55 protein-coding genes and 3 pseudogenes (1 of these 58 only partly in view) are annotated in these 56,955 nt (G+C 65.5%); 25 read left to right on the forward strand and 33 right to left on the reverse strand.

Features of this window, described 5'->3' with window-relative positions; all coding sequences use genetic code 11:
- Positions 1–137, forward strand: a pseudogene (locus tag C450_RS23030) (helix-turn-helix domain-containing protein); the annotation flags it as partial.
- A 79-nt stretch (positions 138–216) separates the two neighbouring features.
- Positions 217–1,092: a sulfurtransferase gene (locus C450_RS17940; protein ID WP_005045875.1), complete on the forward strand. Its 876-nt coding sequence runs from the start codon at positions 217–219 to the stop codon at positions 1,090–1,092.
- Positions 1,093–1,116: 24 nt separating this feature from the next.
- Here the strand turns inward: C450_RS17940 and C450_RS17945 are convergent, their stop codons facing one another.
- A complete protein-coding gene (locus C450_RS17945) occupies positions 1,117–2,091 on the reverse strand; it encodes an RNA methyltransferase (RefSeq protein ID WP_049910400.1) in 975 nt (324 codons plus the stop codon).
- 120 nt (positions 2,092–2,211) lie between these two features.
- On the opposite strand from C450_RS17945, the gene C450_RS17950 reads away from it, so the two are divergent.
- The gene (locus tag C450_RS17950) at positions 2,212–2,781 is read left to right on the forward strand and encodes a TATA-box-binding protein (protein ID WP_005045880.1); all 570 of its coding nucleotides are present in this window, start codon (positions 2,212–2,214) and stop codon (positions 2,779–2,781) included.
- A 30-nt stretch (positions 2,782–2,811) separates the two neighbouring features.
- On the opposite strand, the gene C450_RS22480 is transcribed toward C450_RS17950, so the two are convergent.
- The gene (locus C450_RS22480) at positions 2,812–2,985 is read right to left on the reverse strand and encodes a hypothetical protein (RefSeq protein ID WP_005045883.1); all 174 of its coding nucleotides are present in this window, start codon (positions 2,983–2,985) and stop codon (positions 2,812–2,814) included.
- Between the two features lie 143 nt (positions 2,986–3,128).
- Here C450_RS22480 and C450_RS17955 point away from each other — a divergent pair, with 143 nt between their 5' ends.
- Positions 3,129–3,533 carry a RidA family protein gene (locus C450_RS17955; protein ID WP_005045885.1) on the forward strand — a complete coding sequence of 135 codons (405 nt, stop codon included), beginning with the start codon at positions 3,129–3,131 and terminating at the stop codon, positions 3,531–3,533.
- Between the two features lie 30 nt (positions 3,534–3,563).
- Here the strand turns inward: C450_RS17955 and C450_RS17960 are convergent, their stop codons facing one another.
- Both C450_RS17960 and C450_RS17965 read right to left on the reverse strand, forming a co-directional pair.
- Positions 3,564–3,887: a hypothetical protein gene (locus tag C450_RS17960; RefSeq protein ID WP_241430423.1), complete on the reverse strand. Its 324-nt coding sequence runs from the start codon at positions 3,885–3,887 to the stop codon at positions 3,564–3,566.
- A 97-nt stretch (positions 3,888–3,984) separates the two neighbouring features.
- Positions 3,985–4,935 carry a hypothetical protein gene (locus tag C450_RS17965; RefSeq protein ID WP_049910402.1) on the reverse strand — a complete coding sequence of 317 codons (951 nt, stop codon included), beginning with the start codon at positions 4,933–4,935 and terminating at the stop codon, positions 3,985–3,987.
- Positions 4,936–5,163: 228 nt separating this feature from the next.
- On the opposite strand from C450_RS17965, the gene C450_RS17970 reads away from it, so the two are divergent.
- Positions 5,164–5,538 carry a DUF7473 family protein gene (locus C450_RS17970; RefSeq protein WP_005045894.1) on the forward strand — a complete coding sequence of 125 codons (375 nt, stop codon included), beginning with the start codon at positions 5,164–5,166 and terminating at the stop codon, positions 5,536–5,538.
- 54 nt (positions 5,539–5,592) lie between these two features.
- Here C450_RS17970 and hisG read toward each other — a convergent pair whose 3' ends face one another.
- The 5 genes from hisG to C450_RS17995 form a co-directional block, all read right to left on the reverse strand.
- A complete protein-coding gene (gene hisG, locus C450_RS17975; protein WP_005045898.1) occupies positions 5,593–6,438 on the reverse strand; it encodes an ATP phosphoribosyltransferase in 846 nt (281 codons plus the stop codon).
- Between the two features lie 138 nt (positions 6,439–6,576).
- Positions 6,577–6,756, reverse strand: coding sequence for a hypothetical protein (locus tag C450_RS17980; RefSeq protein ID WP_005045900.1), 180 nt, complete (start codon positions 6,754–6,756; stop codon positions 6,577–6,579).
- A gap of 4 nt (positions 6,757–6,760) precedes the next feature.
- Complete coding sequence (locus C450_RS17985) at positions 6,761–7,828, reverse strand: hypothetical protein (protein ID WP_005045903.1); 1,068 nt, start codon at positions 7,826–7,828, stop codon at positions 6,761–6,763.
- Between the two features lies 1 nt (position 7,829).
- Positions 7,830–9,362 (reverse strand): glycerol kinase GlpK, encoded by a 1,533-nt coding sequence (glpK, locus tag C450_RS17990; protein ID WP_005045905.1) that lies wholly within the window; start codon positions 9,360–9,362, stop codon positions 7,830–7,832.
- Positions 9,363–9,538: 176 nt separating this feature from the next.
- Positions 9,539–10,717: a Cdc6/Cdc18 family protein gene (locus tag C450_RS17995; protein WP_005045908.1), complete on the reverse strand. Its 1,179-nt coding sequence runs from the start codon at positions 10,715–10,717 to the stop codon at positions 9,539–9,541.
- Between the two features lie 338 nt (positions 10,718–11,055).
- Here C450_RS17995 and glpA point away from each other — a divergent pair, with 338 nt between their 5' ends.
- The 5 genes from glpA (at position 11,056) to C450_RS18020 (ending at position 18,127) form a co-directional block, all read left to right on the forward strand.
- Positions 11,056–12,780 (forward strand): anaerobic glycerol-3-phosphate dehydrogenase subunit GlpA, encoded by a 1,725-nt coding sequence (gene glpA / locus C450_RS18000; protein WP_049910403.1) that lies wholly within the window; start codon positions 11,056–11,058, stop codon positions 12,778–12,780.
- Positions 12,770–14,044, forward strand: coding sequence for a glycerol-3-phosphate dehydrogenase subunit GlpB (gene glpB, locus C450_RS18005; protein WP_005045912.1), 1,275 nt, complete (start codon positions 12,770–12,772; stop codon positions 14,042–14,044). Before glpA ends, glpB begins: the two co-directional genes overlap by 11 nt.
- 17 nt (positions 14,045–14,061) lie before the next feature.
- Positions 14,062–15,408 (forward strand): anaerobic glycerol-3-phosphate dehydrogenase subunit C, encoded by a 1,347-nt coding sequence (locus C450_RS18010; RefSeq protein ID WP_005045915.1) that lies wholly within the window; start codon positions 14,062–14,064, stop codon positions 15,406–15,408.
- Positions 15,409–15,514: 106 nt separating this feature from the next.
- Entirely contained in the window at positions 15,515–16,765 is a 1,251-nt protein-coding gene (locus C450_RS18015) for an FAD-dependent oxidoreductase (protein ID WP_049910416.1), read from the forward strand.
- 69 nt (positions 16,766–16,834) lie between these two features.
- Positions 16,835–18,127 carry an amidohydrolase gene (locus tag C450_RS18020; RefSeq protein WP_005045919.1) on the forward strand — a complete coding sequence of 431 codons (1,293 nt, stop codon included), beginning with the start codon at positions 16,835–16,837 and terminating at the stop codon, positions 18,125–18,127.
- Here the strand turns inward: C450_RS18020 and C450_RS18025 are convergent, their stop codons facing one another.
- The 3 genes from C450_RS18025 to C450_RS18035 form a co-directional block, all read right to left on the reverse strand.
- Positions 18,128–19,789: a PQQ-dependent sugar dehydrogenase gene (locus tag C450_RS18025; RefSeq protein ID WP_005045921.1), complete on the reverse strand. Its 1,662-nt coding sequence runs from the start codon at positions 19,787–19,789 to the stop codon at positions 18,128–18,130.
- A 72-nt stretch (positions 19,790–19,861) separates the two neighbouring features.
- Positions 19,862–21,961 carry a PQQ-dependent sugar dehydrogenase gene (locus C450_RS18030; RefSeq protein WP_049910405.1) on the reverse strand — a complete coding sequence of 700 codons (2,100 nt, stop codon included), beginning with the start codon at positions 21,959–21,961 and terminating at the stop codon, positions 19,862–19,864.
- Positions 21,962–22,067: 106 nt separating this feature from the next.
- On the reverse strand, positions 22,068–22,463 hold the full coding sequence (locus tag C450_RS18035; protein WP_005045926.1) for a hypothetical protein: 396 nt from the start codon (positions 22,461–22,463) through the stop codon (positions 22,068–22,070).
- 228 nt (positions 22,464–22,691) lie between these two features.
- Between C450_RS18035 and C450_RS18040 the strand changes: the two are divergent.
- A pseudogene (locus tag C450_RS18040) lies at positions 22,692–23,167 on the forward strand (IS6 family transposase); the annotation flags it as partial.
- A gap of 57 nt (positions 23,168–23,224) precedes the next feature.
- On the forward strand, positions 23,225–24,088 hold the full coding sequence (locus C450_RS18045; protein WP_005045929.1) for a DUF7537 family lipoprotein: 864 nt from the start codon (positions 23,225–23,227) through the stop codon (positions 24,086–24,088).
- Positions 24,089–24,121: 33 nt separating this feature from the next.
- Here the strand turns inward: C450_RS18045 and C450_RS18050 are convergent, their stop codons facing one another.
- The 3 genes from C450_RS18050 to C450_RS18060 all read right to left on the reverse strand — a co-directional run bounded on the left by C450_RS18050 (position 24,122) and on the right by C450_RS18060 (position 27,117).
- Complete coding sequence (locus C450_RS18050) at positions 24,122–25,735, reverse strand: PH domain-containing protein (protein ID WP_049910407.1); 1,614 nt, start codon at positions 25,733–25,735, stop codon at positions 24,122–24,124.
- Positions 25,736–25,742: 7 nt separating this feature from the next.
- Entirely contained in the window at positions 25,743–26,213 is a 471-nt protein-coding gene (locus tag C450_RS18055; protein ID WP_005045933.1) for a PH domain-containing protein, read from the reverse strand.
- 82 nt (positions 26,214–26,295) lie between these two features.
- Entirely contained in the window at positions 26,296–27,117 is an 822-nt protein-coding gene (locus C450_RS18060) for an undecaprenyl-diphosphate phosphatase (protein ID WP_005045935.1), read from the reverse strand.
- A gap of 784 nt (positions 27,118–27,901) precedes the next feature.
- Here C450_RS18060 and C450_RS23035 point away from each other — a divergent pair.
- From C450_RS23035 to C450_RS18090, 5 genes and pseudogenes are all read left to right on the forward strand, one after another.
- Positions 27,902–28,747 (forward strand): O-antigen ligase family protein, encoded by an 846-nt coding sequence (locus C450_RS23035; RefSeq protein ID WP_241430424.1) that lies wholly within the window; start codon positions 27,902–27,904, stop codon positions 28,745–28,747.
- Between the two features lie 24 nt (positions 28,748–28,771).
- A pseudogene (locus C450_RS18075) lies at positions 28,772–28,980 on the forward strand (3-ketoacyl-CoA thiolase); the annotation flags it as partial.
- 63 nt (positions 28,981–29,043) lie between these two features.
- Positions 29,044–30,330 carry a phenylacetate--CoA ligase PaaK gene (paaK, locus tag C450_RS18080; RefSeq protein WP_005045945.1) on the forward strand — a complete coding sequence of 429 codons (1,287 nt, stop codon included), beginning with the start codon at positions 29,044–29,046 and terminating at the stop codon, positions 30,328–30,330.
- Positions 30,331–30,501: 171 nt separating this feature from the next.
- Positions 30,502–33,126, forward strand: coding sequence for a heavy metal translocating P-type ATPase (locus C450_RS18085; protein WP_005045947.1), 2,625 nt, complete (start codon positions 30,502–30,504; stop codon positions 33,124–33,126).
- Positions 33,127–33,293: 167 nt separating this feature from the next.
- Complete coding sequence (locus C450_RS18090) at positions 33,294–33,755, forward strand: MaoC/PaaZ C-terminal domain-containing protein (protein ID WP_005045949.1); 462 nt, start codon at positions 33,294–33,296, stop codon at positions 33,753–33,755.
- A gap of 38 nt (positions 33,756–33,793) precedes the next feature.
- Here the strand turns inward: C450_RS18090 and C450_RS21805 are convergent, their stop codons facing one another.
- Positions 33,794–34,876 carry a hypothetical protein gene (locus tag C450_RS21805; protein WP_152424532.1) on the reverse strand — a complete coding sequence of 361 codons (1,083 nt, stop codon included), beginning with the start codon at positions 34,874–34,876 and terminating at the stop codon, positions 33,794–33,796.
- Positions 34,877–35,173: 297 nt separating this feature from the next.
- Between C450_RS21805 and C450_RS18095 the strand changes: the two genes are divergently transcribed.
- A complete protein-coding gene (locus C450_RS18095; RefSeq protein WP_049910409.1) occupies positions 35,174–36,082 on the forward strand; it encodes an AEC family transporter in 909 nt (302 codons plus the stop codon).
- Between the two features lie 50 nt (positions 36,083–36,132).
- On the forward strand, positions 36,133–36,552 hold the full coding sequence (locus tag C450_RS18100) for a hypothetical protein (protein ID WP_005045952.1): 420 nt from the start codon (positions 36,133–36,135) through the stop codon (positions 36,550–36,552).
- A gap of 68 nt (positions 36,553–36,620) precedes the next feature.
- Here C450_RS18100 and C450_RS18105 read toward each other — a convergent pair whose 3' ends face one another.
- Positions 36,621–38,033, reverse strand: coding sequence for an ATP-binding protein (locus C450_RS18105; RefSeq protein ID WP_005045954.1), 1,413 nt, complete (start codon positions 38,031–38,033; stop codon positions 36,621–36,623).
- A 180-nt stretch (positions 38,034–38,213) separates the two neighbouring features.
- Here C450_RS18105 and C450_RS18110 point away from each other — a divergent pair, with 180 nt between their 5' ends.
- The gene (locus C450_RS18110; protein WP_005045956.1) at positions 38,214–39,680 is read left to right on the forward strand and encodes an MATE family efflux transporter; all 1,467 of its coding nucleotides are present in this window, start codon (positions 38,214–38,216) and stop codon (positions 39,678–39,680) included.
- An 80-nt stretch (positions 39,681–39,760) separates the two neighbouring features.
- On the opposite strand, the gene C450_RS18115 is transcribed toward C450_RS18110, so the two are convergent.
- The 15 genes from C450_RS18115 to C450_RS18195 all read right to left on the reverse strand — a co-directional run bounded on the left by C450_RS18115 (position 39,761) and on the right by C450_RS18195 (position 53,599).
- On the reverse strand, positions 39,761–39,976 hold the full coding sequence (locus C450_RS18115; RefSeq protein WP_005045957.1) for a heavy-metal-associated domain-containing protein: 216 nt from the start codon (positions 39,974–39,976) through the stop codon (positions 39,761–39,763).
- 181 nt (positions 39,977–40,157) lie between these two features.
- Entirely contained in the window at positions 40,158–40,979 is an 822-nt protein-coding gene (locus tag C450_RS18120) for an ion transporter (RefSeq protein ID WP_049910412.1), read from the reverse strand.
- 86 nt (positions 40,980–41,065) lie between these two features.
- The gene (locus tag C450_RS18125; protein ID WP_005045961.1) at positions 41,066–41,380 is read right to left on the reverse strand and encodes a hypothetical protein; all 315 of its coding nucleotides are present in this window, start codon (positions 41,378–41,380) and stop codon (positions 41,066–41,068) included.
- Positions 41,381–41,474: 94 nt separating this feature from the next.
- Positions 41,475–42,389: a hypothetical protein gene (locus C450_RS18130; RefSeq protein WP_005045963.1), complete on the reverse strand. Its 915-nt coding sequence runs from the start codon at positions 42,387–42,389 to the stop codon at positions 41,475–41,477.
- A 43-nt stretch (positions 42,390–42,432) separates the two neighbouring features.
- Positions 42,433–42,783, reverse strand: a complete 351-nt coding sequence (locus tag C450_RS18135; protein WP_005045965.1) for a hypothetical protein — start codon at positions 42,781–42,783, stop codon at positions 42,433–42,435.
- Entirely contained in the window at positions 42,780–43,100 is a 321-nt protein-coding gene (locus tag C450_RS18140) for a hypothetical protein (RefSeq protein ID WP_005045969.1), read from the reverse strand. Before C450_RS18140 ends, C450_RS18135 begins: the two co-directional genes overlap by 4 nt.
- Positions 43,101–43,117: 17 nt before the next feature.
- Positions 43,118–43,591, reverse strand: coding sequence for a PadR family transcriptional regulator (locus C450_RS18145; RefSeq protein ID WP_005045971.1), 474 nt, complete (start codon positions 43,589–43,591; stop codon positions 43,118–43,120).
- The gene (locus tag C450_RS18150; RefSeq protein WP_005045973.1) at positions 43,575–45,209 is read right to left on the reverse strand and encodes a cbb3-type cytochrome c oxidase subunit I; all 1,635 of its coding nucleotides are present in this window, start codon (positions 45,207–45,209) and stop codon (positions 43,575–43,577) included. Before C450_RS18150 ends, C450_RS18145 begins: the two co-directional genes overlap by 17 nt.
- A 12-nt stretch (positions 45,210–45,221) precedes the next feature.
- Positions 45,222–46,637 carry a hypothetical protein gene (locus C450_RS18155; RefSeq protein WP_005045975.1) on the reverse strand — a complete coding sequence of 472 codons (1,416 nt, stop codon included), beginning with the start codon at positions 46,635–46,637 and terminating at the stop codon, positions 45,222–45,224.
- A gap of 268 nt (positions 46,638–46,905) precedes the next feature.
- A complete protein-coding gene (locus tag C450_RS18160; protein ID WP_005045977.1) occupies positions 46,906–48,357 on the reverse strand; it encodes a permease in 1,452 nt (483 codons plus the stop codon).
- Between the two features lie 346 nt (positions 48,358–48,703).
- Complete coding sequence (locus C450_RS18170; RefSeq protein ID WP_005045980.1) at positions 48,704–49,702, reverse strand: hypothetical protein; 999 nt, start codon at positions 49,700–49,702, stop codon at positions 48,704–48,706.
- A 15-nt stretch (positions 49,703–49,717) separates the two neighbouring features.
- Positions 49,718–50,944 carry a hypothetical protein gene (locus C450_RS18175; protein ID WP_005045981.1) on the reverse strand — a complete coding sequence of 409 codons (1,227 nt, stop codon included), beginning with the start codon at positions 50,942–50,944 and terminating at the stop codon, positions 49,718–49,720.
- Positions 50,945–50,946: 2 nt separating this feature from the next.
- Positions 50,947–52,017 carry a TIGR00341 family protein gene (locus tag C450_RS18180; RefSeq protein ID WP_005045983.1) on the reverse strand — a complete coding sequence of 357 codons (1,071 nt, stop codon included), beginning with the start codon at positions 52,015–52,017 and terminating at the stop codon, positions 50,947–50,949.
- 591 nt (positions 52,018–52,608) lie between these two features.
- On the reverse strand, positions 52,609–52,857 hold the full coding sequence (locus C450_RS18190) for a hypothetical protein (protein WP_005045986.1): 249 nt from the start codon (positions 52,855–52,857) through the stop codon (positions 52,609–52,611).
- A gap of 184 nt (positions 52,858–53,041) precedes the next feature.
- Entirely contained in the window at positions 53,042–53,599 is a 558-nt protein-coding gene (locus tag C450_RS18195; RefSeq protein WP_005045989.1) for a hypothetical protein, read from the reverse strand.
- 583 nt (positions 53,600–54,182) lie between these two features.
- On the opposite strand from C450_RS18195, the gene C450_RS18205 reads away from it, so the two are divergent.
- Positions 54,183–54,386 carry a heavy-metal-associated domain-containing protein gene (locus tag C450_RS18205; protein ID WP_005045993.1) on the forward strand — a complete coding sequence of 68 codons (204 nt, stop codon included), beginning with the start codon at positions 54,183–54,185 and terminating at the stop codon, positions 54,384–54,386.
- Positions 54,387–54,437: 51 nt separating this feature from the next.
- Positions 54,438–55,292 (forward strand): DUF2182 domain-containing protein, encoded by an 855-nt coding sequence (locus tag C450_RS18210; protein ID WP_005045996.1) that lies wholly within the window; start codon positions 54,438–54,440, stop codon positions 55,290–55,292.
- Here the strand turns inward: C450_RS18210 and C450_RS22185 are convergent.
- A complete protein-coding gene (locus C450_RS22185) occupies positions 55,276–55,602 on the reverse strand; it encodes a hypothetical protein (protein WP_161606978.1) in 327 nt (108 codons plus the stop codon). The two genes, C450_RS18210 and C450_RS22185, sit on opposite strands and share 17 nt — an antisense overlap.
- Before the next feature lie 58 nt (positions 55,603–55,660).
- Here C450_RS22185 and C450_RS18220 point away from each other — a divergent pair, with 58 nt between their 5' ends.
- The 3 genes in view from C450_RS18220 to C450_RS18230 are tightly spaced (at most 60 nt apart) and all read left to right on the forward strand, a layout consistent with a single transcriptional unit that may run on beyond the window.
- A complete protein-coding gene (locus C450_RS18220) occupies positions 55,661–56,074 on the forward strand; it encodes a nascent polypeptide-associated complex protein (RefSeq protein WP_005046000.1) in 414 nt (137 codons plus the stop codon).
- Entirely contained in the window at positions 56,071–56,832 is a 762-nt protein-coding gene (locus C450_RS18225; protein WP_005046002.1) for a methyltransferase domain-containing protein, read from the forward strand. The genes C450_RS18220 and C450_RS18225 overlap by 4 nt, the downstream gene beginning before the upstream one ends.
- Before the next feature lie 60 nt (positions 56,833–56,892).
- Positions 56,893–56,955 carry the start of a hypothetical protein gene (locus tag C450_RS18230; protein ID WP_005046005.1) on the forward strand. It continues 153 nt past the right edge of the window, so the window shows 63 of its 216 coding nt (coding positions 1–63); it begins with the start codon at positions 56,893–56,895; its stop codon lies off the right edge, out of view.

Below are 56,955 nucleotides of genomic sequence, written 5' to 3' on the forward strand. Positions count from 1 at the left end.
ACCTCGCCGATACGCTCTCGGTGCCGCGATCGACGCTGTCCTACCGGCTCCGACAGGCCGAAACCCGACTCGCGCGTCGGTACGTCGGGGACGGGACCGACGACCGATGGCTCCGAGATCGGGGGGAGGGTGAGTGAGTTCGCGCCGACGCGGTCTCGCTTCTGGCACCTCTCGCCACGAGGTTAATGCGTCTCGCGGTACGAGGTGGGTCACCGGATGAGCGACTACGCGAACGACGTGCTCGTTTCGACCGCGTGGGTGAACGAGCGACTCGACGGGTTCGAGCGCGACGATCCCTCGCTTCGGCTGCTGGAGGTCGACATCGATCCGAGCAACTACGACGCGGGCCACGTGCCGGGAGCGACGAAGATCGACTGGGAGCGCGACCTCCAGGACGCCACGACGTTCGACGTCCCGACGCGAACCGATTTCGAGCGGCTGCTCGGCGACGCCGCCATCACCGCCGACTCGACGGTCGTCATCTACGGCGACATGATGAACTGGTTCGCCGCCTACGCCTACTGGCTGTTCATCTACTACGGCCACGACGACGTTCGCCTGCTCGACGGCGGCCGTGATCGCTGGCGGGCCCGCGATCTGCCGGTGACGACCGACGTGCCCCGATTCACCGGTCGGTCGTACGAAGTGACGACGACGAACGGCGCTGTCAGGGCGGACCGACCGGACGTCGAGGACGCGATGGGTCGTGGCGTCCCGCTCGTCGACGTTCGCACCCCCGAGGAGTACCGCGGCGAGATCCTCGCTCCACCGGGCTGGAACGAGGGCGTTCAGCGCGGCGGTCACATCCCAGGGGCGGTGAACGTCCCGTGGAGCCAGGTCGTCGACGACGACGGCTGTTTCAAACCCGGGGCGGAGCTGCGGGAGCTCTACCGAGAGGCGGGCCTCGATCCGGCAACCGAGGTCATCACCTACTGTCGTATCGGCGAACGCTCGGCGCTGACGTGGTTCGTCCTCAGCGAACTCCTCGGCTACGACGACGTGCGCAACTACTACGGCTCGTGGGTCGAGTGGGGAAACACGGTCGGCGCGTCGATCGAGAAGGGCCAGCGTGCCGAGATTCGCCGAGAGTAGCGCTCGATATCAGCGATCTTCCTCTCAGTCGAGAACCGCGATGTGGCGCACCAGCGAGCGGTGGACCTGGCGCTCGAACGTCGTCTCGACTGTCCACCCCGCTTCGCGCGCCGCGGTCGTCCACGGTCGATCACCGACCACCACCGCCCGCTCCGCGATCCGCCGTACTTCCGTGAACGCGCCCGCCACCACGCCATCGAGATCGCCCTCGATCTTCGACTGACGGCCGTACGGTGCGTCGAACACCACCGCGTCGGCCGCATCGTCGCGAAGCGGCAGGCGGGTTGCGTCGGATCGCGCGGTGGCGAACTCGGGATCAGCTTCCCCATCGAGGTAGTGTGCGAGATTCCGGGCCGCACCGTGGGCCATCGTCGCCTGGGCGTCGAAGCCGACGACGTCCGCTTCGACGAGTCCCGCCTCGACGAGTATCCCTCCCGTGCCGCACATCGGATCGACGAGGAGGTTTCCGGACCGCGCGCCCGCGATGTTGACGAGGGCACGCGCGAGCAGCGGGTCCATCGATCCCGGTTTGAAGAAGGGCTTCTTGGTGGGTTTGCGCGGGCCGAAATCCCGAACGCTCTCCGTGACGAGCCACCCCAGAATGCAGGTCCCGTCCGCGAACAGCGCTCGGAGTTCGTGGTCGGGGTCGTCGAGATCGACCGCGAACCCGTGGTCGGTGAGCACGCCACCGAGGCGTCGTTCGACCAGTTGTGTATCGATGCCCGTCGTGCGGCGCACGTCGCGTGCCCGGACCGCGACCGTTCCTTCGACATCGAGCGTCGCGTCGCCGAGGAGTGCCGTGGCGTCCGCGATGGTGGCATCGGTTCGGCCGAGCACTCGACTCGCCCGGTGGGTGTACGCGAGCGTTCGGACCCGTTCGTGTTCGACCTCGCGAGCGAGCGCGAGCCCCGGTACGACGACCTCGACAGCGGCCGCCGCGCTCGCCGCCTCGCGGGCGGCGAACGCGTCGTCCTCGCCACCGAGTTCGAACACGTACACGCGCGGAGGTGAGTCGGTGTGGAGTATGACGCTGTTGATCGGCGGAGCGGTCGTCACCGCGACCTATCAGCCTGTGACACCAATATTTATAAGCCTTAAATACGAGCTTTAAGACGAGTCATGTCTGCCCAAGACCCAAAGGAGACGATCAACATCGAGAACGTTGTGGCGTCGACGGGTATCGGCCAGGAGCTCGATCTCCAGAGCGTGGCGATGGACCTCGAAGGGGCCGACTACGACCCCGAACAGTTCCCCGGCCTCGTCTACCGGACCCAGGAGCCCAAATCCGCCGCGCTGATCTTCCGGTCGGGCAAGATCGTCTGTACCGGGGCGAAAAGCACCGCCGACGTCCACGAGAGTCTGGAGATCGTCTTCGACAAGCTCCGCGACCTCGAGATCCGCGTCGAGGACGACCCCGAGATCGTGGTCCAGAACATCGTCACGAGCGCCGACCTCCAGAAGACGCTGAATCTGAACGCGATCGCGATCGGGCTCGGTCTCGAAAACATCGAGTACGAGCCCGAGCAGTTCCCCGGCCTCGTCTACCGGCTCGACGATCCCGAGGTCGTCGCGCTGCTGTTCGGATCGGGCAAACTCGTCATCACTGGCGGGAAGGAGCCTGCCGACGCCGAACACGCGGTCGACAAGATCACCGACCGACTCGACGATCTCGGCCTCCTCGACGGGTAACGCTTCTCTGTCGCGATTTCTGCGTCCTTCTCACTCCCTGAAATCCGGGTTGATGATCTCCGCCATCGGCACGATGTCGGTGCCGCCACACTCCGGACACGTCTCGTCGGTCTCCAGCGGTACGCCACAGCTCTCGCACGCGTATCGGTCCTGATCTCGATTCTCGGCGTCGTGTTCCCGCCTGAGATCGTCAGCCCTGGTCATACTCACTACTATGGCTCATGTCATCATGTACCTATCGTCTGCAAATGCCTGCGATGGGATCGTCAGTGGTGATGGATCGAGCGGTGTCGTTGCAGCAGTGACGCCGCCGTGTTTTTGCTCCTGGCCGGTGGACGATCGAGGTGATGCACCGCGAGCGCGTCTCGACCGGCACCGAGTGGGAATCGCAGGTGGGTTACTCGCGCGCCGTGCGTGTCGGGTCCCAGGTCCACGTCTCGGGGACGACTGCGACCGACGACAGTGGTGCGATCGTCGGTGTGGGCGATCCGTACGAACAGACCGTCCACGCGCTCTCGAACATCGAGCGTGCGCTCGAAGACACGGGCACGGCGATCGGGAACGTGGTTCGCACTCGCCTCTACGTCACCGATATCGACGATTGGGAAGCGATCGGTGCGGCCCACCGTGAGGTCTTCGATGACGTTCGGCCCGCGACCAGCATGGTCGAGGTTGCACGGCTGATCGATCCCGACCTCCTCGTGGAGATCGAGGCCACCGCCGTCGTGGGTGCGACTGACGACGCCGAGTAACCTAGGAATTCAGTAGGGCGTTCGATCGGTTCAGAGTCCGGCCTGCACTGCCACCACCACGAGGAAAAAGAGCGCGAGCACGCTGATCACCGCACCGCCAAGGACGAGCCACGACGTTGGAGTCGGTTCGTGTCCTCGGCGGATGGAATCGGGACGGCGGTGATAGTACACTGCCATCCCGAACATGAAGAGCCCATTGGCGAGAAAGAAAGTGTCGGCCGACACCAGTTCGTTCGGCACCCCGTCTCCGAACGCGCTCACCAGCGAAAAGATGCCCATCGCAGCCCAGAGCACGGCGAGGAAGTCCGCGCGCCGGAGTGAGATCGGCGCGGCGTCGTCGGTAGGCGTGCTCATGCCGGACCAGTAGCACTGCTCACACATATGCGTATGGGAAGTGTGCGAAAACGTTCGGGGATTCGGTCAGTATCCAGAACCGAACACGATTCAGTCGTCAGTATTGATCAGAGAATGCTGTGAGGAGGGATCGAATGCGGTCGAAGATGCCGATGGACCATTTCACCACGAGCCACAGCGCGATGAAGAACGCGAGAGGTACTATCGGTCCAGCGAAAAAGAACTGCGGCCAGACGAACCCGGCACCGAACGGGATGCCGACGAGCGAGAGCAGACCCTCTGCGTTCCGTCGTCGGACGACGGTTCTGCTGGTCCCTTCTTCGATACGATCACGGATCGGGATGTCGTGCGAAGAGAGCATCTCTCGGAGGACATCCAACTGGCTGGTGGGAACGAGAACCGATCTCGGACTGACGGAAAATCGGGTTTCGTACCGGAGTATGGCCAGCGGTTGCGTACCGACACGACGGAGCTCCACTCGTTGGACGCCGGCGAGATCGATTTCCTGTTCGGAACCGCTCGGCGAAAGCGGGTGGTCTCCGCCCCGCCACGTCACTTCGATCGTGCCGTCCGCTAGATCGAGTCGGATGGTCGTGTCGGTGAACGCATTGGCGGTGCCCAGATACGTCAGCCAGAACAGACAGCAGAACCAGGACAGCACGATGGCGATGCGTGCATCCACGAGGACGGCGAGGATCAACAGGATCGGCGAGCCGGTGACTGCCACCTGCCAGAGTGTTTGCCCGTCCTGGATGGTGTACACGAGTCGCCGGGGAAGTCGACGAAGCCCTCGGTTTTCGATGGTCCAGACTGCCTCACCTGCTGTCTCGGTTGTCGTCGGTGGAGCGAGATCCCGGGTCGGCAACTCCTTGCGCCGCGAGAGATACGCTGCAAGGATAAGGAATCCGACGAGCGGGATCGAGACACCATAAAAATACAGTCCGGAATAATCGAGCTCGCGCCGATTGGCGTCCATGTAGACGAAACCCCCGAGAACGAACTGGAGAAGTACCACGCCAGCAATTCCAAGAGGGATCGTATCCGCCATCACGTAGAGCTATCGGTACGTTGAATATAGTTCTGTGCCTCGATACCCCCAGAACTGGCACGATCTGTCGTCGGTACGAAACTGACCGAACTACCGAACTGCACCACCCCGTGGTAGCGTATCGTTGCGTGAGTACACAGCCGGCAGCGCACGCGTCACTCGTGCTCACGGGACGTCTCACCGACGGAAATAGCCAGACACAAGCCGCCGCGGGGCGGATCGCCGTCCATGATCGGGACCGCCGTGTTACAGGTTTCCCCGACTACGGGCGGCCCGCTCGCCTATCTCGGCACCTTTCTCCTCGCGGCAGGGGCGTACGCGCTGACGGCCCACATCGCCGCACGGAACGTGCTCGGCGACGTCCCGCTTCGGCGGGCGGGCGTGATCGGTCTCGTGCTCGCGGTGATCGTCGTCGCCCTCCAGCAGTACGGACTGATCGCGTTCGTCGTGGCGATCGCGGTCGATTTCGCTCTCATCCGGTACGTCTATCGACTGCGGCTTCGGACGACGGGCCTCGTCACCCTCGTCCACGTCGTCGTGAGTATCCTCCTGCTGTTCGTCGTTCTCAGTGCCTATCGGCTGATCGGGACCGCCCCGACCTGACGCCCTCGAGTGATCGCTGGTCGCCATCGCCGATCGGGTTCTCCGGCGCGGCCGTTACTCGACGAGGCGCTCGATCTCGGTCACGAGAACGTCGCTCGCGCCCATTCCCTTGACGTCGTTGATCGTCGCGAAGACGTCGTCCTCGTCGACCACCGCATGGACCGCGACCCAGTCCTCGCCCGCGATGTCCATCACCGTCGGCCCGCCGAGACCGGGGATGACCTCGCGAACGTCGTCGAGGCGGTCGGTCGGGACGTTCATCATCAGATAGCGCTTGTCGTCGGCCGAGATCACCGACGCGAGCGCGGTCGCGACCTCCTCGACTTTCGGGTCGTCGACGACGTCGGGGCGGGCGACCAGCCGCACCGAACTCTGGAGCACCTCCTCGACGATCGCGAGGTTGTTGACCGCGAGCGTGGTCCCCGTCGAGGTGATGTCGATGATCGCGTCGGCGACGTCGACGTGGGGTGTGAGCTCCGTTGCCCCCGAGACCTCCACGATGTCGGGATCGATCCCTCGCTCGGCGAAGAAGTTGCGAGCGACGTTCGGGAACTCTGTCGCTACGGTGCCGCCGGCGAGATCGTCGACCGACTCGACCGCGCTTTTCTCGGGGGCGGCGAGTACCAATCGACAGGAGCCGTAGCCGAGATCGAGCAGGTCGTGGAGGTCGACTCCGGCTTCGTGGACCTGGTCCAACCCCGTGATCCCGACGTCGGCCGCCCCGTCGGCGACGTACTCCGGGATGTCGGCGGCGCGAACGAACAGGACTGTGACCTCGGGATCGACCGTCTCGGCGTAGAGCTTCCGGTCAGCGCCGTCGGCGACGTGGAGCCCGGCGCGTTCGAGCACGTCGATCGTCGGATCGTGCAGGCGGCCCTTGTTGGGCACGGCGATGCGCATACTGGACTCCGGCGTTCGCGAAGCAACTACCTTTCGTTACTCTCAGTGCTCGTCCCGCCGCCGCTTCGGGCGACCGTTCGGGGGCCCCATCCGTACCGTGCGATCACATCTCTCGGTCGGGAGCGTCCCGGCGATCCCTCAGCCGAAGTGTGGGTACTCCTCGATCTCGATGAACTCGGTGTTGCCACACCCGGAACACTCTCCGGGCGCGCTGTACACGTGATCCTCGGGGGTCGGCCCTTCCGAGACGTCTCCGACGAACACGCTCTGACAGCCCCGACAGACGTACAGTTCGGGTTGTTCTGCGACGTGTGACATGGTTTTAGAGCCCCAGGTAGCCCGAGGTGGGAATGATGCCGACGAGGTAGAGCACCCCGATGATGAACATGAACAGCGCGATCGCCATCGCCGGCGGATCGACGTGCGTTCCCGAGTGTGAGTAGAAGATCCGTTGGGTCATCTCGCCGAAGAGGCCACTGATCGCGCCGAAGACGCCGGCAACGATGATGGCTGCAACCGGCCCGCCGATCATCTCGGTCGCGACGACGGCACCCACCGATCCCAACAGCGTGATGTGATGCGTGACTGGAATCTTCTCGACACCGAGGTTGAGGAACAACAGACTCATCGCGGAGAACGCGTACCCGAGGAACACGCTCCCGGTTTCGATCCAGATGAACCCGCCGAGGATACCGCCGACCAGCCCGATCACGGCGACGCCGGACCACTTGTACTGGTGGGGGAGCCACGGCTCGGTCGCCAGCCGGACGTCCGTCCCGCCGTCCGCCACCGCCCGTTCCTCCTCGCGCTCGAACGGCGACATGTCGAGGAGCGAGGAACCGCCCGTCGAGCCGATCAACGGGTAGTCGAAGACGACGCGGGCGAGCATCGCCGTCAGGAACACCGAGAGCGCGATCCCGTCGGTCGGGAACCCGATCCCGCTTGCCAGTTGATTGATCAGCATCCCGACGGCCCCGAAGACGGCACCGACCGCGAGGATGTCGGGTTTCGTCCCGAACGCGTACAGGATGTCCTTCCCGAAGTGGTAGTCCCACCCGGCAGGGTTCATCTCGGGGTATTTCTTGCCGGCGTACGCCGTCGCCGCTACCCCGCCGGCGAAGGCGATGTGCGGCCCGAACACCATCCCGAAGCCGATCGTGCCAGTCACGCCGGTGGCGATGTCGCCCTCGATGCCGCCGGCACCGGCGAGATTCCCTTCGAGGATCGCGAGTCCCTCACCGAGGAACACCGCGAACCCGGTGAAGACGAACGCCGGTAGTGCTCCGAGCGCCGCGCCGAAGGCCCCGCCGGCGAGCGCCGCGATGAGCAGGACCACGAACTCCTCGACCTCCACCCCGATGACGGGGATCTGCAGCAACAGGTGCTCCATCTCAGGCCTCCCGCGCCCAGTCGCGCGATCGGTCGACCGCCTCGCTCCACCGCTCGTAGCGCCCGTCGACGTCCGCCTCGTCGTCGGTGGAGAACTCGCGGTCGACACGCCAGTTGTCCCGGAGTTCCTCGGGGTCATCCCAGTACCCCACGGCGAGGCCGGCGGCGTACGCCGAGCCGAGCGCCGTGGTCTCGTCGACCTCGGGCCGGACGATCTCGGTGCCAACGATGTCTGCCTGCTGCTGGCAGAGGAAGTCGTTTTTCACCGCGCCGCCGTCGACTTTCAGGCTATTGATGTCGAGACCCGCGTCGGCCGCCATCGCCTCGGCGACGTCGCGGGTCTGGAACGCGATGGATTCGAGCACCGCGCGGACGATGTGTGCCTTCTCGGTGCCGCGGGTCATTCCCACGATCGTCCCGCGCGCACGCCCGTCCCAGTGGGGTGCGCCCAGGCCGGTGAACGCGGGCACGAAGTAGACCCCGTCTGTCGAATCCACCGAGCGGGCGAGATCCGCGGTCTGGGCGGCGTTGTTGATGAGGCCGACGTCTTCGAGCCACTCGATCGCCGCGCCCGTCACGAAGATCGCGCCTTCGAGCGCGTACTGGACGGGTTCGCCCGAGCGCTGGAACCCGACCGTCGTGAGGAGGCCGTGATCGCTCTCGACGGCCTCGTCGCCCGTGTTGAGAAGGAAAAAGGAGCCGGTGCCGTAGGTGTTCTTCGCGTCGCCCTCGTCGAAACAGGTCTGGCCGAACAGCGCGGCCTGCTGGTCACCGAGCGCGCCCGCGACCGGGATTTCCGCGTCGAGAAATCCATCAGAATCGGTCGTTCCGTAGAAGTCGTCGTCCGAGGACGGTCGGACTTCGGGGAGCATCTCACGGGGTACATCGAACTCCGCCAGGAGCTCGTCGTCCCACGCCATGTCGTGGATGTCGAACAGCATGGTCCGGGAGGCGTTCGTGACGTCCGTGATGTGATTCCCGGTGAGCTGCCAGATCAGCCACGTGTCGATCGTCCCGAAACAGAGTTCGCCGGCGGCGGCACGATCCCTGAGGTCGGCGGGCTGGGCACCCTGGGTCTTGAGCGGGTCGGCGTTGTCGAGCAGCCACTCGGCCTTGGTCGCCGAGAAGTACGCGTCGGCTTCGAGCCCGGTCTTCGCCCGGATGTCCTCGACTTTCCCTGCTTCTTCCAGCTCCTCGACACGATCGGTGGTTCGACGGTCCTGCCAGACGATCGCGTTGTAGATTGGCCGTCCCGACGCGCGGTCCCAGATCAGCGTGGTCTCACGCTGGTTGGTGATCCCGAGCGCTTCGAGCTGGCCGGCGTCGAGCCCGGCACTGTCGAGTGCCTCCGTCACGACGGCCTGGGTCTTCTCCCAGATCTCTACGGGGTCGTGCTCGACCCACCCCGGCTCGGGGTAGATCTGTTCGTGTTTCTCGTAGGCCTGTGCGACCACTTCGCCGCCGTGGTCGAAGATCATGAACCGCGTGCCGGTCGTTCCCTGATCGATCGCGCCGACGTATGTATCGGATGTCATGTGGTGTCCCTTCGGTCTGATTCTGGAATCCATCCAGCCATTATTTACTAGTGGCGGTGCTTCGTCCGTAAACACCATAGTGTACCATTATAAATCCTCGGGTACTTTCGACGAATCGACGACGGGACGCCGTCCTGATCGGTACGTGGCTACTCCAACCACGAGGCTGCGGTGCGCTACGCGTTCGACAGGTCGTAGAGCCGCCGGAAGACCGTGGTCGGGAATCGGGGTTCGAGCCGGCTCGGTGGCCGACCGACGCTCTCGGACGCGCGGTCGCTGGTGACGCGCTCGGCGATGCCGTCGTTCGCGATCTCGTAGAGCAAGCGTTTCACGGTTCCTGCCGACAGATCGATGTTCGGCGACGCGGCGACGGCATCGGCTGCGGCATCGACGGAACCGCATTGCCCCGCGTCGATGTCGATGAGGCGGCGCAACACCCGCTGGCGGTTGTCCGGCAGCGCGAACACCCGCCCGAGCGAGACCGACGGGCGGGGAACGGCGTTCATCCCGGTGCGGAGGTCGCGTTCGCGAAGCCGGGTACTCCCTTCGGCGACGGCCTCGTCCGCCGCAACGAACAGCGCACAGAGCGCGTCGTGGGCGTTGCCGTCGGCCCAGCTCGCGAGCCGTCGAAGCTGTTCGTGCTCGACGGCCTGGCGAGCCATTCCTTCCGACGCACGAGCCGTCAGCACGTCCACCAGCGCGAGATCGCGGTAGGCGGGCACCTCGATGTGCTCCGGCGGCCGAACGGAATCGGGAAGCGTCGACGGCGACGGTCGACCGACGACGAGCCACGAGAGCGACGCGTCGTCCGCGAACGCCGCCACGATCTCGGAGAGTGGGCGCGCTCCGGGCTCGCCGACGTGATCGATGGCGACGAGGACGCGACGTTCGTAGGGCGCGAGGTACTCGGTCAGGCGCGCGTGGAGCGCGTCCGTGCCGACGCCGTGTTCCGGAACGGACTCGTCGAGCACCGCGTCGAGCACCGTCCGATACAGCCCGAAGTCGCTGCTCGCGTGGCGCGCGTCGACGTACACGAGATCGGGCGTCGTGCCCGTCCCGCCACGGGTCGAGGTGTGGATGACCGATCTCGACGGCGAATGCAGCCGTCCGAGCCGGGCGAACAGCGCGGTGACGACTGCCGACTTCCCCGTTCCGGGGGGCCCCCAGACGTACGCGTTCGGCGGGAGTTCCCCGTCGAACACCGGATCGACGTAGTCGAGGAGGCGTTCGAGTACCGATCCTCGACCAGTCGGCTCTCCGAGGTGGGCGACGGGGCTGATCGCATCGTAATCGAGCACCAGCCGCGAGTCGTTCCCCGAGCGCTGTCGTCGGCGGATACGGGCTGTGAGGTCCATCGTGGTCGTCACCGGCTATCGCCCCGCTCGGAACTACCGGTGACCTCACGGGACGGCAAGGGCCGACGCCTTCGGCCCGCCCGGGAAGTTGTTTACCGATAGCGCGGTTCCGGGGGTAAAGCGTCCGCAGGAAGGCATAAACTTTGCGTGCGCGGTCGACGAGCTCGGAACCCTGTCTCCGGACGAAACCGTTGTCGGATCGACGGATCGCCGCTGTCAGCCGTGATATCCGAGAACGGTAATCGTCATCAAATCACACAGCAGAAATAAATTTTACTGCTGGTATCGGAATGCCCGATAAAGTAAAGTGGCGACGGGACGATCACCGAAACGATTGGATGGGACGTGAAATGGAGGTGCTCGTCATCGGGGGTGGGTCGACCGGCTGCGGTATCGCTCGTGACCTGTCGATGCGCGGCGTCGACGTCACGCTCGTCGAACGGGGCAACCTCACTCACGGCACGACCGGGCGGATGCACGGGCTGCTCCACAGCGGCGGGCGGTATGCGGTCTCGGATCAAGAGAGCGCCGCCGAGTGTATCGCCGAGAACCGCGTGCTCCGGGAGATCGCGAGCCACACGGTCGAGATGACCGGCGGGCTGTTCGTCCAGAAACCCGGCGATCCGGACGAGTACTTCGAGGAGAAACTCGCGGGCTGTCGGGAGTGTGGAATCCCGGCGGAGGTGCTCTCCGGTGCGGAGGCTCGCGAGATCGAGCCGTATCTCGCGCGTGATGTCGAGCGCGCGATCCGGGTCCCCGACGGAGCCATCGATCCGTTCCGGCTCTGTGTCGCGAACGCCGCCGACGCGGAGAAACACGGTGCGCGCATCGAAACCCACGCCGAGGTCACGGACGTGCTCGTCGAGGACGGGCAAGTCAAAGGTGTCGAAGTGCGTCACGCGAGCGGTCCCGGCAAGCGCACCCACCGCGATCCTGGCACCACCGAGCGTATCGAGGCCGACCACGTCGTGAACGCGACGGGCGCGTGGGCCGGCCAGTTAGGAGCGATGGCGGGCGTCGAGGTCGAGGTTCGCCCGTCGAAGGGCGTGATGACGGTGATGAACTGCCGGCAGGTCGATACCGTGGTCAATCGATGTCGACCGAAGGGCGACGCCGATATCGTGGTGCCCCACGAGACGGCGTGTATCCTCGGCACGACCGACGAGGAGGTCGAAGATCCCGACGACTACCCCGAGGAGCAGTGGGAGGTGGACATGATGATCGACACCCTCTCGGAGCTCGTGCCGATCCTGAGCGAGGCGCGCACGCTCCGATCCTTTTGGGGTGTCCGCCCGCTGTACGAACCGCCGGACACCGGCACCACGGACCCGACCGACATCACGCGACAGTTCTTCCTGCTCGATCACGCCGATCGCGACGACCTCGCCGGCATGACCACCATCGTGGGCGGGAAGTTCACGACCTATCGGTTGATGGCCGAGCAGATCACCGATCACGTCTGCGGGAAACTCGGCGTCGACGCCCCCTGCCGAACCGCCGACGAGCCGCTACCGGGGAGCAACGACTTCTCCGTGCTCCGGGACTACATGGAGGAGTTCGGGCTGCGATCGCCCATCGGTCGCCGGAGCACCGAACGGCTGGGGAGCAAGGCCGACAGGGTCCTGAAGACCGACGATCCGAACCCGGTGGTCTGTACGTGCGAGGCGGTCACGCGCGCGGAACTGGAGGACGCGATCGACGACGCTGGCACCGACCTGAACGCCACCCGCATCCGGACCCGTGCCTCGATGGGCAACTGTCAGGGTGGGTTCTGTGCACATCGGATGGCTTCTCTGTTGCATCCCGACCACGACGAGGCCACCACGCGCGCCGCGCTCGATGACCTCTACGCCGAGCGCTGGAAGGGCCAGCGCCACGCGCTCTGGGGCGAACAGCTCTCCCAGGCGATGTTGAACCACGCGCTTCACGCGACCACGATGAACCGCGACCACGACCCGGCTGCGCGCGAGGAAACGATCGAGTACGACCGATTCGATGCAGGGCCGTCCACGTCGGCCGCCGACGCAGCGACCGACGGAGAGGGGGTCAACCGTGGCGATTGAGGACGACGTTTGCGTGATCGGCGGCGGCCTCGCGGGGATGACGAGCGCGCTCCGGGCGGCCCGCGAGGGCGCACGGGTGCGACTCGTCTCCCACAAGAAGAGCACGCTCCGGCACGCGAGCGGTCTCGTCGACGTTCTGGGGTACACCCCAGATGGCGAACTGGTCGCGGAGCCGTTCGGTGCGCTCGCCGCCCTTCCGGCGGGCCATCCCTACGAACGGGTCGGCGTCGACGCGGTGCGGGACGGACTCGGCCTGTTCGACGAGGTGGTCGGTGACGCCTACTACGGCGATCACACCGACGCGAACGCGCTCGTGCCGACTCACGGGGGAACGGTGAAACCGACTGCGCGCTATCCCGAAAGCGCGGCTGCTGGGTTGGCGAGCGATCCCCGGGAAACGCTGCTCGTGGGCTTCGAAACCCTGACCGCGTTCGACGCGCCGCTCGCCGCCGACCACCTCGACGCTGCTGGCGTCCCTGCGGCGACACGCGGCGTCACGGTCCCGTTCCCCGGCGCGTTCCGGGCCGATTCGCGGGTGACGCGCTTTGCGCACGCGCTCGACCGTGACGAGGCGATCGAGACGAATGCCGGGACGACCGGTGCGCGGCGGGCGCTCGCCACGGCGGTCGACCCCCACCTCGACGGTGCGGAACGAGTGGGGTTCCCGGCGGTGCTCGGCGACGACGAGTCGAGCGACGTTCGGGCAGCGCTCGAAACCCGCCTCGGGGTCGACGTTTTCGAGGTCCCGATGGGGCCGCCGAGCCTCCCCGGGCTCCGGCTCGAACGGCTGTTTACGGCAGCGCTCGACGATGCGGGCGTTCGCCGGACGACCGGCAACCCGGTCGTGGATTTCGAGGCCGACGGCGAGCGGATACAGGCGGTGTACGTGGATCGGAACGGCCAGCGAGCCCCCTTCCACGCCGACGAGTTCGTGCTCGCCACCGGCGGCCTCGTCGGCAAGGGGATCGACTCCGACCGCGACGGCGTGATCGAACCGATCTTCGACTGTCACGTTCCCCACCCCGACGACCGCTACGAGTGGTTCGTCGACGAGGCGTTCGGCGACCATCCGTTCGCACGCTTCGGCGTCGATGTCGATGCGGAGTTGCGACCGCTCGACGCCGACGGGGGTATCGAGTACGCGAACCTTCGCGCTGCTGGGGGCGTTCTCGGTGGTGCGGACTTCGCGGCGGAGAAATCGGGCAGCGGTATCTCGCTTGCGACCGGCTACGCTGCCGGTCGTGCGGCGGGCGAGGCGGTGTGATTCGACGAGCTACCACAATGAGTGATGCAGATTCCACGGACGAGTTCGAGCCGGTAGAAGTGTTCGAGACGACCGACATGGATCTCCGATCGGGATCGGACGACTGCTACAAATGTTCGACGTGCGATACGTCCTGTCCGGTCGCCGAGGTCGACGACGAGTTCCCGGGACCGAAGTTCCAGGGGCCCGAGCAGTGGCGGCTCAAACGCAAGGAGGGCCACGAGATCGACGACTCGATCACGGGCTGTTCGAACTGTATGCGGTGTGACGACGCCTGTCCCTCCTCCGTCCCGCTGAGCCAGATGCACAACACCGCTCGCGGGGAGTACGTCGAGAGCCAGCGGTTCGGGCGCGAGGCGCTCGCCGCGCTCCGGCAGGGCGAACCGCGCGAAGCGCTCGAAATCGTTCGGAATGGGACCGACGGACTCGTCGAGCGGGTTCGCAATCGGGTGCTCGCGAACTACCGGACGTCGGCGTGGCTCGCCTCGAAGGTCCCGTGGCTCGCCAACCGCGCGATGAACTTCGGGCCCGCGCGCTGGCTGATGGAGGCAACGCTCGGCGTCACGAAAGAACGCGAGTTCCCCGCGTTCGCCGACCAGACCTTCCGAGAGTGGTGGGTCGAACGCGGCGGCGCACACGTCGGAAATCCGGACAAACAGGTCGCGTACTTCCACGGCTGTTACTCGAACTTCAACACGCCCGAGGTCGCGAAAGCGATGGTCCACGTGTTCGAGGAGTTCGGGTACGAGGTGCTGGTCCCGCCACAGAAATGTTCGGGAACGCCGATGTTCGCGAACGGAATGCTCGGCGACGCGCGCCGACACGCCGAGACCAACGTCGAGAACCTCGCGGCGGCGATCGACGGCGGAGCCGACATCGTCGCCTCCTGCACGTCGTGTTCGATGGCGCTGCGCCAGGAGTACCCCGAACTGTTCGATCTCGACGGGATCGACTCGGTCGCCGCCCACACCTACGAGGCCGTCGAGTACCTCCGCCTCCACGAGGATCTGGAGGGCGAACTCGCCGCAGCCGAGGTCGACGCGAGCGAGTTCGCCTACCACGCGCCGTGTCACGCCCGGAACCAGGGAATCGACCGGCAGGCGATCGAACTCTTTTCCGACCTCGACGGCGCGACGGTCGAGGACGTCGGCGACTCCTGTTCGGGGATCTCGGGCACCTACGGCTGGAAGGAGGAGAAGTACGACTACTCGATGGAAATCGGCGAAGAGATGTTCGAACACATGGAGAGTGCCGACGGCGAGACCGGGATGACCGAGTGTCCGACCTGCGCGATGCAGATGGAACACGGAACGGGCTACGAGATCAGTCACCCGCTCGAACTCCTCGAAGAAGCGCTGGTCTGAGCCGCAGCGGCTTCGAGCTGCTGTGTGTTCCGCTGAGTGCTGTCGCCACGAGGGCACCGACTTCCGAGACTGACGGAGTGAAGTGGAGTGGACCCTCATCGACGACGTGTCCGTAACAACCGACGTGCTCGTGATCGGCGGCGGGGCCACCGGGACCGGCGTCGCGCGCGATCTCGCGATGCGCGGGGTCGACGTCGTGCTCGTTGAACGCGACGGCCTCTCCGGCGGGACCACCGGCCGCTCGCACGGCCTGCTCCACAGCGGGGCGCGCTACGCCGAGGCCGACCCCGAGGGCGCTGCGGCGTGCATCGCCGAAAACCGCGTGCTCCGAGAGATTGCGGGGGCGTGTCTCCGCGACACCGGCGGCTACTTCGTCCAGCTCGCGGGCGACGATCCCGACTACTTCGCGGCGAAGCGCGACGCGTGCCGTGGCCTCGGGATCGAGGTCGACGTCCGCTCCGGGACGGCAGCACGCGAGACCGTCCCGGAACTCTCGTCCGACGTCGAGCGCGTCATGCAGATCCCCGACGCCGTGGCGTACCCATCACGGCTGGTCGCCGCGACCGCACAGAGTGCCCGCGATCACGGGGCTGCGATTCACACCGACGCCCCTCTAACCGACCTCCACAGCGACACCGAGACAGCCGCGGACGGAGCCACGGACGAGGCGGTCACTGCCGCGACGGTCGGTGGAAGAGTCGACGACCGCGTGGAGGCCGAGCACGTCGTGAACGCCACGGGCGCGTGGGCTGGCGAGTGCGCCGCGCTCGCGGGGATCGACCTGGCGATGAGCCCGACGCGCGGCGTCATGGTCGCGGTCGAAAACGAGGAGCTCGACACCGTGCTCAACCGCTGCCGCGAGCCCGCCGACGGCGACATCGTGGTTCCACACGAGAACCAAGTCGTGCTCGGCACGACCAGCGTCGCGGTCGACGACCCCGACGAGTATCCACAGCCGGGACGGGCGGTCGAGCGGATGATCGACGAGTGCGCTGCGATGGTGCCGGTGCTCGACGGCCGCGAGCCCGCACGCACCTACTGGGGTGTCAGACCGCTCTACGATCCCGGGGCGGCAGGCGAGGGCGCACGCGCCATCTCGCGGGATTTCTTCCTGCTGGATCACGAGGCGCGCGACGACATCGATGGGTTCACCAGCATCGTCGGCGGGAAGCTCACTACCCATCGACGGATGGCCGAGGCGGTCGCGGACCACGTTTGCGCCCGGCTGGGCGTCGACGTCGCGTGTCGGACCGCCGACGAGCCATTGCCGGGCCACGACGATCCGGCCGTCCTCGACGAGTTGGTCCGGGAGTTCGACGCCGGCTCGCCCGCCGATCGGGACGTGACCGGTGCGTGAGTCGACGGGACACTCGCTTCGTCGGCAGCGAACCCGTAAATTGACACCACCGGGGCCGAAACGACCGGTATGACGACGCTCGAAATCGTCGGCGGGCGCGTGCTCCGCCCCGATATGACCGTCGAACGCGCGGACGTGCTCGCCGACCAGGAAACCGGCGACATCCTCGCGGTCGGCGACGTTCCGGGTGGCGACGAAACGCTCGACGCTACCGGCGGTCTCGTGATTCCGGGACTCGTGAACGCCCACACCCACGTTGCAATGGCGCTGCTGCGGGGATACGCCGACGACAAGCCGCTCCACGACTGGCTCCGCGAGGACATCTGGCCGATCGAGGGCGTCCTCGAACCCGACGACGTCCGTGCGGGGGCCGAACTCGGACTGGTGGAGATGATCCGATCGGGAACGACGGGATTTTGCGATATGTACTTCGATGTCGGCGAGATCGTCGACGCCGTCGATCGTGCGGGCCTCCGAGCACGGGTTGGCTACGGCTCGGTCACCGTCGGGAAAGACGAGGAAGCGGCCCGCGAGGAACTCGAAACGGGACTCCGGGTGGCCCAGGAGTACGACGGCGCGGCCGATGGCCGGGTCTCGACCGCATTCATGCCCCACAGCCTCACCACCGTCGATGGTGAGGAGCTCGACGAGTTCGTTCCACAAGCGCGCGAGGCAGGTGTGCCGATCCACACCCACGCGAACGAAACGACGGGGGAAGTCGAACCGATCGTCGATGAACACGACGAACGGCCGCTCGCGTACGCCGTAGGTCACGGGCTGCTCGAAGATCGCGACTTCATCGCCCACGGGACTCACTGCGACGAGAGCGAGATCGAACTGCTCGCCGAGCGCGGCGCGGGCGTGGTCCACTGCCCCGCCTCGAACATGAAGCTCGCGAGCGGGATCGCGCCGGTCCAGGCGATGTGCGACGCTGGCGTCGCCGTCGGAATCGGCACCGACGGCGCGGCCTCGAACAACGATCTCTCGATGTTCGACGAGCTCCGCGACGCCGCGATGGTCGGCAAGCTCGCTGCCGGGGACGCGAGCGCGGTCGACGCACCGACGGCGTTCGGAATGGCCACCGCGGGGAGCGCCGCGGTCGCGGGGTTCGACGCCGGCCGGATCGCCGAGGGGAAAAACGCCGATCTCGCCGTCGTCGACCTCGATCGAGCCCACCTCACGCCACACCACGATCTCGTGAGTCATCTCGTCTACGCCGTCACTGCGGCCGACGTGCGCCACACGGTCTGTGACGGCCGGGTGCTGATGCGCGACCGCGAGGTGCTGACGCTCGACGCCGATGCGGTGCGCGAGACGGCCGAGCGCCGGGCACGGGCGGCCGTCGACCGCGCGGAGTCCTGACTACTCCTCGCCCGCGAGCAGGTAGGCGACGACGCTTGCGAGGCCCGACAGCACTGCGACCGCACCGAATCCCGGCCCCGAGCCGGTGCTCGTTCCGTTCTCGGCTCCTTCCTCACCCGCCGCCGTTCCGTTCGCTCCATCCGTTCCGGTCGCAGTGTCCGCACCGCCCGCGCCGCTACCGTTCGCTTCGGTTCCCGCTGTTGTTTCGGCCGTTGCATTCGTCCCCGCATCCGTTCCGTTCGCGCTCCCGGTCGCGTTTGCGGCCGTCCCCCTCGATTCGCCGGGCGAGACGAGCTTGTGGACCGCGCCGCCGAGATCACCACCGGCCGTCAGGGCGTAGAGTTCGCCGGCATCGTCCCGACCCACATCGAGCAAGTAGCCGCCGAGTTCGCCGTCGTCCGCGCCGGCGATTTCGAGTTTTGTGAACTCCCAGAGCCCCTCGTCGCTGGGTGTGGCGGCGAACAACGATCCTTTTGGGCTGCCGTCCTGGCTGTAATCGCCGAAGACGTACTGGCCGCCGAGCGCATCGATCGCGCCGTCGTAGACGTACCCGCCGATGACCGAAATACCGATGGTCTCGCCGTCGCGGGTATGGGGGTACTCGATGACGGGATCGCGGAGCGGTTCGCCGCCGCGGACGTTCTGCGGTGTCGTGTCGGGACACTCGGTCGTCTCCTCGCCCGTGCTGAAACAGTGGGTTCCCTCCTTCACGTTCCAGCCGTAGTTGCCGCCTTTCACGACTCGATCGACCTCCTCGTAGCGGTTCTGGCCGACGTCGCCGACGTACAGCGCCCCATCACTGAACCCCATCCGCCACGGGTTGCGAAAGCCCCACGCGAACTGCTCGTCGAGGCCCTCCTCGCCGACGAGCGGGTTGTCGTCGGGGATTCCGTACGGCTTGTCTCCCGTCCGGCTGTCGACGTCGATCCGGAGGAGCGATCCGAGGAAGTTCTCGGTGACGTCCTGGCCGTTGCCGCCGTCGTTCGCGTCGTACCAGTCGTCGACGTGGCCGGTACCGATGTCGTTGGCCGCGCCGCCGTCGCCGAACGGCACGTAGAGAAACCCGTCGGGACCGAACGCGAGCGCGCCCGCGTTGTGGTTGCTCTGGGGTTCGGGGACTTCGAGCAGTCGGCGCTCGGAGCCGGGCCGCGCCGCGGTTCGGTCGTCGTTCGCGCGGAACTCGGCGAGCACCGCTGTGTGGGAGTGGCTGTCGGGCGTCGCGTCGGTCGCTGGGGCGCTGTAGCGCAGGTAAAATCGTCCGTTCGTCTCGAAATCAGGGTGGAACGCGAGCCCGAGCAGTCCCTGCTCACCCTCGACGGGCGTCATCAGATCGCTGACGTCGAGGAACGGCTCTTCACGCCGGCCGTCCGCCCCGACGACGTAGATCTGTCCCGGGCGATCGACCACGAACCGACGGTCGTCGCCAGAGGGTGTCGCGAAGTCGGTCGGCATCTCGAATCCCCCGGCGACGGATTCGAGCGCCACGGTCGGCCCTGCTGGAACGGGACCACCGTCCTGTGCGGTCGCGCTCGTGGTGGCACCACCGTATCCGACCACTCCGGCGACCGCACCGGCCGCAGTCGTTCGGAGTAGTCGGCGACGGGTCACTTCCGACCGATCCTGCTCGGCAGTGTCAGCTGCCGTCGCTGTCGTGCGGGTCACTACCACCAACGAGTGGTCGTCCGACCAAAGACCTGACGCAAAGCGGCCAGCGATACCGTGCGAACGCGCCTATTATCGTCTCACGAAGCGGCGTGCCGCCACACCCGCCAGCCCGGCGAGCGCAGCGAAGACCCCGAACCCGGGACCATCGGCGTCGCTCGTTTCGTCCGGGTTCGTTCCATCCGTCTCTCCCGACGTCGATTCTGCCGATAGCGTCGAGGTCGCGTTCGTCCCGACGGTCGTCGTCTCGGTCGTTTCCGTCGCCATAGCAGTCGTTTCGGTCGCCGATCCGGCCGTCTCGGTCGAGGTTTCACGCGTCGTCCCCGTCGCTGGCGAGTCGGTCGGTTCGACCGTCGTCTCGGTTGCGTCAGTCGTCGTTCCGTTGGTCGTCGTTCCGTTCGCGCTCGCGGTCGCGTTTGCGGCCGTTCCTCTCGATTCGTCGGAGGAGACGAGCTTGTGGACCGCGCCACCGAGGTCGCCGGCGGACGTGAGTGCGTAGAGTTCGCCGGAATCGTCCCGGCCGATGTCGATGAGGTAGCCGCCGAGCTCGCCGTCGTCCGCGCCCGCAACCGAGAGTTTCTCGAACTCCCAGAGGCCCTCGTCGCTGGGTGTGGCGGCGAACAGCGAACCTTGTGGATCTCCCTCTTGGCTGTAATCGCCGAAAACGTACGTGCCGTCGAGCGAACCGATCGCACCGTCGTAGACGTAGCCACCGATGACCGAGAGGCCGATCGGTTCGCCGTCGCGGGCGTGTGGGTACTCGATGACGGGATCGCGGAGCGGTTCGCCGCCACGGACGTCCGGCGGTGTCGAATCGGGACACTCGTCCGGGATCGCTCCCGGGTTCGCGGTGCTGTAACAGTGCGTACCCTCCTTCACGTTCCACCCGTAGTTGCCGCCCTTCACGACCCGATCGACTTCCTCGAACCGGCTCTGACCGACGTCCGCGACGTAGAGCTCCCCGTCGGAAAACCCCATCCGCCAGGGGTTCCGAAAGCCCCACGCGTAGTGTTCGCTGAGGCCGGCTTCGCCCACCAGCGGGTTGTCGTCGGGGATCGCGTAGGGTCTGTCCCCGTCCGCGCCATCGACGTCGATCCGGAGGATCGATCCCAGCAAGTTCTCGGTGACGTCCTGGCCGTTGCCGCCCGTGTTTGCTTCGTACCAGTCCGCGGCGTGGCCGGGGCCGGTGTCTCTCGATCCGCCCCCGTCGCCGTACGAGGCGTAGAGGAAGTCGTCGGGGCCGAACGCGAGTGCGCCGCCGTTGTGGAACTTCGTGGGTTCGTCGACCGCCAGTAGGACCCGTTCGGAGCCCTCGACCACACCGGTCGCGTCCTCGGTCGCACGGAACTCCGAGAGCCGCTCCGTATGCGAGAACTCGTCGGGGGCGTCCTCGGCCAGCGGCGCGCTGTAACGCAGGAAAAAGCGCCGGTTCTCGTCGAACTCCGGATGGAACGCGAGCCCGAGCAGCCCGCGTTCGCCGGTGCGTTCGGCGAGACGGTCGCTGACATCGAGAAACGGTTCCCCGCGCCCGCCGCCCGACGCGACGGTGTAGATCCGTCCTGGGAGATCGACGACGAACTGACGGTCGTCGCCGGGCGCGGTGGCGAAGTCGGTCGGGACCTGGAACCCGCCAGCGACGGTTTCGAGCGCGACGGTCGGCCCCTGTGGGACGGGACCGCCCGCGCTTCCGGAGGACCCGGCCTCGCTTTCGGTGGTGTCGGTTTCGGCCACCGATCCTTCATCGACGGCGACCGCTCCGCGCATCGTACCGCTGTGTGGCTCGCAGATGTACTCGGCCATCGTCTTGCGCGCCGTGAACGTGAGTGACTGGGTCGTGCCCTCCCCGCTCATCACCTCGGTGCGTTCGAGCGTCGCGCCGTCGGCGTCGAGCAGCGCGACGTTGTGGCCCATCCCGTCGAGGTTCTCCCAGACGATGCGGTAGTCGGTTCCCGGTTCGAGATTCAGCGTGGGGTTGGTCTCGCCGGCGATCGCGTCGGGCGCGCGGCCCTGCCAGCCGGCGATTTCGCCGCCGAGCCGAATCTCCTCGGGCTCCGACTGGGCCGTGGCGCTGCCGAGGCCGCCGACACCCGCGAGCGCACCGGCAGCGGCCGCTCCGAGAAATCGGCGGCGGGATGCCTGGTGCCCGTCAGTGTTGCGTGGATCACCTGTCATCGTGTTCACCGGACCGTTCAGTGAACGAAACCAACGACCGTCCGAGTAAAGCCCTGACGGACTCGGCCGGCACGGCCGCCGATCGCCTCCGGGAGCGCCGTGCGCATCACGCCGTCGCTGTCCCCGTTTCCGCGCTCTGTCGGCTCGCGATCTGGAAACGGTCGGTGCGGCCGCCGTCCCAGTAGAGCCGCACCACCTGTCCGCGAGACGCCTCGACCGCGACCCCATCGCCCGTCGTTACCCGATCGTCCCACGCGGGGTGACGGCTGTACCCATCGACGGTCACGACGAGCGCCGACCCCGCGACCGACTCGCCGCTGTCGTGTGCGATCCGGACGTGTGTCTCGTTGATCTGGCGGATCGACCACTCGGCGTCCGGAGGTTCGACCCGATTCGCCGGGACGTTCACCGCGATGACGACACCGACGACGATCACCACCACTAGCGCGACGACGAGCGCAGCCCCGATGACGTTGAGCAGCCGATCACCCTCGTCGGTCATCCGTCCTTACACGTCCTCCGCGAGGCACTTCGAGGGCCGTGGATAAAAAACCGAACTCGGTGAAGTAAGCGAAACAGCGAGCGACAGCATGCCCGCAACCTTCGGGATTGGCTGACAGACTCCTGCTCTTGTGAGTTGTAGAGTGCAATAAAACCGGTGATACGACACTGAACAAACAGTTTCCGATGGATCGTTTTAGCCCTTCTAAAGACGGCATAGCTTCCAGAAAATACTGTCTCGATTCTCGATGTGTTCGGCGTTAGTCGCGCTCGATCCACGATCAATAACTGGGTTCACAAGGCGGAGTTACAGCCAGAGTNGAGACCGTGATCCGACTCGACGACGAGCGCTACTGGCTGTACGCTGCGGTCGATCCCGAGTCGAACGAACTGCTGCACACGAAGCTTGAGCCCACCAGAAACACCGCTCTCGCTCATGGCTTCTCCGCCGAACGTCGTCAGAAGCACCACGTCGACGACGCCACGTTCCTCGTCGACGACGCCACGTTTCTCGTCGACGGCGCGACACCGCTACACGAAGCCTGCCGCCGCCGACGGCCTCGATTTCCGCTCCGAACGACACGGAAATCGTAACGNGGAAAACGACGCATCTCCTCGTTCTCGAACTGTTTCAGTCATGCCGGCGCAGCAACTGCCGACGAGTGGTTACGATCGTTCGCCGTCGCATCGAATCTGCGTATCTGAACACGACCGTCACGACTGGGACAAGATTTATTTGCTAACGAGTGACATTCACGGGGCGTGAACCGTTCGCAGGTCTTCGCTATCGCTGTCGCCGTGGTGGTCGTGCTCTCGGGCTGTAACGCTCTCACCGGTAGCGACACCGAAACGGACACACCAACCGTTACCCCGGCCGCCGTCCCGACCGACGAACCGACACCCACCCCGATGCCGATGCTCGCGCCGGGACTCACACAGGCAGGCGTCGTGAGTGTGAGCGAGCTGGCGGGCGCTCACGAGGCCGCCCTCGCCAACAATTCGCATACAGTCGTGTCAAATAACACTGTCAGATACGAAAACGACACGCTTCGTCATCAGATGAACCGAACGATGCGAGTAGCGGAGGGGTCGGAACCGTTCTACGCCATTAGCAGATACGATGGATCGGGACGGCAACCCGTCGTCTCCTCACAGCGTATCGAGCGATGGTCGGAGGGTGAACAGCTATACTCCGCGGTCGTCCGAAAAAACGATACGAGGTATTCAGTAAGCGCGTTGAATCGGGTGTTCTTCAGTGTGCAGAACAGAGAGCAGTTCATCAAGCTCTTCAACGCGCTCGAAACGCGCGTCGTCGGTCAGGAGACACGCAACGGCACGGAACTCTACCGGGTTCGGGCGACGAACGTCTCGAACCCGGAGTACCTCCCACGATCCGTTCTCAACGCCTCGAAAAACCCGCAGAACGTCTCGTTCCGGGCGCTCGTCGACTCTCAAGGTATCGTTCGGTCGTACTATCTCGGCTACACCGCGACCGACATCCGGCGGAGAGTCAACACCACGAACCGCGTCACGCAGTCGCTTCGCTACACCGACATCGGCTCGACGACCGTCGAGCGACCTGATTGGTACGAGGCGGCGAACCGAACGACCACGGTGGCAGAATGACCGATTGAAACATCCGAACGAGTGAATCGGTGACTATCCGACCTCGTCACGGTCCTCGTTCGTCGAAACTCGTCCGAGCGGTGTGTCGCCGGAGGGGGTGCTCGTCGAGAGCGGCTTTCGGCGCGCGGTGAGACTCGCCTGCAACCCACGTCGGACCCGTTCGCGGAGTTCGGTAGCCTCGTTCGCGTCGAAATCCACTGCGCGTGCGCCCCGATCGGTGACCGAGAGCGATCCGGCGGTATCGATCGCGACCGTGGCGAGCGACCGCCACCGCTGGAAGGGTGTCGCGGTCTGGATCACCGTTTGGACGCGGTAGGCGGGCACGACTGCGATCGAGCGCCGCCAGAACCCGTTGCGCGTCTGGACGTGCCTGCTACCCACGTCGTACCCGCGATGGAGCCACTTGTAGTGGCCGCCGATCGGTGCGAGCACGATCGCCACGAGCGGGGCGTACCAGTAGCGGAGAAGCGACACGTCGAGGAAGATGTTCGCGATCCAGAGGACGCCCGCGAGCAGGCCGAGCGCGAGCGCATACCGGACCGCGTAGCGCCGCCTGGCACGGCGAGGCGGGCGGGTGAACTCCGGCTCGTCAAACTCGAACCCCTCGATCGAGCGGGCGAGGGAGAGCACGCGGGCACGCCCCGCGAGCGGGATCGCCGCCTCCGAACCGCCGGATGGCCCCTCGCCCGGCGTGTAGCCCGCAGTCTCGATGGCGAGCGACGCGTAGCCGACCCGGCGCATCAGGACGTTCTCGCGCACGTCGATCTGCTGGATCTTTCCGATCGGGATCGAGCCGTCGTATCGGCTGAGCAGTCCGCGCTCGTATCGGAGTTCGTCGCCGATTCGGGTGAGCCGGAAATCGTAGTACCGCGCGGCGGTCACTGCGGCGGTGCCGATCCACGAGACGATCGCGAGCGCCGCCCCGCGCGGCCCGACCGTGAACGCGCCGGTCTCGGCGAGGAGGTCGGGAATCGAGATCCCGACCGTGGGAACGGCGAAGAAGAGCACGGGCAGGAGCGCACGGAGGTCGGGAGCCACCAGCCCCAGTATCGCGAGGTTCCGTGGCGAGAGCGCGAACAGCAGCTCCTCGGGCTCGTCACGGCGTCGGGGTTCGGCTGCGTCCGCAGTAGCCGCGTCCGCGGCAGCCGCGTCCGCATCGGTCGTGTCCTCGGTACGCGCCCCTCGTCCATCCTCGTCGCTGTCTTCGCGTGCGCCGCGCCGCAGGTCACGCTGGAGGCGTTTCGCCTCGTCGTAGCCCACGTACCGGAGGCTCGCCTCGGTCTCACCGCCGCCGGCGGTCTCGACGTCGATGGCCGCGATCGAGAGGGCGCGCTGGACGATCCCCCGCGAGATATCGACGTTCTGGATCCGCCGGAGCGGGATCTCGCGCTCGCGCCGTGAGATCACGCCCGAGCCGATGTCGAACGTGTCCGCCGTCACGTCGTACTCGAATCGCCGGTAGTAGACGACCTCGTAGCCCGCCCCGAACACGAACCCGAGGACGGCGAGGGTCACTGCAGGTGCGAGCGAGCCGAGCGAAACGATCCCGACCTCGGTCACGACGATGGAGAGAAAAAATCCCATCGCTGCGCCGTTTACCCCACGCGGCAGCGCCCGAAGCGGCAGCGAGAGTGGGTGAAGTTTCATCGGTAGCTTACACCGCATCCTCCAGCTCGCCGGGTTCGCTCTCGGTGGCGAGCCGGCGAAGCTCGGCCTGGATCGTTTCGGCGCGCTCTGGTCGGAGTCCAGGAATCGTGACGTCAGCCCCTCGCGAGCCCGCGGTGTAGACGACCACGCTCGACAGCCCGGCGAGCCGTTCGATCGGTCCCCGTTGTGAATCGACGTGCTGGACCCGAACGAACGGGACGACCGAGTTCACACGGGTCACGACGCCGCGTTCGAGCGTGACCGCGTCCGCCTCGATGTCGAACCCCCAGACCCGGTATCGCTGGAGCGTGTAGCCCACACCGATCAGGGCGAGGACGACGAAAACGACGGGTCCGACCCAGACACCGATCTCGAACCATCGTCGATCGGCGATTCCGACCGCCACAGCCACCACCAGCGCCGTGAGAAGCGAGCCCCCGAGCCAGACGATCCGCACGCGGGGATCGAGCCGTTCCATACCGCGGGCTACCGCCCCACCCCACATAAACCCATCCGCGTCCGGCGGTTGTGGGGTGGACGGCTCGCCGATCGAATTCATCTCAGACGACGAGATGCAGGACCACACCGCCGAACACCGCGAGACTACCGAGCCCGACACAGACGCCCCAGAACGCGACCCGCTCGACCACTCGCATCAGCGCATCGATCGTCAGATACCCCACGATCGCACTCGTGGCGAGCGCGATCGCCGCCATCGCCGGCGGAATCGCCGGGATGCCACTGTCGAGCAGCGGGAGCAGGCCGCCACCGATCGACGCCGGGATCGAGAGCAGGAAGGAAAGCTGGAACGACGACGGGCCGTCGTGGCCCCGGAGGAGCAGCGCGCTCGCGGTCGTTCCCGATCGTGAAATGCCGGGGAGGATCGCAAGTCCCTGAAGTCCGCCAACCAGCACCGCGTCCACGAGATCGGGTGTCTCCCGCCGGCCGCCACGGTCCTCGACCCCGCGTTGGACGAGCCCGGTGACGATCAACAGCGCGCCGATCAGCGCGACGAACACGCCGCCGGCGAGCTCGCTCACGAACCCCTCCAGCAGCACCAACGACGGGATGCCGACGATCCCGGTCATCAACGTGGCGACCACGATAAAGGTAAGCTCCGAACGCTCGCGGTCGAACGCGCGCTCGGGTCGCCACGATGGGAGCGTGCGGACGAGCGAGGCGACCTCGTCGCGATAGTACGCGAGCGCCGAGAGCGCGGTCCCCGCATGGAGGAACAGCGAGAGCTGGATCGCAACGGCCGGCTCGATGTTCGCCACGAGATTCAAAAAGAGCGTGATGTTCCCCTCACTGGAGATGGGGAGCCACTCGAAGATCCCCTGGAGGATACCGATGACGACCGCCAGAACGACCGACTCCTGCATGCGAGAGGAGGCTCGCCCACCGGATAAAGGAAGTTCGGTTGCGCGCTCGTCGGACGTCGCCTCGACCCCAGCCCCGCTCGTCGTCGGCCGGGACGACTGACACCACGAGAACCGACACATGTATGTCGGACTGTGTTGTAGCTTGTCAGAGAACGGACGTGAGCGAGATCACCACCGAGCGCTTCGGCACGCTCGACGACACCGTTCTCGCCGACGACAGCGACGCATTGACGTACGCGTGGACGGCCGCGCTGTTGACTTCCCTTCTCACGGTCGTGATTCCGGTGGTCGGTCTCGCGAGCGATGTCTCGACGCCCGTTCTCGTCGGGGCCGCCGCTGTCCTCTACGTCGCGACTGTCCTCGCGGCCGGTGTGGCGTTCGAAGGGGTCGCCGCATCGGTGTTCGTCCTCGGACTGTTCGACATCGCGGTGACGCTGATCGACGGCCCAGGGATCGCCACTTTCGACCTCGTAGCGGTCGACGTGGTCGCGATCCCGTTGGGGTTCGTGCTCGTCTACGACTGGTTTACCGAGCGTCCTCAGCTCCGCCCGACCGCCCGCGGGATCGCGGTGGCGGCGTTCGCGGGCTTCGTGAGCTGGTCGTTTCTCACCACGTTCTTCGGCAGCGGCCCCTCGGAGCTGGCCGCCGGACTGTTCGCGGTCGAACAGCTCCGGTATTTCGTAGTGTTCGTCGTGGCCGCCCTGATCGTCCGCCGGACGAACCCGTGGTGTGCGAGTACCCTGCGTCCTCGATCGCCGCGTAAAGCTGCTCGCGGTCGGTNGATGTGTATAAGAGACAGATCCCGACCGGCTTCTACGCCGGCGGGTTCGTCGGCCACGGTCGGGAGCTGGCGATGGTGCTCTTTCTGTTCGTTCCGCTAGTGATCGCGGTCGCGCTGCGGCGGTCATGGGGCGAACTCGGGCTGGCGGGCGTCGCGGTCGCCGCCTCGGTGTTCTCGATCCGGGTCGCCGACACCGACGCCGGCTGGGCGACGCTGCTACTGCTCGGTGCGGTGTTCGGCACCTACCTCCTCGGGGTGGCGCTCGTCCGGATCCGGCGACGCTACTCGGCGCTCGCGCTGGTGCCGGCGGTGGCCGCCGTCGTCGGGTTCGTGTACGTCCTCGTCCGGGGCGTTCTGGCCATTCTCGCGTCGAGTGCGGGCGACGGTAACCTACTGGTGTTCGAGACGAACACGCTCGCCGTGCGGATCGACCAGTACGTCGCGGCGGTCGGGATCGCGCTCGACCAGCCGCTGTTCGGACTCGGCGGGGAGAACTTCGTGCTCGTCTCGGAGCGCTACGTCGACCAGGCGAATCTCGGCATCCACAACACCCTGCTCGCGAACCTCGCCGCGACCGGGTTCGTGGGATTCGGCTTCTACCTGCTCGCCATTGTGGCAGTGTTCTGGGTCACGCTTCGTCTGGCGCTCGACACGAGCGGTGACGAACGCGTGCTCTGGGTTGCAGTGGCCTGTGCAATGTTCACCTACCACGCCTACTCGTCGTGGATGTGGTCGTACCCCTGGACCGTCGGCAACAGTGCGTTCTGGCTGCTCGCGGGGGTCGTAGTCGGCGGCGCGGCGTCGCGGTGGAACGATACGGTACGGTCGATCAGCGGTCGCATCGTTTAGGAGCCACGGCGTCGTGGTCGCGGTATGCACGATGTCTCCCTCGTCGGTGCGGGCCAGTCGCCGTTCGGCTCCTCTCCCGACAAAAGCTACCGTTCGCTGTCGCGACTGCCGACGACCGCGCGCTCGACAGCGTCGACGGCGAGCTTGACCCGAATCGGATCGACGAAGCGTTCCTCGGCACGCTCGGCGTCGGTGGCCGCCAGATCGGTCTCAGCGCGCCCGCCGTCACTGATCGAGGGTTGCTGTGACGCCCGGTCAGAACGATTTTATAACCATCGAAGCAACGGTTGAACGTCATGGTCGAAGCAACGACGGGCGCGGACTCGCGCGAGCAACTCACCGCCCTTCAAGACGAGCGCCTCGTCGAGACCGTTCGTCACGCCTACGAGAACGTCCCGTTCTATCGCGAGACGATGGACGACGCGGGTGTCGCTCCCGACGACATCGGTGGCGTCGACGACATCCAAAAGCTGCCGATGACCACGAAGGACGACTTCCGCACGGAGTACCCCGACGGGCTGTTCGCGGTCGACGACAGCGAAGTCCGCCGGATCCACGCCTCCTCGGGCACCACCGGCAAGCCGAAGATCGTTGCGTACACCGAGGGAGATCTCGATCGGTGGGCCGAAGTCATGGCGCGTTCGCTCGCCACCGCCGGCGTCGAGCCGGGTGACACGGTGCAAAACGCCTACGGCTACGGCCTCTTTACAGGCGGTCTCGGCTTTCACGACGGGATCGAGGAGTTAGGAGCGACCGTGATTCCGATGGGTGGCGGCGACTCCGCACGCCAGCTCTCGATGCTGGAAGACTTGGAAAGCGACGCGCTCGCCTGCACCCCATCGTACTGCCTCTATCTCGCGGATTTCGCCGCCGACCGCGGCGTCGATCCCCACGATTTGCCGGTCTCCACCGTGGTGATCGGCGCGGAGCCGTTCACCGACCCGATGCGCGAGGAGATCGAGGACGCACTCGACGTCACCGCAATCGATATCTACGGCCTGTCGGAGATCATCGGCCCCGGCGTCGCGGTTGAGTGCGCTGCGGTCCAGGAAGGCCTCCACGTCTGGGAGGACCATTTCTACCCCGAGGTCGTCGATCCCGCGACCGGCGAACCGCTCCCGGCGGGCGAGGAAGGCGAACTCGTCCTGACCTCGCTCACCAAGGAGGCCCTCCCCGTCTTCCGCTACCGAACCGGCGACATCACCACGCTCTACGAGGACGAGTGTGACTGCGGACGGACCGCAGTCCGGATGGGAAACATTACTGGTCGGACCGACGACCTCCTGATCGTTCGGGGCGTCAACGTCTACGCCAGCCAGATCGAGGAAGCGATGCTCGACATTACTGGGATCGCACCCCACTACCGACTCGATCTCCAGCGTGACGGCTCGCTCGACACGATGGACGTGACTGCCGAACGCCACGCCGAGGCCGACGCGAGCGCGGACGAGCTTCGGGCCGAGATCGAAGGCCGGCTCGGCGAACAGTTGGACGTCTCACCCGACGAGATCGACGTGGTCGAACCCGGCGAGATCGAGCGGACCGAAGTCGGGAAGGTCAAACGCGTCTTCGACCACCGCTGACCGGCTGTCGGGTTCGACCCGCGACCGACCACGGACGGCTGACCGACTCTCGATACGTTACGATCGATGCTGATCGCAGAGGTCTACTTTCGAATCACAAGCTTGGACGGGGTACGGCCCAGACGATCGAAGGGGCAACCGCATTGAACGAGGACCCCGTAGAGATAGACAATGAGTCACCGAAAAACCCAGCTCGACATTCAGGGGATGAGCTGTGCGAACTGTTCACAGACGATAACGGAGGCATTGCAGGACCTCGACGGGGTGGAGACGGCGAGCATCAACTACGCCACCGACGAGGGGACCGTCGAGTACGACCCAGAGACGACCTCGCTCGCGGAAATCTACGCCGCGGTCGACGACGCCGGCTACGAGGCGGTCAGCACTGCGACCTCGATCGCGATCACCGACATGACGTGCTCGAACTGCGCCGAAACCAATCAAGAGGCGCTCGAAGACGTCCCCGGCGTGATTGTGGCAGAGGTCAACTACGCGACCGACGAGGCGAGCGTCGAGTACAACCCCGCCGCAACCGACCGCGAGCAGCTTTACGCGGCGATCGAGGACGCAGGGTACTCGCCCGTTCGCGACGACGAGGGTGAGGAATCCGAACAGGACCAGCGCGACGCCGCGCGCAGCGAGGAGATCCGCCGCCAGCTCCGACTCACCTTGTTCGGTGCGGCGCTCTCGCTCCCGCTGATCGCGTTCATGGTCGAGAAGCTCATTCTTGGTGGCGGGGCGCTCCCCGAAACGGTGTTCGGGATCGAGTTCGGCTGGATCGAGTTCCTGCTCGCGACCCCAGTCCAGATCGTGCTCGGGCGACCGTTCTACGAGAACGCCTACACGGCGCTCGTCAAGAACCGCACCGCGAACATGGACGTGCTGATCGCGCTCGGCTCCTCGACGGCGTATCTCTACTCGGTCGTTGTTCTTCTGGGAGTGCTCGCGGGGAGTCTCTACTTCGACACCGCCGCGCTGATCCTCGTGTTCATCACGCTCGGCAACTATCTCGAAGCCCGCTCGAAGGGCCAGGCCGGCGAGGCGCTCCAGCAGCTCCTCGAGATGGAGGCCGACACGGCGACCGTCGTCGACGAGGACGGCAACGAGGAGGAACTCCCCCTCGATGAGGTCGATGTCGGTGACCGGATGAAAGTCCGGCCCGGCGAGCAGATCCCGACCGACGGCGTGGTGGTCGACGGCCAGTCTGCGGTCGACGAGTCGATGGTCACCGGCGAGTCGGTACCCGTCGAGAAGGAAGAAGGCGATGAGGTGGTCGGCTCGACGATCAACGAGAACGGCGTCCTGGTAGTCGAGGCGACCAAGGTCGGCGCGGACACGGCGCTCCAGCAGATCGTTCAGACAGTAAAAGAAGCGCAGTCGCGCCAGCCCGACATCCAGAACCTCGCAGATCGCATCTCGGCGTACTTCGTCCCGATCGTGATCGCGAACGCGCTGCTCTGGGGGCTGGTCTGGTATCTGTTCCCCGCAGCGCTCGCCGGGTTCGTCGACGCGCTGCCGTTGTTGGGGCTCGTCGCGGGCGGTCCGGCGGTCGCCGGTGGCGGCGTGTCGGTGTTCGAGTTCTCGGTGGTCGTGTTCGCCTCCGCCGTCCTGATCGCGTGTCCGTGCGCGCTCGGGCTCGCAACCCCGGCGGCGACGATGGTCGGGACCTCCATCGGGGCGAAAAACGGCGTCCTGTTCAAGGGTGGCGACGTCCTCGAACGCGCGAAGGACGTCGATACGGTCGTGTTCGACAAGACGGGGACGCTCACGACGGGCGAAATGGAACTCACCGACGTGGTTCCACTCGATGGCGCTCGGACCGCCACCGACGGCGGGAACGGGACGGCCACCGACGGTGGCACGCAGACGGTCAGTAGCGGCACGGAACCCGCCACCGATGAAATCGACGAGGAGACCGTGCTCTGCGCCGCCGCGAGCGCCGAATCCGGCAGCGAACACCCGCTCGCACAGGCCATCGTCGAGGGTGCCGAGGAGCGCGGCATCGCTCTCGCCAACCCGACCGAGTTCGAGAACGTCCCGGGACACGGCGTTCGGGCGACGGTCGACGGTGACGAGGTGCTCGTCGGCAACCGCAAACTCATTCGGGACAACGACATCGACCCCGCACCTGCTGAGGACGAACTCGAACGGCTGGAGAGCGAGGGGAAGACCGCGATGCTCGTCGCCCGAGGCGGGAGCCTTCTCGGGCTCGTCGCCGACGCGGATACGGTGAAAGAGAGCGCGAAGGAGGCCGTTGGGGCGCTCCACGACCGCAATCTCGCGGTGCAGATGATCACCGGTGACAACGAGCGGACAGCCGGAGCGGTCGCCGAGGCGGTCGGGATCGATCCCGCGAACGTGCGTGCGGAGGTGCTCCCCGAAGACAAGGCCGACGCGGTCGAGGAGATCCAGTCATCGGGCAGTCGTGCGATGATGGTCGGTGACGGCGTGAACGACGCTCCCGCGCTCGCGACCGCCTACGTCGGGACCGCGATCGGCTCCGGTACTGACGTCGCGATCGAAGCCGCCGACGTCACCCTGATGCGCGACGATCCGCTCGACGTGGTGAAGGCGATCCGCATCAGTGACGGCACGCTCCAGAAGATCAAGCAGAACCTCTTCTGGGCGCTCGGGTACAACACCGCGATGATCCCGCTCGCGTCGCTCGGCCTGCTCCAGCCCGCACTCGCCGCCGCGGCGATGGCGTTCTCGTCGGTCTCAGTGCTGTCGAACAGCCTGCTGTTCCGGCGGTACACGCCGGACGAGGACTATCGCCTGCTGTACCGCTGGCGATAGTTCGAGGAGGCGTGTATCTCGAAGTGCCAGCGGCACTTCGGCGGTACACGCCGGACGAGGACTACGAGCTACTCGGCTTCCTCCGATAGCTGTGTGAGGATTTCCGGCGCTTCTGTGACGGACGAACAGGTGGTTTCTTGTATCCCTCACGCGATCGATGAGGCAGTATGCCCTACAGCTACGAGCCGCACTACTTCGAGGACTTGGACGTGGGCCAGACCTTCGAGAGCGCCGGACGAACGGTGACGGAGACCGATTTCGCGATGCACTCGATGTTCACCGGCGACTGGACCGAACTCCACACCAACAAGGAGTATTCCGAGGACGGCCCGTTCGGCGCGCGGATCGCCCAGGGGCCGATGACGTTCATCCTCTCCACGGGACTCTTCCAGCGGACGGGGATCGTCGAGCGCACGGTCGTAGCCTTCCTCGGCATGAACTACATGGATATTCCGAATCCGGTGTTCATCGGCGACACCGTGAGCGCCGACTTCGAGGTGACCGAGAAACGCGATCTCGACAGCCGCGACGACGCCGGCCTCGTGGTGATCGACAGCGAGATGACCAACCAGGACGGCGAGTCGGTGTTCGCCGGCGATATGAAGTTCCTGTTCAAGACCAGAGAATAACAAACCTTTGAAAGACAGCCACAGTTTCGAGTGTCGTGTTAACCGTAGCAGGGACACGACCTCGTGTAGATCTCACAGAGTGATATCGGTCTCCACAAACGTGTCTGATAGCATTTCTGAGACTCTTTTCCCCAAACGTCATCCTCAATTAGTGAAGGAAGATGACCAATATTCTTCATGAAATCTCCCCGCGTGAACACCACATATTCAGGGGCGAGAGGAGGTAGGAAGGCCACTTCTAACTGTAGTTTGGAGAGAAATCGATCCAAAACGCCAATAGTGTGATTGATTACAAATGCAATTGGGGGCCAGAATGGAGCAAGATCGTTTTCTAAGAAATCATCCTCGTTCCACACGTCAAATGTAGAAAAAGGTTCAAAATCGGACCTGACCGCATACCCCTCATCTGTGATGAAAATGAGTCTAACTGTTTCCCCATGATGCAAAATATTGTCTCTGAAATCCCTTATTTTGCTAAAAGTTTCTGCTTCATTCTCATAGAACTCTGCAATGGATGTGAGAAGACCATAATCCTTTTCCAAATTTTCTGATGAGACTGGCTGATCTCCATGTAGTGCAATACTTGAGAAACTCGTTGGGGGGAGTTGGTTGCCGCCATCTACGCCGATCAGGTTCCAAACATTTGCTATGATCTCTTGAAATAAGTCATACATACTTCTACATACGCTAAAGATATACTCTACTTCAGATGTTATCATGCGACTCCTGCCAGTGTTGTGTGCTTTTGGCAATTTTTCATACAACCCCAGCTTCGAAATCGAAGCACCCAAATTATGTATATCTTCAAATATGCGGCCAAGTGGTTCCAGAATTGAGTTGTAACACAGATACTGTGTGATCATATTATTAAATCTAAAGTATATATCATCTTGATGTTCTGGTCCCCGTCCAAAATAATGAGACTGTGCTGGATATCCTCTCAGACATTCGATTTTTCCTTCCTGTTCTACCCACATATACCAGTTACGAGGTTCATCCGCCCAATCAGGAATATATCCTTGATTTTCATCAGGGCAGTAGACAGGGTGCAAGGGGATATCTCTCCCGTGAATCTTGCTCGATATGTGGAATAGCTTGTGTAGACTGTCTTTGCGGATCACACCCGACACAATTTGAAGCTACGCTTATAATCTAATAAGACTAACGGGGATTCCGTTCTCAGAAGGTGATTAACACTACTCATCGATTTTTGTGTTTGGAGTGTAGTTCATATCTCCTCTTAAGGACAGAAGAAGACCTCTTATGTTAATATTATTAAATATAATCTCATCAAATCGTTACTTAAACCAAAACCCGACAGCGAATAGCAGCGCCAATCGAACGAGCACGGCTCCGACCTGGTTTACGGTCACGACGAATCCGAACGGTGAAAGTCCCCGCGGCGAGTCGGACTAGTAGTGGCAGTCCTCGCTCGATTGCTTGCGATGCTCGCCGTGGTGCTGGCCGGGACCGGGCTGCGCGCGATCGGGGTTCTCGATGATCGGCGGACTGGTCGGCTGAACGCGCTCGCGTACTACGTCGCGCTCCCGGCGCTGATCTTCACCGCGACGTACGACCAGTCGGTCGGCGACCTCCTCTCGCCGGCGCTGCTCGCGGGGCTGTTGGTCGTGCTGTTCGCGACGGCGGCGCTCGCGTGGCTCGTCCACCGGGATCGGTGGTCGCGGGCGCGCCGGAGCGTCGCGGTCGTCCAGTCGTACCACTCGAACCTCGGCTATCTCGGCCTCCCACTCGTCGCCGCGACGTTCGACGGCGAGGTGACCGCGATTGCGAGCGTGATCCTCGGGATCGTCTCGCTGGTCCAGGTTCCGCTCACGATCGTCGTGCTCGTCGGGATCAACGACGCCGACGCACAGGTGCGCGAGGAACTCCGTCAGATCGCGACGAACCCCGTGCTGGCGTCGCTGGTCGCCGGACTCGCCGTCGGAGAGATCGGCGTCGCGGTTCCATCGACCGTGGCGGCCGGTCTCGACGGCCTCGGTGCGCTCGCGCTCCCGCTTGCGTTGCTCTGTGTCGGTGCGTCGCTCGAACTCGATCTGCCGTCGGTCGACGCTGGTGCGACGCTCTCGGTCGTCGCGCTCAAGATCGCCGCGATGCCGGCGCTCGCGTGGATCGTCTTCTCCACGCTCGGCGTCGATCCCGCGGCGCTGACCGCGGGCGTGGTGATGTTCGGGACGCCGACCGCGGTCTCGACGTTCGTCTACACCACCGAGATCGGCGGTGACGAGGGGTTCGCGTCGCTCAACGTCTTCGTCACGACGGTCGCCTCGATCGGGAGCCTGTTCGTTCTCATCCACCTGATCGGGTAGTCCGGACGGACCCCAACCCTTACTGTTCGATCGCGTCACCTTCCGGTCGAATGCCATCGAACGACTCCCGCCGACAGTTCTTCGTCCGGGTCTCGGTCGTCGTGGCCGTCGCGACCCTGTTTCTCACCGCGAGCTTCGTCGGTCTGCTCGCCCTTCTCAACGGCGATCTGCGAGGGAGTTCCTCCCGTATCGCGTGGTATCTGACGATCGCTGCCGTCGCGTTCGTCGGCGTCATCATTCTCCTCGAAACCCAGGACGCCGCGGGAACGTCGATCATCACGACGGCTGCGATCGTGGCCGTGATCGTCTTCGTGCTCGTCTCGCTCGGTGTCGAAGGACTCCTCTATGCCGTCCGGAACCCGGCCGCAGTGTTCGTCTCACAGACCATTCTCTACTTCTTCGCGGCGGCGCTCATCGGCAGCGGGGTCGGCTACTGGGCGCTGCGCCACTGGCGGGAAGTCGTCGGCTAAGACGCGACGCTGTCGGCGGCCCGGCCAGCACGAACAGACGCGTTCACGGTCGGCAGCGAATCGCTCGCTTACCGATCGTCGCCAGCGAGTCGCCGACGGAGCAGGTACGATCCCAGCCGGAGGCGATAGCCGAGCGACCGAAGCAAGAACAGCGAGAGATCGCCGACTTCGGCGATGACTTCGCCGACGCCGGTGTGGTCCTCCGCGGTAGCCGGCGGGGTCGGCGGCGTCGGACGCTGGCGCGGCGACGACACGATGTCGTTCGGGATATCGATCACGCGTCTAGCCCGCGATCCGGTGTCCCTGCCGGTGGGATCGTCATTAGCGTCGCTGGCTGCGGGGTGGTCGGCTTGAGTAGCTCGAAGCTCGGCGACTTCGTTTTCGAGCGCACGATTCCGCTGTTGCTCTCGCTCGACCGCGGCTTCGAGCTCGGTCGAGTCCATGTTGTCGAGCGCTCGGTCGCCGTCGAGATCGGGTGACGCGGCGTCCACCGCCTCGTCGAGATCGGTGTTCGACGTCACCGTCGCCTGCTCGCCTGCCGCCGACTCGGCCCCCCAGTCCGAATCGGCACGGTTCGGTGCGTCGTGCTCCGGATCGACGTGTGCCGACTCGGGGTCGGTGTCGAGCGGCGATCCATCCGAGCGGAGTGCGTCGGCCGCGCCGCTTCCGGCCGGCGAGTCGTACGAATCGAGACCCGGCGTCGCGCCCGCGTCGTGGGTGGCTTTCCGCCGGAATCGGACGCGATCAACCGCATCGTCCCAGTCCGTGAGGAGGAACCCCTCGCCCGCGTCGAAGTCCTGAATCATGTCGGCGCGTTCCGAGCCGAGCACGTCACCCGCGATCGAGACGTCGTTCTTCCACGTCAAACGGTGCCAGACCAGCCAGTCACACTGGGTGATGAAGTCCTTGTCGACCGACGAGGGGCGCTGTGACATCCCGCAGATGCCGAACCCGCGCTTCCGGCCGCGCTTGCCGATCCGTTTCAGGAGTTTCGCGAGATCGGTGCCGCCGCCGGACTGCGGGAGGTACTCCTGCATCTCCTCGATCAGGAGCAAGAACGGCTTGCGCTCGCGTTTCTCCTTTCGAAAGAGGTGGGCAACCACGTCGTGGATCAGCGTTTCGGCCTCTTCGCCGTCGAAGTAGCCCGATACGTCGAGGATCACGGGCACGTTCTCGACGAGGGCGGCCTCGGCGATCGATTCGGCGTCGTCGGGCGCGACCTCGACGTCACAGAACTCGTCGGCACCGACGTGGAGCACCTCGAACCGTTCCTTCAGCCCGTAGTACTCGCCCTCGGTGTCGACGATCAGGAGGTTGTACCCGTCCGTGAGCAGCTGCTCGGTGATCACGCTCGCGGTGTTCGACTTTCCGCTTCCCGATTTCCCAGTGACAAATCCGCGCCCCGTGAGGATTTCGACGGTCGGGAGCGCCCTGCCGTCCTCGGTCACGACGATACGCTGTTCGCGCTCCTCTTGGGCCATTCGTGAGGATTGGTTCACGCCACCACGATAAAGATCCTGTGTCGACGGCGCGCCACCACGCCGGTCTGCCGAGGCCGACACACGTCGGGATCGACTCGCCGTAGCGGCGTGGGACGTGGGGTTCCGCAGCGTTCATACTGACTGGCCAGTTAGCGATTCGCAAGGAGATATCCTCTCGAAATGCTCGGAGCACTACGAGATCGGCTGTACGCTGCCGTGCTCCACTTCCCTGCGTTGCTGGCGCGGCTCGGCCTCGTCGACCGCGAGAAAGGGACCGAAGCGTTCGATCTCGCTGTCCCGGTGATGGTCTCAGGGGGATTTCGGACGCTGCTCCGAGTCACGGACTTCTTCATGGTGAGCCTCGCGCTCGGAAGCGCGGCGGTCGCCGGGCTCGAACTCGGCTTTCAGTACTACTTCATCGGCTTCGGGCTCGCGCTCGGGCTTTCGAGTGGGACGATCAGCGTCGTCTCGCGGTTCGTCGGGGCCGGCGAGGACGCGCGAGCGAACCTCGCCATCAAACAGTCGCTCTGGCTCGCGCTTTCGGTCACGATCCCGCTCACGCTCGTGACGTGGTTCGAGGCCGAGGCGATGGTCGGCCTGCTCACCGATGCCCCACAGACGATCGCCCTCGGCGGCACGTACCTCCGGATCGTGATGCTCTCGGTCTCCTTCCGGTTCTGGAGCATGATCGCCGCGCGGGCGCTCCAGGGCGCAGGCGACACCCGCACCCCGATGTACGTGCGCCTGCTCACGATCCCGGTCAACATCGTCCTGAACGCCGTCCTCATCTTCGGGGTCAGCGTGTTCCCCGCGCTCGGCGTCGCCGGCGCGGCGTGGGGTACGACGATCGCGAACGTCCTTGCGGGGGTGATCTTCTTCGTACTGCTTACTTCCGGGCGCTACTCCGTTCGGCTGCGGCTCGGGGGCACGCAGTGGTCGACCGACATCGCTCGGGAAGTGATCCGGGTCGGCTACCCGCTCGCCGGCCTCCAGCTGATCCGGACCTTTGGGAGATTCCCGTTCCTGTTCGTTCTCGCGAGCCTCGGCACGGGCGTGGTCGCCGCGTACGCGATCGCGCGGCGGGTCATGCTGCTCGCGATGATGCCGGCGTGGGGCTACTCCACCGCATCGAGCACGCTCGTGGGCCAGCACGTCGGCGCTGGCGACGCAGAGGAAGCGAACGACTACGCCTGGCAGACCCTCCGGATCGCGCTGCCGACACAGCTCCTGATCGCGGGCGTGCTCGTACTGTTCGCGCGCCCGATCGCACTGCTGTTCGCGACCGACACGCCCGGTCTCACAGTAGAATTCATTCGGGTGTTCGGGCTCGGCGTGATCGCGTTCAGCGTCTCACGGACGATGCGGGGCGGGCTCCGCGGCGCGGGCGACACCCGCTGGCCGCTCTACGGGACGCTGCTCGGCACCCTGGTTCGTCTGCCGATCGCGGCGCTCGCACTCCCGACGACGCTCACCATCACCGTCGTTGGTGTGTCGTTCGCGCCTGGTCTCGGCCTCGGCCTCGTTGCCGTCTACGTCGCGATGCTCGCGGATCTCTACCTCCGCGCGGGCGTCAACCTGTTCCGGTTCTGGACCGGGAAGTGGAAGACGATCGCGGCACGCTCCGGCGTCGGTGCCGGCAGTGACTGACGACTGGGTACTCGTGGCAGTGCTCGCATTCTGTACTCGGTGATCGAAAGTTCACGGCGTGTAACTGCAGCCATCGACGATCAGTCGGCCGTGTGATCGATCACCTCGTATCCGAGATCGGCGACGACCTGCTCAACGTAGCTTCCGGTCGTCGGGTGTGGCGTGGCGAACGCGACCACGCCCGTCTCGTGATCGGCTGTCACGTCCGTGACGTCGCCGACCGCGCCCACCTTGTCTTCGACGATCGCTTCACATCCCGCACACGTCATCCCGTCGACGTCGATTCGGTGACGCATAGTCTGTGATACCCACGGAGGCGGCTTAAGCTACCAACAATCTGAGAAAAAATGGATCGGACCGATCACACGTCGACGATGGTCGGTCGACGGTTCAGCCGCGCGTTTCGACCGGTGCTTCGCCGGCGTTCCGTCGTTTTTGGATGATCCCTTCGGAGGGTGACGACGGTTCCAGGTAGATTCAATCGAGATCGTGACCGCAGTGGGGGCACTGGTCAGGGCCGGGATCGGTGTCGGCGTCGTCCGCGATGAACCCCGAAGCGAGGATACTGGCGGGGAGCGCGACGAGGCCGGTGCCGAGCACCGCGACCGTCGCGCCGAGGAGTTTCCCGAGCGGCGTCACGGGGTAGACATCGCCGTAGCCGACCGTCGTCAGGGTCACGACGCCCCACCACAGCGCCGCCGGAATGCTCGAAAACGCCTCGGGCTGGGCGTCGTGCTCGACGAAGTACATCAGGCTCGATGCCAGCGTGAGGAGGAGACTCGTCCCGGCGATCGCGACGATCAGATCGCCGGTTTTCCGCTTCACCACCCGTTCGAACCGCGCCACCGACCGTGAGTATCGCGCGAGCTTGAACAGCCGGAGGAACCGGAAGAGCCTGAGCGCGCGGAGCACCCGGAGGTCCGAGACGAACACGACGGTGCCGAGATAGAAGGGTGCGACGGCGAGCAAGTCGATCACGACCGCGGGCCGCGTCATGAATCGCAGGCGGCCGAAAACCGGATGGTCGTCCTTCTCGGTCGCCGTCGCGGACCAGACTCGGAGGACGTACTCGGCGGTGAACACGCCGACCGAGACCAGTTCGAAGGTATAGAAAACGGCCTGGTAGCGGGTGAACAGCGGATCGACCGTACCACAGACGACGGCGACGACGTTGCAGACGATGAGCCCCGCGATCAGCCAGTCGACGGCCTGTGCGGCCGGTCCTCCCTTGCCGACCGTCAACAGGAGATGTGTCGAGCGCTTTGCGTCTCGATACCGCGCTCGAAGGTGACGTAACATCGATGAGACTGAAAGCTCGGCAAACGTCGACGTCGCTGCGTGTTTTCGGTTACGCCCGATGCATTCTCGTGGTCTCGAAACGGGTGTTACGGACCGAACTCCTCCTTGTGATCCTGATAGAGGATGCCCGTGAACAGGGCGAACGGGACCAACCCGAGCACGGCCAATCCCAGTCCGGCCCCGAGGAGTGCCGGGACGTTCGCATACCGGATGAAGTACACCAGCACGCTGATTCCGGCCCCGATGAACGCGACGACGCTCGTGATCGCCAACCCGAAGCTCCACTTCCGCATCCGCCATCCGAGGTTCTCCGAGCGCCGGAGCATCTGGATCAGGACCGCGATCGGCGGGATCGTCAGCGCCACCAGCTGGAGGAGGTTCAGCGCGACCTCTTCACTCACCGGCCGCCTCCAAAACCGATGATCGGCCGCCGTTCGATCGTGCGTCGTCGCTCTCGGACCGTCCGGATGTGTTTGGTTCGTGCATGTGTCGTGTTCAGCGTTCGATGATCGTTCCGTCCTCGCCGACCGCGACGTCGGTGGCTCCGAGCGCGATCCCCCAGAGGTCGGATTCAGTCGGGGAGTCGATGCCGCGCCAGCCTCGGCCGGGCGTTCGTTCGATGACCGCTCCACTCTCGCCCACCGCAACTGCGCGCGTTCCGTCATCGTGGCTCGCAGCGTGTTCGTCGCTGGCGAGGCCGTGAATCGCCGCCTCGCCGACCGAGAGCGGTGTCCAGTTGCCGCACGCGCGGTCGTAGCGATAGAGCATGCCGTCACCGCCGCCGACGAGCAGTGTCCCGTCCGCGGTGCACATTCCGTAGAAGTTGACCTGCGCGCAGTCGATCCCGATCTGGGCCCACTCCTCGTCGGCGGTTGCGAAGACGCCACCGCTGGTGTCGGCGGCGTAGCAGGCAGTCGCGTCGGCAGCAAGTGTGGCGATCGTCGAGCCACCACCGGGTTCGGTGACTGCACCGTACTGCGGACAGCCGCGGTCGTCGAACCCGATCGGGAGCAGTTCCCCCGACCCGTTCGCGACGCAGAGGCGCTCGTCGTCGGGTGTGCCGGCGACCGCGATCGCCTCCCACGTGCTCGTCTTCTCCATCGGGGCGGTGTAGTCGTACTTCCGGCCGGAGGTGGTGTCGTACATCCCGAGCGCGCCGCTGTCGCCCGCGAACCAGCACCGCTCGCGGTCGGGCGTGACCGCGGCGCAGGTGAGCCGGTTGCGCTTGGTCGCTGGCCCGGCCCCGATCACCGTCGTCCATCCAGCCTCGTCGCGTGCGAGAACTACCCCGTCCTCGCCGACCGCGTACGGGCCGCGGACGGTTTCGACGACGCCGAGAAGCGTCTTGTCGGTCGGTGAATCGATCGCTCGCCACTCGGTGCGGTCCCTGTGATTCGTCGTTTCGGTCATGGTGTGCAGTAATCGGTGTGGGTCGGGAGCAGCGCCACCAGTCTCACTGAAACCCGCCGAGCAGGAGGACGGAGAGGCCGTTCGTCATCACGAGTGCGATCGCCCACGCGACGACGCCGACCCCGACCGCTGTCGGGGGGCGCGCATCGGTCCGGTGGCCGACGACGCCGACCCACGCCGCGGCCGGCAGGATCGCTCCCAGGAGGGGGATCCAGCCGAACAGCAGCGCCACGACGACGGCGAGCACCGCGCCGACCGCTGCGGTGGCGAACGACTCTTCGCCGGTGGGCGTCGCCCCCCCTGCCCCCAGCGGGACACCGACGTAGATCGTGAGCCCGCCAACGAGGACCCCGACGACGAGGTTCACCAGCGCACCGAGGAGTCCGGCGATCATCGGTCGAGGAGCTTCGTGTGCGCCGTGGTCGTTTCGAGGTCGTCGACGTCGAACGTGGCGGCGTGGAACAGCTCGCCATCGGCCGAGAGCAGCATGACGAGGTGGACCTGGCTCTCGGGGTCGGGATCGGGGAGGACGTACAGCTCGTAGAAGTCCTCCGTGCCGTGCTCGCCGACGGTGGCTTCGAGATTGCCGGCAAGCAGGTCGTTCAGGTCGGCCAACAGGCCGTCGTCACACGTGATGTCGGGCGATCCACTCGTCCCCGCGCCCGCGTCCGTTCTTCCTTCGTGGCTCGGATCGGTGTGGTTACTGCTCATGATCGTTGGCCCCCAGTTCAGGCTGCCTCACCAGGGCCATCGAGAAGACACCACTCGCTCCACGCGGTGTGGGCTTCGAGGTACTCCCGTGCCGCCGCGCTCGCGCGGTAGGCGTTCGTCCGCCCGTCGACCGGACGCTTCTCGACCAGGCCCTCGTCGACGAGTTCGCGGAGGTTCTGGTAGAGCCGACCGTGGTTGATCTCCTCGTCGTATGCCTCGCGGAGCTCGCGCTTGATCTCCACGCCATTCGGATTCGTCCCGTCGAGGCTGACGACGACGAACAGCACGTCGCGCTGGAACCCCGTCAGTTCGGCGAGGGGCTGTGGTTCGTCCGGAAGGTCGGGTGCCGGTTCGTCGGTATCGCTGGTGGTGTCGTACACGGACATGGCAATCACGACGGCTCGCGCCGTCGACGCCGCGACCGGGACTCGAACCCGGCGGTCGGCCTGGCTACCGAACACGGTGGAATCGCTGCTACGCACGCTTGTCATCCGCAGTTGTCGCCGCCGAATCGGGACGGGATTCGGCCTCTTCCAGACGCTGCTCGAACCGCTGCCACTCCCGGGTGAACGCCCCGCTTGCCTTCAGGTTCCAGATGTCGGCGGTCTCGACGATTCGTCCTGTGCGCCACGAAACCAATATATTCCACAGCCAGAGCACCTGACCGAACCCGATCAGGTACGCCCCGAGAGTGGCGAGCTGCTGGGTGGTGGCGAACCGGACAGGATAGGACGCCATCCGTCGCGGCAGCCCGCCCATCCCGGCGACCAGCATGGCGAGGAAAGCGATCACCACCCCGATCGTCGTCAGCCAGAAATGCGCACGGGCGAGGCCGGGATCGAACAGCCGGCCCGTCAGGAGCGGGAACCAGTAATAACACGCCGCGAACAGCGCGAACACCACCATCCCGACGAGCACGAAGTGGAAGTGACCGACGACGTAGTACGTGCCGTGATACAGCAGATCGACGGGCACCGAAGCCAGGAACACACCGGTGACGCCGCCGATGATGAAGTTCCCGATCGCGCCGACACAGAACAGCATCGGTGCGGTCAATCGGATCGTGCCGCCCCACATGGTGGCGATCCAGTTGAACGTCTTGACCGCGCTCGGCAGCGCGATCGCGAGCGAGACCGCCATGAAGCTCGCTCGGAGCCGGGGATCGATCCCGGTCGTGAACATGTGATGAGCCCACACACCGAAGGCGAGCACCCCGATCGCCAGCGTCGAGTAGACCACGAACTGGAAACCGAACAGCTTCCGCCCGGTGAACTTCGGGATGATGTGGCTGAGCAGGCCCATCGGCGGGAGCGCGAGGATGTACACCTCGGGATGGCCGAAGAACCAGAACAGATGCTGCCAGAGGAGCGGGCCGCCCGCTTCGACCGCGAAGAAGGTCGTCCCGAGGTTGCGATCGAGCAGCAACATGACGACCGCGCTCCCGAGCACCGGAAACGCGAACAGGACGAGCCCGCTCGTGGTGAGCACCGTCCACGAAAAGATGTCCAGCCTGTGCCACCCGACCAAATCGGCGCGCTCGGTGACGATCGTCACGACGAAGTTGCCCGCACTCAGGAGCGTGCTGACGCCGCTCAAGTGGAGCCCGAGCAACACGAGATCGAGATCGACGTTCGGGGCGCGTCGCGACAGCGGCGGGTAGAGCGTCCAGCCGGTCGCCGGTGGGTGAATGTCGGCGATGCCGAGCAGATCGGCGACGATGCCGGCGCGCATGAGGACGAACGCCGCGGGGAGCAGCCAGAACGCGGTCGCGTTGACCCGCGGGAACGCCATGTCGTCAGCGCCGATCAGCGACGGCACCACGTAGTTCGCCAGTCCAAAGGCGACCGGGGTCGCGAAGAGAAAGAGCATCGTCAGGCCGTGGGTGGTGAACAGCTCGTTGTAGGTCTCGGGCCCCCAGACGTCGGCCGACGGGGTGAGGAGCCCGGTTCTGAGCAACATCGCGTCGAAGCCACCGAGCAGCCCGGCTGTGGTCCCGAAAACGAGATACAGCAGCCCGATATCCTCGTGATCGACGGTGGTAACCCACCTGAGCGCACCGCGAAGTTTCTCGCGGTCGTCGGTCGTTCGGTCGGTGGGTGGTCCTGCCATACTGAACGCTCGTTATCCGGTGTCGGTGGATTCGCCACCGAGTCGCGTCACGCCCACGAGGAGTTCACGGACGCCGACCGCGCCGACGACCGTCGCGAGACCGAACGCGAGCGTCGGGCTCACGGCGTACAGCACGCCACCGACGAGAGCGCTCGGAACGCGCAACGCGGCCCGTACCGTTCGGTAGCCGCGACGATCGTCCGAGATGTCGTTCGCGGCGCCAGTCTCCGTCGTCGTGTCATCCCCCGTTGTGATCGAATCGACGAACGCATGGCGGGTCGGGAGACCTGCACGATACAGCCCGAACGCCGCGAACAGACCGGCGACGATGGCCGCGTTCGCGGGCGCGCTGACCAGCGCGATCGGAAACAACGCTCCGACGAGGAGAGTGCCGGCGACGACGCGCTCGCGGCCGATTCGACTGGTGAGCCGCGTCAGCGGTCCGGTGGCAACGAGTGCGACGCTCATCTCGGCGATCAGACACACACTGAAGAACGCGTCGGGCCGGAGCCGGTGGCCGAACAGCGTGACGTCGATTTTGAGCACGCTCGTGACGGTGATCACAAGAAACACCGAGACCATCCCGACCGCGAACTCCACGAGCGCGTCGCCGACGAGGGGCTGGCGGACCGATCGCGGCAGCGAGCGCAGCGAATCGAGCGCGGATCGGATCGGCTCGTCACGGATAGCGATCCATCCGTCTTCCATCGTTTCGTCGTCCGCCGTCTCGCCGTCGGTCACACCGTCGGAGCGACCGTTCTCCGTCGTCGAATTCGCGCTCGCAGCCGGAATCTCGTCCTCGTCGAGCACCGCGAGGAGCACGGTCGTCGTCAGTCCGATCGCGGCCGCGAGGCCGAGCACGACCTGGATCGCCGTGATCGCTGGCGAGATCAGGGTCAGAAAGCCGACGGCGATCGGCAGGCCGGCGAGCAGCGCGACGTACCGTGGCGTCCGCGCGTGGCGAATCACCTGCGGGACGCGATCACGGATCCGCTGTGGAACCACGCCGATCGTGGCGGCGGTCTCCGGCCCGACGGCCTGCCACGACTCGATCAGCGCGAGGCCGACGAACACCAGCGCCACGGAGCGCAGACCGTCAGTCGGGCCGAGCTGCGGCGCGACCAGCCAGCAGACCACCCCGAGCGAGGCGAGAGCCCCCACGACGGGGGCCGCGCTCGAACCCAGCTGCTCGGCCACCGAGCCGAGACGGGGGACGGTCACCGCGAGCAGGGTTGCGCTACTCCCGAACAGACCGATGACGATCGGTCCGTTGCCGAGCAGTCGGAGGTACTCCGGGGCGTATCGGATCGCGGTGTAGAGTGCAACGTTGAACGCGACGACTGCCACCGACGCCGCAGCGTCGCCAGCCACGTTTCCCTCGAAAACGCTGGCGTCGGTCCGGGGTGCGGTGGTACTGTCGCTCGTCATCGGTGGTTCGTGCGGGAGTGAGAGAGCATTCTGTGAGAATCGGTCGCGATGGTCGAAGTACCGTTCGCGATCGTGAGGTCGTCAGGAACGTCCGGCGATCAGTCGGGTTGCTCGAACGCGTCCCTGAGACGTTCGATTGCGTCGTGAACGGTTTCGCGGAGCTGTGCAAGCGATGGGTATTCAGTGTCGTTCGTCATTGTCGTGTGTCGGTGAAGTGGGTGGTCGGTGTTCGGTACGTCCGGCTGCAGATCGGTCGGCGAACGTCGTCCTACCGGAGGTTTCGCCCCTCCGTGTAGAGTGTCGAGCAGGCGGCGCGCACGGCTCCGAGCGCCATCCGGAACGCGCCGCCGATGGTCACGATCCCCGCGCCGATCGAACGCACGCCCGCACCGAGCGTCCGGCCCGCGTCGCCGAGGTCGGCGAGAAACGCGCCGGCCGTCTGCACGAGGAGATCGGTCGCGTCGAGTACCGTCTCGAACCCGCGCCACGCGGTTCGGGGGAGCCCACGGACTGCCCTCGCCATCCGTTCGGGACCGTAGGTGACGTACACCTGCGCGAGGAACACCGGGGTGAGCACGAGATTCAGCGTCGTGGTGTACCCGCCCGAGAGCGTGCCGCCGACCTCGGTTCGTGGCGGGACGAGTCCGAGCCCGCCGAGGAGGTAGTGAGCGGCCACGCCCGCGACGACCGCCGCGACGAACAGCGAGGCGAACAGCACGGCGGCCATCCGCGCCCCGTAGTACCGCCGGTAGGTCCGCACCAGCGGCGGGATGATGAGGTCGGCGTAGATGAACGCGAGCACGCTCCCGAACGGGAGTCCGTTGGTCCAGAGCACGAGCGCGAACGGCACGTTGCCGACCGAGCACATGAACGTCACCACGCCGATGACGACCGCGATCACCGTGTCGAACACCACGGGTTGAAGCCCGGTCTCGGCACCGAACAGCGCCGCCCACCACGCCTCGGGGACGAACGCGCCGATCAGCCCCGCGAGAACGAACCCGAACGCGATGTCCTCCCAGAGCATCTCCCAGTCCTTCACCGTCTTCTTACAGGCGGCGTCCCAGCCGTCGACGGTGAACAACTTCTCGGTCCACGAGACTGCTGAACCTCCCGTCTCGCCGTGCTGGCTCTCGTAGGCACGCCGACAGCCACCACAGCAGAAGTACTTCGTTCCGCCGGTGGTTTCGGCGGCGATCGTCTCCTCGTCGGTCGGATCGGCCTCCATCCCGCAGGCGTCGCAACTCGTCTCCTCGACGTCGTGGAGATGCTCGCGCGCGGCGTCGAACCAGCGCTGGGGGACGACGTTTCGGAAGATCACGGCGAGCACGCAGATCGCGATCACGCCGCCGAGATACTCGCCGACCACGAACTCCCAGCCCAGCAGGACCCACATCACGAGCCCGAGCTCGATCACGAGGTCGGTGCTCGCGAACAGGAAAGCTCCGAGGCTCGCGACGCCCGACGCACCCTTCTTGAACAACGATTTGCTCGTCCCGGCCGCGGAGTACGAACAGCTCGACGAGGCCGCCCCGAACGCCGAACCGAGCGCGACCTCGCGCCAGCCGTCGTCGCCGAGCAGTCGGGTCATCCGCTCCTCGCTCACGAACACCTCGACTACGCCCGAGAGGGTGAACCCGAGCACGAGTGCCCACCACGTCTCCCAGGTCATCCGGGCGACGAGGCGGAGCGCATCGGCGAACGAAGCAGTGACTGACATGATCGTGGCTATGGTTCGATGAGTCCCAAGTCGTCGAGGTGTTGTCTCGGTGTTCGCAGCGGTTCGGCCGAGGCCTGAACACGCCCGAGGCTCGGGAGGATCAGTCGACAGGAACGGGCCGAACCCGCTCGAAGCGGTTCCGTCTCGCCGTAGAAACTACTGGCCATCGTCCCGGGGCTCATCCACGTCCGGTTCCCGGACGCGTCACCCCAGGTGGGCGTGCATGCTTCCGTATATTCTACGGTGTAATAAATCATTCCCTCTGTGAGATTATCTGTCCTATCGAGTTTATTCGGGATCGACGGTACCGATCGGTCGCGCGGTTCCATCGGTTCGGCCGCCGTCATCACTGGAAGTTCTCGAGGATCGTACCGTCGGCCCCCACGGCGACGTCGGAGTACTCGACCGTACCGAGCGCGACGCCGTGAAGCGTCTTCGACACGGATGTATCGGCCGCCGACCACTCGTTGCCGTCGACGGTGACGACCGTCCCGCCGGGGCCGACCGCGGCTCCGCGGCCGTCCCGTCGATCGACCGCGTGGAGCGCGTTCTCGACCGACGCGACCGAGATCCAGTTGAACCCGTTGTAGAGGAAGATCGATCCGTCGTCGGCGACGGCTGTCACGGTGTCGGCGTCGAGGGTCGCGACGTCGTGAATACCGGCACTCACGTCGTCGATTCCGATCGAGCGCCACCCGCCGTCGGATCGCTTTCGGGAGACGTTACCGTTGGTGTCACAGAGATAGCCGGTCGATCCCCGCATGGTAATGGCGTTGACGCTGTCGCCGTCGGTGGGTTTCGTGACCTCGCTCCACTGGATGGTTCCCTGCTGGTTGCGGCCAACGAGGAGTTCGCCGGAGCCATTGATAAGCGAGATTCGCTCAACGCCAGCTTGGCCGACGACCGCGACGTCCGCCCACGAACTCGTCTTCTCCTTCGGGGCCGAGCGGTCGGTCAGTTCGTCGTCCGCGACATCGTAGTAGCCCGCCGCGCCGCTGTCGCCGCACACCCATACGCGCTCGCCGTCGTTCGTGACGGCCGCGCCGGTGAGTCCGTTGCTCGCTCCACCCGGCCCGCTCTCGACGACAGTCTCCCAGTCGTCGTCGCTCCGGGCGAGCACACGGCCGCTCTCGCCGGCTGCGACGGGGCCCTCAGTCGAGAACACCACGTCGTGGAGCGCCTTCCCGGTCGGCGAGTCGACGCGCTGCCAGCCGTGGGCCGCCGTCGAGTTGCCCGTCAGACAACCAGCGAGTCCAACTGTGACCGCGCTCCCCGCGAACGCGAGCACGCTCCGTCTGGAGCAGCGGCGCGTCCGGGTCGGCGTGGTCGAGTCATCGTGCGTCATCGATACACCCCCGACTCACCACTCCTCCTGGCGATAGTCCGGCGTCTCACCGCGCGGCGTGAACGCGCCGGGCGACGCCGTGCGCTTCGCGATCGTGGCGATCCGGAGGATAAAGGAGAACAGCACGGCGAACGGGGCGAACGCGACCGCGAGCGCCATACTCACGAACACCACCATCCCGGGACCGTGACCGCTCGGCGGTGCGCCGTCGGCGAAGATCAGAATGAGGAACGCCGAGACCAGAAACGCACTGAGGCCGGAATACACGATGAGCCGCGAGAGTCGTGCGAGCTCCTGTTGGATGTACAGCGCCTTGTAGTACTGTCTGAGAATCGACAGTCCACGGTACATCTCGCGGAGATCGTCGAGGAGGGTGTCCGCACGTGCAGTGAGCGCGTCGGCGGACTCACTCTGGATGCGTCGCGCGGCGTTGATGTTCTCGGCGTAGCCATCGCCCATCATCGGCAGCAACACGTCGATGAGTGGGAGGTTTTCCTCGTCGGCTCGGGCTGTGAGCTGCTCGACCTGTCCGATCACCCCCTCGACGTACTCGTCGACCCGTTCGCGCAACCCCGCGTCGCCGCTCTCGACCCCTGCCTCGCGCAGCGACTCCGCCTCCCGCGACAGCACCCGGGCGGCGACCGCGAGGAAGGCCCCCGGATCGGTCGGGCTCACGGCTACGTCGGGAAGGCGTTCCTCGACCGTCCCCCGGAACGCCCGGACGCTCTCGATGCGCTCGCGCAGCCGATCGGGCGTGCCGAACAGTTCGGAGATCGTGAGCTGGTTGACCGCGACCACTATCGGCACGAACGAGAACAGCCCCGAGATGATCCCGCCGAACAGGCTCGTGACGAACCCCGCCTTGGCGATCCCAACGACGTCGGTGAGGCCACCGATCAGCGCCACGACGAACACGCTCGCCACGAGCCCGCCGACGATCGCCCAGCGGTTGCCTTCGAGTAGGAGCCATCTCCGTGCGCCGATTCGACGTTCGCGGTCGGTGAGATACGTGATCGCGATCCGGCCGCCGGCGACCAGCAACCGGCCGACGATCCAGACGAACCGCACGACGAACGCCACCACCGGCCGAAGTGCCGGCACGATGGTCCCGAGGACGCCGTCGGTGCTGTCGTCGCTCGGTTCGGTGTCGATCGATTCGTTGTTATCGGTTGGTTCGGCGTCGCCGGTCGGTTCGTTGCCGTCGCTGTCGTCGGTTTCGTCAGGCACAGTGTCATCGGTCATGGTTACAGGAGCAGTCCGGCGAGGCCGGCTAGCGTGCCGGTCGCGAGATGCGCGAGGAAGGTCGCGAGCACGATCACCGCGGTCGCGAGCACGATCACCCGCCGCAGCATCGTGCTCCGGGCTTTCCGGAGCTCCGACCAGCTCTGTGGGTGGTAGCCGAGATACCAGAGGCAGATGATCGCGGCGAGGTTGATCGAGAGGATGTTGAGGAGGACGACGGCGGCGGAGCCGAGAACGGCGGTCGGTCGTCCCCACGCGATCCCGACGCCGACGACCCCGAGCGGCGGGATCACGGCGGCGGCGATCATCACCCCCACGAGCCCGATGGTCGCGCTGGTCGAGAGGCTGATCGCGCCCGCAAAGCCCGCGCTCAGCGCGATCACCACTAGCAGGAAGCTCGGCGCGGTGTGGTTGCTGAGCTGGAGCACCCGATCGACGTTCAATCCCGTGGGAATGAACTGGGTCGAGCGGATCAAGAGGGCAAATCCGACCGCGCTGGCGATCGCCACCACCCCGCCGATCGCTTGGAACTTCAGGCTCCGAGCAAAGAGTTTCTGGTCGTCGATGACCGTCGCCACGCTGGTCGCCATCGGCGGCCCGATCAGCGGTGCGATCACCATCGAGCCGACCAACACGGCAGTCGATTCGAGCATCACCCCCGCTGTGGCGACCACCGCGCTGATCGCGGTCATCAGCGAGTAGATCACGAGGTCGGGGATGAGATCGGCCGCCTTCGAGTGGAGCTCGCTCCGTGAGATCCCCTGATGGCCGAGCCCTTCGACCTGCTTGTAGAGGTCGTCTGACTCGCCCAGTCGATCCGAGGTGATCGTCTCGGGCTCGACCACGACGGTGTACATGTCCTCGCCGAGATCGAGCGCCGCGAGCTCGTTCTGGATCGGTTCGACGGTGTGTGACGGCAGCGGGAACGAGATCGTTGCCGACGTATCAGGATCGTCGGTGTGGTCGGAGACCGTGTAGTCGAGATCGTTCGCGTCGAGCACGTCGAGCACCGTCTCGCGGGTGCTTTCGGACATCGTGATGATCTCGACCAGCCGCATGTCCTTGCGGGCCATCTCAGCCCACACCTCCACGTTGCGGGCGATGCGTCGAGACGAGTTCGATAGCGATCCAACCTGTCAGGGACGTCGGTTGACGGTCGACGTCCGTTCGAGCGTATCGGTGGGTCGTTTCCATTTCAGCGAGAGCTATCGGTGATGAGTCCAGCAGTCGAGAACGTCGAAACGATGGCCGCTATCGAACGGCGGGCGGCACATCGCTCTCGTGGTCGTCGCGGTCGCAAGCGGTTCGTCGTCGATACCACCAGCATACCAAGAGCAGCGTCGTGATCATCGATAACGAAACGGGACGCCGGTCGGGTCACGTCCGCGAGTACCCTCGCCTTCGGTCAGCACCGTCGGTCGATCGGCGGTCCGCTGTGATCGAAACCCGGCGGCTGCGAGGCTGTCGGCCGCGGAGGTCATCCACGCCCGCCGTGGGCGCGTCGTCCGGCGTCGCTCCGTGACCGACGATCGATCGCCGGCGGAGAAAAGGACACCAGATCGTACAGCACGGTAGTCTGTGCTGCCGGAGAGCGCTGCCGTCGTCGCTCGTCGGGGCGACTGTTCCCCGTTACCGACCACCGGATCGGCGTGCGATCGCGGCGCTCAGTTGACTTCGGGTTCGTGTCGCGGCGCTGGTTCGGGCTCGGGTCCGGTCCCGCCGATGAGCGATCTCGCGGCTTCGAGCGCCTCCAGCCGGTCGCCGATCTCCGCGAGGAGATCCGCGCGTCGGGCGCGGAGTCGCGCCTCACTGTATCCCGCCTCCGACTCGGCCGACTCGTCGAGGAGTTCGACGAATTCGGCGAACAGTTCGCGCTCGGCGAGGTCTTCCGGTGGTGTTTCGCGGATTCCCATCGGTAGCTACCACCGCGTCCGCCGACAACTTCGGTTTTTCTAGTCATAGACTAGAGAAATTGTGTGTCGTGACACGTGGCTGCCGAGGCGATGGGAGCGCTTCGGGCGAACGCTGCCGTCACGAAGACGGAGTCAACAGCGGGTGTGCGCCGTGAGCAGGCCTGAAAGCGAGCGCTGACGGTCGTCAAAACTGGAGGAGGTCGGCGGGCGCAACGGCTTCGTCGAACGCACGGGCGTGCAGATCGGCGATCGTTTCCCTGATTGCGGACAGTTGGTCGATACCGGTGCCACAGTCGGTCACACAGCGAGCGGTCACGTCGTCGGCGTACTCCTCGTAGCGGAGTCGGCCGTGACAGTGTGGACACCGCGGTTCGGCGTGGGCGTGCATCCAGTCGACGTCGTAGCCGGCCGCAGCCAGCCGCTTTTGGAGGGCGTACCAGACGTGAACGTCCCACGATTCGGTGCCCTCGGCGGTTCGTTTGAGCCGCGCGAGTGCGAGCGCCGCCTTCCGGTAGAGCGCGTCGTCGGTCGGGTGATGGGTGGCGTGACACCGTCGAAACCGGTTGAACAGCGCGGCCTTCGACGATCGAGCCGCGCCAGTGGTGAACTCGCCTGCCGTCGCGGACGCCAGCGACTGCTCGTCGGCGGTGACGACGCGCCGTGGCCGTCCCTGGTCGTCGTACTGTTGCTCGTCGGAAAGCGATGCCCCGGTCTTCGGACAAAACGCGTCTTCCCCAATCATGGTTGTACTCACTACTGATCGAAAGAAACCGCTGCAGCCCGGCGGGACGCAGTATCCCAGCCGTGTTCACAGCGAAAAGTCGTGGCCTGAGCTTGTATCGAGCCGCGGTGATTGTTCGCGCTCGATGGCTCGTCTGATTTCCCTCGCAACGCCGTGGTGCGCCCGATGAATCCACGCACGACCCCGTGCTGGTCGGTGGGACGTCATCCGCGCCCCGACGGGAGCGCGTCGTCCGGCTCGGGCATGCGATAAATCCGTAGAATACTCCGGGCAAAAAACGTTTCGTCGATGTCGTCTACCGGAGAATCGTACCGAACAGCCGGTTCGCACGGGTCGAAACCAGTTCGTTGGCGGGTGATCGAGGGGGCCACAAGCGAGGACGCTCGGCGTTCCCTTCGTCGAATTTTCGAGCACACCTACGATCGTGGGTTGGAGCCGCCGACACGTCAGCGCCGACGAGATCGGGTTTCGATCGTGTCCCGAACGGTGCTCGGAATCCGCGATCGTCGCTGTAGAACGATAGACGAACTTTCCACAACGTGTCGTCCCGTTAAGTTGTTGGTAGACCTCTCGCCGAACGCGCATGGTGGAATACACCTTCCAAGTAGCCGATATGAACTGCCGAGGCTGTGAAAACATGCTCCGAGAAGGGGTTACCAGCTTGCAAGGCATCGCGACCGTCGAGACTGACTCGCCAACGAACACGCTCGTCGCGCGCGGCGAGTCGGGGATGGAAGACCGCGTTCGGCAGGCGATCGCCGAGCACGGCTACAGCGTCGCGGAGTAGCCGGAGCCGCGCTGTTCGAACAGGAATCAGCAGTTCGTTCACTATCCAATCATGAGTGTCAGTACCGAAATCGCGGACAGGGTGAAGAACGGCGTCGGCCAGTTCGAGATCGATTTCGACCGCACGACCACGACCGTGGTCGCCATGATCGGCCTCGACGTGCTCTGGTGGGTCATGCTGTACAACGGGAACGTCCCGATGCCGGGGATGACGTGGCTGATGGAGCAGGCCATCCCGATGGCTACGCCGGGGGCGATGGAACTCGGTGTTTTCCACGTCGGAACGCTCGGTGCGATCGTGGGGTACGTCTCGATGTGGGGCGTGATGATGTGGGCGATGATGCACCCCGCAATGCTCCGATTCACTCGGGAGTACGCCGCTGCGTACCAGGGGTCAGCGGTCGGGGCGACGACGGCGGTGACGGCGTTTCTCGCGAGCTATCACCTCGTCTGGGCGCTCTCCGGCGTGATCCCGCTCGGGTTCCACGCGATACTGCCGGGTGGGATCTACGGGTTCACGCAAGCACACACCCACCTCGTCATCGGCGGCGTGCTCGTGCTCACCGGTCTGTACCAGCTCTCGTCGTTCAAGCGGTGTCGACTTCGGGCGTGCTGTGCGCGTATCGACCCGCACAGTCAGGGCGTCATGGTGGCGTTGAAGAAGGGGTTCGATCACGGGATCAGCTGCGTGTTGATCTGTCTCGGCCCCTTCTTCCTGCTCATGCCGTTTTTCGGCGAGATGAACTTCTTCTGGATGGTCGCACTCACCGGCCTTGCCACCATCGAACGCCTGCCCGACTGGGGACGTGAGCTGGCGATCGCGACGGGGATCGTCGCCTTGCTGGCCGGAGTGGGTGTGCTTGTCCTCCAGCCGGATCTTCCGATCGCGTTCACCATGTCGATGTGAGATGAACGGGATTCACGAACGACCGATCGTGCGGATTGTGGTGGGCGGGATCGCTACTGGATTGTTCGTCCTGTTCGGGTTCGCTGCGGTCGGCTATCTGCTGTCGGGCGACGCGTTCGGCGTAGTGACGCTGAACGTCGGTCTCGCGGTGGTCACCGGCGCGCTTGCTTGCCACGAGTTTCGCGCGTTCGATCGCTGTTGCAACCGATAGCATCAGCCGTCCCTCCGCTTCGCTGGCGATCGCTTCCCCGACTGCCGAAACGGCGCTGCTACGAGCAGCGTTCGTGGGTAGCGGCCCGATGTCGGACACACCGAGCCTGCGGTGGCGAACCCGAAGGGACAAGACGCTGGCTACCGTCCCGTCGGCCATGTTCGGAGGAGGCGGCGGGATGAACCCGCGCAAGCTGAATCAGATGATGGAACAGATGGGCATCGATATCGAGGAGCTCGATGCCGAAGAGATCGTGATCCGCACCGGCGACGAGGAGCTCGTCTTCGACCAGCCCGACGTCCAGCGAATGGACGCCCAGGGCCAGGCGACCTACACCATCACCGGTGAGCCCGAAACGCGGCCGGCTGGCGGTGGCGAAGAGGCGACGCCGCTCGGAGCCGGCGACGACGGCGGGAGCAGCGGCGATGGCGACGAGAACGGTGGCGACGTGATCCCCGAGGAAGACGTCGGGATCGTGTCCCAGCGTACCGGCGCGAGCGAGGACGACGCGCGCGAGGCACTCGAAGCGACTGACGGTGACCTCGCGGCCGCCGTCTCGCGGCTGGAGTGACCGCCGTTCTGCTGGTCACCGACGACCGCGAGTATCTCCGCGAGCCGGGCGAGACCCTCGAAACCGATCTCGGCGTGCTCGACGTACCCGACGACGTCGAGCCCGGTGAGGCCCTCGAAACGCACCTCGGGACCGAGTTCCGGGTGCGGGAGCTCCGCGGCCCCGACCTGTTCAATCACTTCGATCGCACCGGCGCACCGATGATGCCCCGAGACATCGGGCTGATTGCGGGCCACACCGGCGTCGCGACCGGCGATTGCGTGCTCGACGCCGGGACCGGAACCGGCGTGCTCGCCGCGTATCTCGCGCGGGCTGGTGCGTCGGTGGTGACCTATGAACAGGACCCCGAGTTCGCCGACGTGGCGCGCGAGAACATGGCGCTCGCCGGCGTCGCCGGGGCGGAGTCGGAGGACGAAGCCGAGTCGACTCCCGAGCCAGGTAGCGCTGCGGTCCGGGCCGGTGACGTGCTCGACGAACTCGACGACCTCTCGGGGTTCGATCTCGTGACCCTCGACACCGCCGACGCGCCGGCGGTGGTCGAGCACGCGCCGGAGCTGCTGGTTCCGGGCGGGTTCCTCGCGGTCTACTCGCCGTTCGTTGAGGATTCTCGCGCGGTCGTCGAGAGTGCCCGCGAGGCCGGTCTCGCCGTCGAGACCTACGAGACCATCCAGCGTGAGATGGATTTCGACGAGCGCGGCACCCGTCCCTCGACCGCCGGCGTCGGCCACACCGGCTATCTCGTGTTCGGCCGGAACTAACGGCCAGTTCTTCGGTTATCTGGGGCTATAAGCCCGTCACACCCCGAGCGAAGGTGGACCATGAGTGAATCCGAACCCGAGGAGCGACTGGACGAGACGACGACGTGGCCCGAACTCGCGATC

It is taken from the genome of Halococcus salifodinae DSM 8989, assembly GCF_000336935.1.
GTDB lineage: Archaea > Halobacteriota > Halobacteria > Halobacteriales > Halococcaceae > Halococcus > Halococcus salifodinae.

Coding starts and splice junctions, on each gene's coding strand:
- C450_RS18180 (WP_005045983.1), bottom strand. CDS start 52,017: ATGGCCCGCAAGGACATGCGGCTGGTCGAGATCATCACGATGTCCGAA.
- C450_RS18085 (WP_005045947.1), top strand. CDS start 30,502: ATGAGTCACCGAAAAACCCAGCTCGACATTCAGGGGATGAGCTGTGCG.
- C450_RS18195 (WP_005045989.1), bottom strand. CDS start 53,599: ATGATTGGGGAAGACGCGTTTTGTCCGAAGACCGGGGCATCGCTTTCC.
- C450_RS17955 (WP_005045885.1), top strand. CDS start 3,129: ATGCACCGCGAGCGCGTCTCGACCGGCACCGAGTGGGAATCGCAGGTG.
- C450_RS18020 (WP_005045919.1), top strand. CDS start 16,835: ATGACGACGCTCGAAATCGTCGGCGGGCGCGTGCTCCGCCCCGATATG.
- C450_RS18120 (WP_049910412.1), bottom strand. CDS start 40,979: ATGTTACGTCACCTTCGAGCGCGGTATCGAGACGCAAAGCGCTCGACA.
- C450_RS18030 (WP_049910405.1), bottom strand. CDS start 21,961: ATGACAGGTGATCCACGCAACACTGACGGGCACCAGGCATCCCGCCGC.
- C450_RS18155 (WP_005045975.1), bottom strand. CDS start 46,637: ATGACGAGCGACAGTACCACCGCACCCCGGACCGACGCCAGCGTTTTC.
- glpK (WP_005045905.1), bottom strand. CDS start 9,362: ATGACATCCGATACATACGTCGGCGCGATCGATCAGGGAACGACCGGC.
- C450_RS18145 (WP_005045971.1), bottom strand. CDS start 43,591: ATGACAAGCGTGCGTAGCAGCGATTCCACCGTGTTCGGTAGCCAGGCC.
- C450_RS17965 (WP_049910402.1), bottom strand. CDS start 4,935: ATGGCGGATACGATCCCTCTTGGAATTGCTGGCGTGGTACTTCTCCAG.
- C450_RS17985 (WP_005045903.1), bottom strand. CDS start 7,828: ATGGAGCACCTGTTGCTGCAGATCCCCGTCATCGGGGTGGAGGTCGAG.
- C450_RS18035 (WP_005045926.1), bottom strand. CDS start 22,463: ATGACCGACGAGGGTGATCGGCTGCTCAACGTCATCGGGGCTGCGCTC.
- C450_RS17960 (WP_241430423.1), bottom strand. CDS start 3,887: ATGAGCACGCCTACCGACGACGCCGCGCCGATCTCACTCCGGCGCGCG.
- C450_RS18090 (WP_005045949.1), top strand. CDS start 33,294: ATGCCCTACAGCTACGAGCCGCACTACTTCGAGGACTTGGACGTGGGC.
- C450_RS18055 (WP_005045933.1), bottom strand. CDS start 26,213: ATGGAACGGCTCGATCCCCGCGTGCGGATCGTCTGGCTCGGGGGCTCG.
- C450_RS18220 (WP_005046000.1), top strand. CDS start 55,661: ATGTTCGGAGGAGGCGGCGGGATGAACCCGCGCAAGCTGAATCAGATG.
- C450_RS18210 (WP_005045996.1), top strand. CDS start 54,438: ATGAGTGTCAGTACCGAAATCGCGGACAGGGTGAAGAACGGCGTCGGC.
- C450_RS18110 (WP_005045956.1), top strand. CDS start 38,214: ATGCTCGGAGCACTACGAGATCGGCTGTACGCTGCCGTGCTCCACTTC.
- C450_RS18170 (WP_005045980.1), bottom strand. CDS start 49,702: ATGACGCACGATGACTCGACCACGCCGACCCGGACGCGCCGCTGCTCC.
- C450_RS18160 (WP_005045977.1), bottom strand. CDS start 48,357: ATGTCAGTCACTGCTTCGTTCGCCGATGCGCTCCGCCTCGTCGCCCGG.
- C450_RS18190 (WP_005045986.1), bottom strand. CDS start 52,857: ATGGGAATCCGCGAAACACCACCGGAAGACCTCGCCGAGCGCGAACTG.
- C450_RS18100 (WP_005045952.1), top strand. CDS start 36,133: ATGCCATCGAACGACTCCCGCCGACAGTTCTTCGTCCGGGTCTCGGTC.
- C450_RS17995 (WP_005045908.1), bottom strand. CDS start 10,717: ATGGACCTCACAGCCCGTATCCGCCGACGACAGCGCTCGGGGAACGAC.
- C450_RS18115 (WP_005045957.1), bottom strand. CDS start 39,976: ATGCGTCACCGAATCGACGTCGACGGGATGACGTGTGCGGGATGTGAA.
- C450_RS18130 (WP_005045963.1), bottom strand. CDS start 42,389: ATGACCGAAACGACGAATCACAGGGACCGCACCGAGTGGCGAGCGATC.
- C450_RS18150 (WP_005045973.1), bottom strand. CDS start 45,209: ATGGCAGGACCACCCACCGACCGAACGACCGACGACCGCGAGAAACTT.
- C450_RS17940 (WP_005045875.1), top strand. CDS start 217: ATGAGCGACTACGCGAACGACGTGCTCGTTTCGACCGCGTGGGTGAAC.
- C450_RS17950 (WP_005045880.1), top strand. CDS start 2,212: ATGTCTGCCCAAGACCCAAAGGAGACGATCAACATCGAGAACGTTGTG.
- paaK (WP_005045945.1), top strand. CDS start 29,044: ATGGTCGAAGCAACGACGGGCGCGGACTCGCGCGAGCAACTCACCGCC.
- hisG (WP_005045898.1), bottom strand. CDS start 6,438: ATGCGCATCGCCGTGCCCAACAAGGGCCGCCTGCACGATCCGACGATC.
- C450_RS18175 (WP_005045981.1), bottom strand. CDS start 50,944: ATGACCGATGACACTGTGCCTGACGAAACCGACGACAGCGACGGCAAC.
- C450_RS18205 (WP_005045993.1), top strand. CDS start 54,183: ATGGTGGAATACACCTTCCAAGTAGCCGATATGAACTGCCGAGGCTGT.
- glpA (WP_049910403.1), top strand. CDS start 11,056: ATGGGACGTGAAATGGAGGTGCTCGTCATCGGGGGTGGGTCGACCGGC.
- C450_RS22480 (WP_005045883.1), bottom strand. CDS start 2,985: ATGACCAGGGCTGACGATCTCAGGCGGGAACACGACGCCGAGAATCGA.
- C450_RS18060 (WP_005045935.1), bottom strand. CDS start 27,117: ATGCAGGAGTCGGTCGTTCTGGCGGTCGTCATCGGTATCCTCCAGGGG.
- C450_RS18010 (WP_005045915.1), top strand. CDS start 14,062: ATGAGTGATGCAGATTCCACGGACGAGTTCGAGCCGGTAGAAGTGTTC.
- C450_RS17980 (WP_005045900.1), bottom strand. CDS start 6,756: ATGTCACACGTCGCAGAACAACCCGAACTGTACGTCTGTCGGGGCTGT.
- C450_RS18135 (WP_005045965.1), bottom strand. CDS start 42,783: ATGATCGCCGGACTCCTCGGTGCGCTGGTGAACCTCGTCGTCGGGGTC.
- C450_RS18105 (WP_005045954.1), bottom strand. CDS start 38,033: ATGGCCCAAGAGGAGCGCGAACAGCGTATCGTCGTGACCGAGGACGGC.
- C450_RS18140 (WP_005045969.1), bottom strand. CDS start 43,100: ATGAGCAGTAACCACACCGATCCGAGCCACGAAGGAAGAACGGACGCG.
- C450_RS18050 (WP_049910407.1), bottom strand. CDS start 25,735: ATGAAACTTCACCCACTCTCGCTGCCGCTTCGGGCGCTGCCGCGTGGG.
- C450_RS17970 (WP_005045894.1), top strand. CDS start 5,164: ATGATCGGGACCGCCGTGTTACAGGTTTCCCCGACTACGGGCGGCCCG.